The 57,671-nt window shown below is 44.7% G+C and carries 47 protein-coding genes and 1 pseudogene (2 of these 48 cut by a window edge); 12 read left to right on the top strand and 36 right to left on the bottom strand.

The window, feature by feature from the left end; genetic code table 11:
- The 6 genes and pseudogenes from FD27_RS02675 to FD27_RS08690 form a co-directional block, all read right to left on the bottom strand.
- A protein-coding gene (locus FD27_RS02675; protein WP_057749138.1) for a threonine/serine exporter family protein crosses the window boundary here: on the bottom strand, nt 1–1,089 show its 5' portion. The gene continues 282 nt to the left of window position 1, outside the view; the window shows 1,089 of its 1,371 coding nt (coding positions 1–1,089); it begins with the start codon at nt 1,087–1,089; its stop codon lies beyond the left edge, outside the window.
- A 68-nt stretch (nt 1,090–1,157) separates the two neighbouring features.
- On the bottom strand, nt 1,158–2,549 hold the full coding sequence (locus tag FD27_RS02670; protein WP_057749135.1) for a flavocytochrome c: 1,392 nt from the start codon (nt 2,547–2,549) through the stop codon (nt 1,158–1,160).
- Nucleotides 2,550–2,646: 97 nt separating this feature from the next.
- Nucleotides 2,647–4,026, bottom strand: a pseudogene (locus FD27_RS02665) (class II fumarate hydratase); the annotation flags it as partial.
- Between the two features lie 90 nt (nt 4,027–4,116).
- Nucleotides 4,117–4,704 carry a peptidylprolyl isomerase gene (locus tag FD27_RS02660; RefSeq protein WP_057749132.1) on the bottom strand — a complete coding sequence of 196 codons (588 nt, stop codon included), beginning with the start codon at nt 4,702–4,704 and terminating at the stop codon, nt 4,117–4,119.
- Between the two features lie 18 nt (nt 4,705–4,722).
- Nucleotides 4,723–5,763 carry a zinc-dependent alcohol dehydrogenase family protein gene (locus FD27_RS02655; protein ID WP_057749129.1) on the bottom strand — a complete coding sequence of 347 codons (1,041 nt, stop codon included), beginning with the start codon at nt 5,761–5,763 and terminating at the stop codon, nt 4,723–4,725.
- Between the two features lie 78 nt (nt 5,764–5,841).
- Entirely contained in the window at nt 5,842–7,368 is a 1,527-nt protein-coding gene (locus FD27_RS08690) for a plasmid pRiA4b ORF-3 family protein (RefSeq protein WP_235803000.1), read from the bottom strand.
- A 190-nt stretch (nt 7,369–7,558) separates the two neighbouring features.
- On the opposite strand from FD27_RS08690, the gene FD27_RS02645 reads away from it, so the two are divergent.
- Both FD27_RS02645 and FD27_RS02640 read left to right on the top strand, forming a co-directional pair.
- A complete protein-coding gene (locus FD27_RS02645; RefSeq protein ID WP_057749123.1) occupies nt 7,559–8,947 on the top strand; it encodes a DUF2252 domain-containing protein in 1,389 nt (462 codons plus the stop codon).
- Nucleotides 8,948–9,040: 93 nt separating this feature from the next.
- The gene (locus FD27_RS02640; RefSeq protein ID WP_057749391.1) at nt 9,041–10,078 is read left to right on the top strand and encodes an aldose epimerase family protein; all 1,038 of its coding nucleotides are present in this window, start codon (nt 9,041–9,043) and stop codon (nt 10,076–10,078) included.
- 152 nt (nt 10,079–10,230) lie between these two features.
- On the opposite strand, the gene FD27_RS02635 is transcribed toward FD27_RS02640, so the two are convergent.
- The gene (locus FD27_RS02635) at nt 10,231–11,478 is read right to left on the bottom strand and encodes a D-alanyl-D-alanine carboxypeptidase family protein (RefSeq protein ID WP_057749120.1); all 1,248 of its coding nucleotides are present in this window, start codon (nt 11,476–11,478) and stop codon (nt 10,231–10,233) included.
- Nucleotides 11,479–11,639: 161 nt separating this feature from the next.
- Here FD27_RS02635 and FD27_RS02630 point away from each other — a divergent pair, with 161 nt between their 5' ends.
- The gene (locus FD27_RS02630; protein ID WP_057749117.1) at nt 11,640–12,410 is read left to right on the top strand and encodes a serine hydrolase; all 771 of its coding nucleotides are present in this window, start codon (nt 11,640–11,642) and stop codon (nt 12,408–12,410) included.
- 126 nt (nt 12,411–12,536) lie between these two features.
- Complete coding sequence (locus FD27_RS02625; protein ID WP_057749114.1) at nt 12,537–13,379, top strand: aldo/keto reductase; 843 nt, start codon at nt 12,537–12,539, stop codon at nt 13,377–13,379.
- Nucleotides 13,380–13,537: 158 nt separating this feature from the next.
- Here the strand turns inward: FD27_RS02625 and FD27_RS02620 are convergent, their stop codons facing one another.
- Nucleotides 13,538–14,863, bottom strand: a complete 1,326-nt coding sequence (locus FD27_RS02620) for a dihydrolipoyl dehydrogenase family protein (RefSeq protein ID WP_057749111.1) — start codon at nt 14,861–14,863, stop codon at nt 13,538–13,540.
- A gap of 12 nt (nt 14,864–14,875) precedes the next feature.
- Nucleotides 14,876–15,151: a hypothetical protein gene (locus FD27_RS02615; RefSeq protein ID WP_157055081.1), complete on the bottom strand. Its 276-nt coding sequence runs from the start codon at nt 15,149–15,151 to the stop codon at nt 14,876–14,878.
- Between the two features lies 1 nt (nt 15,152).
- On the opposite strand from FD27_RS02615, the gene FD27_RS02610 reads away from it, so the two are divergent.
- On the top strand, nt 15,153–16,370 hold the full coding sequence (locus FD27_RS02610) for an MFS transporter (protein ID WP_057749106.1): 1,218 nt from the start codon (nt 15,153–15,155) through the stop codon (nt 16,368–16,370).
- Nucleotides 16,371–16,391: 21 nt separating this feature from the next.
- Nucleotides 16,392–17,849, top strand: coding sequence for a sucrose phosphorylase (gene gtfA, locus FD27_RS02605; protein WP_057749103.1), 1,458 nt, complete (start codon nt 16,392–16,394; stop codon nt 17,847–17,849).
- A 144-nt stretch (nt 17,850–17,993) separates the two neighbouring features.
- Here the strand turns inward: gtfA and FD27_RS02600 are convergent, their stop codons facing one another.
- Nucleotides 17,994–19,328, bottom strand: a complete 1,335-nt coding sequence (locus FD27_RS02600) for a dipeptidase (protein WP_057749099.1) — start codon at nt 19,326–19,328, stop codon at nt 17,994–17,996.
- Nucleotides 19,329–19,340: 12 nt separating this feature from the next.
- Nucleotides 19,341–20,858, bottom strand: a complete 1,518-nt coding sequence (locus tag FD27_RS02595) for a YfcC family protein (RefSeq protein WP_057749095.1) — start codon at nt 20,856–20,858, stop codon at nt 19,341–19,343.
- Nucleotides 20,859–21,029: 171 nt separating this feature from the next.
- On the opposite strand from FD27_RS02595, the gene FD27_RS02590 reads away from it, so the two are divergent.
- Both FD27_RS02590 and abc-f read left to right on the top strand, forming a co-directional pair.
- A complete protein-coding gene (locus tag FD27_RS02590) occupies nt 21,030–21,974 on the top strand; it encodes a Dyp-type peroxidase (RefSeq protein ID WP_057749091.1) in 945 nt (314 codons plus the stop codon).
- Nucleotides 21,975–22,217: 243 nt separating this feature from the next.
- Nucleotides 22,218–23,705 carry a ribosomal protection-like ABC-F family protein gene (abc-f, locus tag FD27_RS02585; protein ID WP_057749088.1) on the top strand — a complete coding sequence of 496 codons (1,488 nt, stop codon included), beginning with the start codon at nt 22,218–22,220 and terminating at the stop codon, nt 23,703–23,705.
- Here the strand turns inward: abc-f and FD27_RS02580 are convergent.
- The 3 genes from FD27_RS02580 to FD27_RS02570 form a co-directional block, all read right to left on the bottom strand.
- The gene (locus FD27_RS02580; protein ID WP_057749085.1) at nt 23,677–24,399 is read right to left on the bottom strand and encodes an alpha/beta hydrolase; all 723 of its coding nucleotides are present in this window, start codon (nt 24,397–24,399) and stop codon (nt 23,677–23,679) included. The genes abc-f and FD27_RS02580 overlap by 29 nt on opposite strands.
- A gap of 120 nt (nt 24,400–24,519) precedes the next feature.
- Nucleotides 24,520–24,942, bottom strand: coding sequence for an OsmC family protein (locus tag FD27_RS02575; protein WP_057749082.1), 423 nt, complete (start codon nt 24,940–24,942; stop codon nt 24,520–24,522).
- A gap of 11 nt (nt 24,943–24,953) precedes the next feature.
- Nucleotides 24,954–25,394 (bottom strand): OsmC family protein, encoded by a 441-nt coding sequence (locus FD27_RS02570; protein WP_057749079.1) that lies wholly within the window; start codon nt 25,392–25,394, stop codon nt 24,954–24,956.
- A gap of 150 nt (nt 25,395–25,544) precedes the next feature.
- On the opposite strand from FD27_RS02570, the gene FD27_RS02565 reads away from it, so the two are divergent.
- Nucleotides 25,545–25,988: a MarR family winged helix-turn-helix transcriptional regulator gene (locus FD27_RS02565; protein ID WP_057749075.1), complete on the top strand. Its 444-nt coding sequence runs from the start codon at nt 25,545–25,547 to the stop codon at nt 25,986–25,988.
- Nucleotides 25,989–26,043: 55 nt separating this feature from the next.
- Here the strand turns inward: FD27_RS02565 and FD27_RS02560 are convergent, their stop codons facing one another.
- The 9 genes from FD27_RS02560 to FD27_RS02520 all read right to left on the bottom strand — a co-directional run bounded on the left by FD27_RS02560 (nt 26,044) and on the right by FD27_RS02520 (nt 35,398).
- Nucleotides 26,044–26,637 (bottom strand): class I SAM-dependent methyltransferase, encoded by a 594-nt coding sequence (locus FD27_RS02560; RefSeq protein WP_057749072.1) that lies wholly within the window; start codon nt 26,635–26,637, stop codon nt 26,044–26,046.
- Between the two features lie 12 nt (nt 26,638–26,649).
- A complete protein-coding gene (locus tag FD27_RS02555; protein ID WP_057749069.1) occupies nt 26,650–27,318 on the bottom strand; it encodes a potassium channel family protein in 669 nt (222 codons plus the stop codon).
- Nucleotides 27,311–28,654 (bottom strand): TrkH family potassium uptake protein, encoded by a 1,344-nt coding sequence (locus FD27_RS02550; RefSeq protein WP_057749066.1) that lies wholly within the window; start codon nt 28,652–28,654, stop codon nt 27,311–27,313. Before FD27_RS02550 ends, FD27_RS02555 begins: the two co-directional genes overlap by 8 nt.
- A gap of 177 nt (nt 28,655–28,831) precedes the next feature.
- The gene (locus FD27_RS02545; RefSeq protein WP_083482672.1) at nt 28,832–30,001 is read right to left on the bottom strand and encodes an ATP-binding protein; all 1,170 of its coding nucleotides are present in this window, start codon (nt 29,999–30,001) and stop codon (nt 28,832–28,834) included.
- A gap of 51 nt (nt 30,002–30,052) precedes the next feature.
- Nucleotides 30,053–31,063, bottom strand: a complete 1,011-nt coding sequence (locus FD27_RS02540) for a hypothetical protein (protein WP_057749063.1) — start codon at nt 31,061–31,063, stop codon at nt 30,053–30,055.
- Between the two features lie 121 nt (nt 31,064–31,184).
- On the bottom strand, nt 31,185–31,742 hold the full coding sequence (gene efp, locus FD27_RS02535; RefSeq protein WP_057749060.1) for an elongation factor P: 558 nt from the start codon (nt 31,740–31,742) through the stop codon (nt 31,185–31,187).
- A 183-nt stretch (nt 31,743–31,925) separates the two neighbouring features.
- Nucleotides 31,926–33,854 (bottom strand): copper-translocating P-type ATPase, encoded by a 1,929-nt coding sequence (locus FD27_RS02530; protein ID WP_057749057.1) that lies wholly within the window; start codon nt 33,852–33,854, stop codon nt 31,926–31,928.
- Nucleotides 33,854–34,231 (bottom strand): cupredoxin domain-containing protein, encoded by a 378-nt coding sequence (locus tag FD27_RS02525; protein WP_057749054.1) that lies wholly within the window; start codon nt 34,229–34,231, stop codon nt 33,854–33,856. The genes FD27_RS02530 and FD27_RS02525 overlap by 1 nt, the downstream gene beginning before the upstream one ends.
- 123 nt (nt 34,232–34,354) lie before the next feature.
- Nucleotides 34,355–35,398, bottom strand: a complete 1,044-nt coding sequence (locus FD27_RS02520; protein WP_057749051.1) for a zinc-binding dehydrogenase — start codon at nt 35,396–35,398, stop codon at nt 34,355–34,357.
- A gap of 142 nt (nt 35,399–35,540) precedes the next feature.
- Between FD27_RS02520 and FD27_RS02515 the strand changes: the two genes are divergently transcribed.
- Nucleotides 35,541–36,092 (top strand): SGNH/GDSL hydrolase family protein, encoded by a 552-nt coding sequence (locus FD27_RS02515; RefSeq protein WP_057749047.1) that lies wholly within the window; start codon nt 35,541–35,543, stop codon nt 36,090–36,092.
- Between the two features lie 42 nt (nt 36,093–36,134).
- Here FD27_RS02515 and FD27_RS02510 read toward each other — a convergent pair whose 3' ends face one another.
- The 4 genes from FD27_RS02510 to FD27_RS02495 all read right to left on the bottom strand — a co-directional run bounded on the left by FD27_RS02510 (nt 36,135) and on the right by FD27_RS02495 (nt 42,418).
- Nucleotides 36,135–38,390 carry a DEAD/DEAH box helicase gene (locus FD27_RS02510; protein ID WP_057749044.1) on the bottom strand — a complete coding sequence of 752 codons (2,256 nt, stop codon included), beginning with the start codon at nt 38,388–38,390 and terminating at the stop codon, nt 36,135–36,137.
- Nucleotides 38,391–38,410: 20 nt separating this feature from the next.
- The gene (locus FD27_RS02505) at nt 38,411–39,742 is read right to left on the bottom strand and encodes an ATP-binding protein (RefSeq protein ID WP_057749040.1); all 1,332 of its coding nucleotides are present in this window, start codon (nt 39,740–39,742) and stop codon (nt 38,411–38,413) included.
- Between the two features lie 2 nt (nt 39,743–39,744).
- Nucleotides 39,745–41,667, bottom strand: a complete 1,923-nt coding sequence (locus tag FD27_RS02500) for a TerB N-terminal domain-containing protein (RefSeq protein WP_057749036.1) — start codon at nt 41,665–41,667, stop codon at nt 39,745–39,747.
- Nucleotides 41,668–41,836: 169 nt separating this feature from the next.
- Complete coding sequence (locus FD27_RS02495) at nt 41,837–42,418, bottom strand: DUF4767 domain-containing protein (protein WP_057749033.1); 582 nt, start codon at nt 42,416–42,418, stop codon at nt 41,837–41,839.
- 518 nt (nt 42,419–42,936) lie between these two features.
- Here FD27_RS02495 and FD27_RS02490 point away from each other — a divergent pair.
- Nucleotides 42,937–43,857: a magnesium transporter CorA family protein gene (locus tag FD27_RS02490; RefSeq protein ID WP_057749030.1), complete on the top strand. Its 921-nt coding sequence runs from the start codon at nt 42,937–42,939 to the stop codon at nt 43,855–43,857.
- Nucleotides 43,858–43,900: 43 nt separating this feature from the next.
- On the opposite strand, the gene cysK is transcribed toward FD27_RS02490, so the two are convergent.
- The 3 genes from cysK to FD27_RS02475 all read right to left on the bottom strand — a co-directional run bounded on the left by cysK (nt 43,901) and on the right by FD27_RS02475 (nt 47,585).
- Nucleotides 43,901–44,824, bottom strand: coding sequence for a cysteine synthase A (gene cysK / locus FD27_RS02485; protein ID WP_057749027.1), 924 nt, complete (start codon nt 44,822–44,824; stop codon nt 43,901–43,903).
- A gap of 5 nt (nt 44,825–44,829) precedes the next feature.
- Complete coding sequence (locus tag FD27_RS02480) at nt 44,830–45,657, bottom strand: homoserine O-acetyltransferase/O-succinyltransferase family protein (RefSeq protein WP_057749024.1); 828 nt, start codon at nt 45,655–45,657, stop codon at nt 44,830–44,832.
- A 401-nt stretch (nt 45,658–46,058) separates the two neighbouring features.
- A complete protein-coding gene (locus FD27_RS02475; RefSeq protein WP_057749385.1) occupies nt 46,059–47,585 on the bottom strand; it encodes a gluconokinase in 1,527 nt (508 codons plus the stop codon).
- A gap of 167 nt (nt 47,586–47,752) precedes the next feature.
- Between FD27_RS02475 and FD27_RS02470 the strand changes: the two genes are divergently transcribed.
- Entirely contained in the window at nt 47,753–48,508 is a 756-nt protein-coding gene (locus tag FD27_RS02470; protein ID WP_057749021.1) for a Fic family protein, read from the top strand.
- A gap of 201 nt (nt 48,509–48,709) precedes the next feature.
- Here the strand turns inward: FD27_RS02470 and FD27_RS02465 are convergent, their stop codons facing one another.
- From FD27_RS02465 to FD27_RS02440, 6 genes are all read right to left on the bottom strand, one after another.
- Nucleotides 48,710–49,570 carry a TrmH family RNA methyltransferase gene (locus FD27_RS02465; RefSeq protein ID WP_057749018.1) on the bottom strand — a complete coding sequence of 287 codons (861 nt, stop codon included), beginning with the start codon at nt 49,568–49,570 and terminating at the stop codon, nt 48,710–48,712.
- 310 nt (nt 49,571–49,880) lie between these two features.
- Nucleotides 49,881–50,690 carry a 2-keto-4-pentenoate hydratase gene (locus FD27_RS02460; RefSeq protein ID WP_057749014.1) on the bottom strand — a complete coding sequence of 270 codons (810 nt, stop codon included), beginning with the start codon at nt 50,688–50,690 and terminating at the stop codon, nt 49,881–49,883.
- Nucleotides 50,691–51,391: 701 nt separating this feature from the next.
- Entirely contained in the window at nt 51,392–52,501 is a 1,110-nt protein-coding gene (locus tag FD27_RS02455) for a PTS sugar transporter subunit IIC (RefSeq protein ID WP_057749011.1), read from the bottom strand.
- Between the two features lie 605 nt (nt 52,502–53,106).
- Nucleotides 53,107–54,660 carry a glutamine-hydrolyzing GMP synthase gene (guaA, locus tag FD27_RS02450; RefSeq protein WP_057749008.1) on the bottom strand — a complete coding sequence of 518 codons (1,554 nt, stop codon included), beginning with the start codon at nt 54,658–54,660 and terminating at the stop codon, nt 53,107–53,109.
- Nucleotides 54,661–54,814: 154 nt separating this feature from the next.
- Nucleotides 54,815–55,738 (bottom strand): type I pantothenate kinase, encoded by a 924-nt coding sequence (gene coaA, locus FD27_RS02445; RefSeq protein WP_057749006.1) that lies wholly within the window; start codon nt 55,736–55,738, stop codon nt 54,815–54,817.
- A 115-nt stretch (nt 55,739–55,853) separates the two neighbouring features.
- Nucleotides 55,854–57,671, bottom strand: the 3' portion of a protein-coding gene (locus FD27_RS02440; RefSeq protein WP_057749002.1) for an LTA synthase family protein. Its footprint extends 276 nt past the window's final position; 1,818 of the gene's 2,094 nt are visible here — the last part of the coding sequence; its start codon lies off the right edge, out of view; the stop codon is at nt 55,854–55,856.

Raw genomic sequence — 57,671 nt, 5'->3', positions numbered from 1 at the left:
AATATGCGTCCAATCAACTAATTCCAACCGGGTCGTGTTAGCAACTGCCCCAATCAGTCCGGCCAGAGCCGCCATTTTAGGCGTCGAGTTAAACATAATTGAAAAGCCGAAAACACCACCAAAACTAGCTGGAATTCGTAAAAGCAACAGCGCAAGTGGCGATAACGGCCAAGCAGCTAATGTTCCTGGCCGTAAATGAACCGCCATGGCAACAATCCAACCTACGAGGGTCGCTACCACAATGATTGCCACCGCATAGGTCAGCCTTTCCAGGCCCGACCGCATATCCAATTTGGAAATGTCCAGGCCAGACGTAATGAATGGGAAGCCGGGAATAATGAACAGCATTGCTCCAATATAGCCCGTTTCATGGCGATCACTAATATTGAAAAAGTACTGCATCCCCATAAACGACAACAAATAGACAATGCATGCAACCGCAACGGCCAAGGCGATGCAGGCAAACAGGGTAATGTGGCGATCAGCAATCTTCCGCCGCACGTAATTTCCTAGTCCGGCACCAATAAAGCAGCACAGCATTTCTACCGGGCCTCCGCCAAGCAAAAAGACAAAGCAGCTGCATGCCAGGGCCGCTGCTAGGGCGACATGGATTGGGCTGTACTTGCCACGCGAATGCGCGATCTTTTCCAACCGCTGGTGGATTTCACCAATTGTCATTTCTTCTCCCCGGTCCCGGAAGTCGTGAATGAAGCGTTCCATCATCGACAACTTAGCGGTATTAACCCCCGTTGTGGGTAATGATAGTGCCTGGGTATATGCGTGGTGAGCATCCATACAGGTGTATTCCAACGATACCAACCCGATATCTGCCGAACAGGTCATCTTGAGTTTTCGAGCAACGATGTTCATCGAATCCCGGACCCGCCAAGCACCTGTTCCGTACGCCAGCATCATCAAGCCAATGCGCCCAACAATAGCAGCTCGTTCAACTAAGTTGGCTTCTTTAGCTGGGGTGAAATTATCATTCGTAAAGAAATCCTGCCAGGGAATCGCCATGTGGTGGTGTTTTGAAAGGTGTTCCGCTGGCTCAAAGCCCTCAAATGGGTTTGATTGATCAGAATTATGCATGACTATTGCATCCTCCGTTAACTGCAATTCTTAAAGTTCACAACTAATATTATACGAACCTTGTCAAGCTAACGGCTTTGGCGCAAGTACAGGGTGACTTGTTGTCCTGCTTGGCGACCAAAGACAACGGTCTCGGCAATGGAATTACCACCAACCCGGTTATTACCATGTAATCCTCCGGCAACTTCACCCGCGGCAAAGAGGCCTTTGATAATATTGCCATTGCCGTCGAGCACCTGGGTCTTTGGTGTAATGTGAATTCCCCCCATCGTGTAGTGAACCGCCGGAGCAATATGAATAGCACCAAACTGTGGTTGTTCAATCGGTCGATCCATTCCGGTAGTTCGGCCAAACTGTGCATCGTGGTGGCTAGCAACAGATTTATTCCATTTTTGAACAGTTTCAACAAGATGATCAGGATCTATCCCTAATTTATCCGCCAGTTGGGTTAAGGTGGCGGCCTTCTTCACCAGGCCCACCTGATCGTAGAAGTCAATGGCTTTAACGCGGTCACGAATTCCCTGATCAAAGATTAAATAAGCACTATGTTCTGGCAAGGCCGTAATAGCATTGGAAACAATTTTCCGAGTATTTAATTCATTAACAAAGCGTTCGCCATGTGCATTTACAAGAATGGCCCCTTCGCCACGCACGGCTTCCCCAATCAAATAGACGTGGGGCTGGTCCTGCTGAACAGTGGGGTGAACCTGGACGAGGTTCATTTGCATTAATTCTGCCCCAACTTCTTCCGCCAGTTTTAAGCCATCACCAGTTGCTCCTGGCTGATTAGTCGTCTTATAGTTGGCCAAATCAGGCCGGTACTTCTTCAAGATTTCCTGAGAAGCCCCGAAACCACCAGTAGCCAAAATAACAGCTCCGGCATTAATATGCCGGTCAACACCATTAATGGTGACTTTCACCCCACTAATCCGGCCATTTTTCATTTGTAAATGCGTTACTCGTACTGGCTGGAAAACAGCAATTTGTTCTTGTTGAACAACTGCCAGGAGGTGCTGGATCAAGAACCCGCCAATTGGTGCCATGCTGGCTGGCCGGTGGGTTCGTTTCTGACTCATTCCACCGGTAACGGTAATATCATCGAGGTGAATGTCATGGTCAGCTAGCCAATCAATTGCTGGGGCAGTGTGGTAAACAAAGTAACCCAACATATCCTTATCGTTTAGACGACCACCATCTTGGTAGGTTTCATGATAAAAGTCGGCAACGTTATCAATAATGCCGTGTTTCAACTGAATATTCGTTTCTGCCGCATTCATTCCAGACGATGCACGGTTAGTGTTGCCACCTAATTTATCTTCTTTTTCTAATACAGCGACTGTCATTCCTAATTCATGCGCTTGAATAGCAGCCGTTAGTCCAGTCGCACCAGAACCGACAATAACGACATCATACTGATCTTGCAATTGACTAATGGGGGTTGGTTGAAACTTTGTTGCCATCTTACTTCTGGTCCTTTCTATGACTGAATGAATGCCGTTTACTGTTCTGCTTCATCTTATCCTTAGCTTCGTTAAACCGGTCTTTCATCCGTTGACGACGATCAGCATTAGTCATCTTTAAGGTATTCATCCACTGATCATATTGTTCCGCCATTACTTTGCCAGTTGCTAGAGCAGCATCCCGCAGGGTAGTTCCCTCCTTCGCCGCCTTTTGGGCAATCTTCGCACTATCATGGTAACCGATATGCGGCGATAAGGCAGTCACCGTCATCAGAGAGCGGTCGACTAACTCGGTCATTCGTTTCTTATTAACAGTCATCCCGTGAACAAGTTTATCTGTAAAACTCTTAATTGTCCCGGTCAGGATATTGGTTGATTCGAGAAATGTGTAAATCAAGACAGGCTTGTAAACGTTCATTTCGAAGTTTCCTTGCGATGAAGCCATTGTGATCACCGTATCATTACCGAACACCCGCAACGCAGCCATCGTCACTGCTTCCGCCTGGGTAGGGTTGACTTTTCCGGGCATAATGGACGAACCGGGCTCGTTGGCAGGAATATTCAATTCATCGTACCCCGCGCGAGGTCCCGAAGCTAAGAAACGAATATCCTGGGCGATCTTAAACATATCCGCGGCTAATGACTTGAGCGCACCATGGACCACATCAAGGCCGGAGTGATTAGCTAATCCATAGAATTTATTACAATCGGCAGTAAATTGGTGATCATAAACCCTGCTTAGCTTATCCGCAATCGCACTGGCCATCCCCGGAGCGGCGTTTAATCCGGTTCCTACGGCTGTTCCCCCAATTGCTAATTCCAAAAGGGTTGGTGCGAGAGTTTGGATAAAGGTTAAGTCGTGTTCCAAGGCCGCAACGTAACCAGAGATTTCCTGGCCAAACGTCATTGGGGTGGCATCTTGAAGGTGAGTTCGTCCAATCTTAACGGTATCCCAGTATTTGTCTTCTTTGACTTTCAACTCAGCAATTAAGTGTTTAACAGCCGGTTCCAAGCGATCCAATGCTTCAATTGCCACAATATTCATTGCAGTTGGGAAGGTATCGTTCGAACTCTGTCCTTTGTTAACATCATCATTCGGTAAAATCTCAATATCCGGATTAATTTGATGGGCTTTGTGAGCAATTACTTCGTTCGTGTTCATATTTGTTTGCGTTCCCGAACCAGTTTGGTAAACCTTGAGCGGGAAGTCATGACGAAGGTCATCATCACTTAATGCCAGTAAAGTATCGATCGCCTTAACGATCAGTTTCCCTTTGGCCGGTTCGATCTGCTTCATTTCCATATTCGTCTGTGCAGCGGCTTTCTTAATTTGCAAGAGCGCCCGAATGATTGCAATGGGCATATACGGGCCAGTAGGAAAATTACGAAGACTCCGCTGGGTCTGGGGCCCCCACAATGCATCCGCCGGAATTTCGACGGGACCTAAAGTATCAGATTCGGTACGGTAAGCTGCCATGATATGACCTCCAAATGATTTAAAATTCATTACCACTATCATACTGGGTTAAACTAAAAAAATCATCCAGAAAGCTGGATGATTTTTGGACTAATTTTCAATAGTAATTTTCTTGATCACAATATCTTTCTTTGGCTTATCCATCCGGTTACGTTTGGTCAAACTAATTTGCTTGGCAACGTCCTGACCCTCAATTAATTGACCGAAGACGGTATGGTGTCCATCTAACCATGGCGTGCCACCATGTTGTTGATAGTAATCAATAATATCTGCTGGATATCCAGCCATCTTCATCTGGTCAATCATGTCAGCTGGGACATGTTCGGCAGTGACGATAAAGAATTGACTACCATTGGTATTAGGGCCCGCATTGGCCATCGATAAGGCGCCATTCAAGTTGAAGAGTTCATCTGAGAACTCATCTTCAAATGGCCGACCAAAAGAACTTTCACCACCGCGACCGGTTCCAGTAGGGTCACCACCCTGAATCATAAAATCAGGAATCACTCGGTGAAAAATTACCCCATCGTAATAATGATCCTGGGCTAATTTAATAAAGTTCTCCACCGTTTTTGGTGCTTGTTCCGGGAATAATTGAATGGTCATTGCCCCGGCCGTTGTTTTCATGATGGCAACGGGGCCATCGGCTTGTGACAAGTTTAATTGTGGGTAAGTCATTATCTAATCCTCATTTCGTTAGTCTTTGCTGACGCGGAGTACACAGGCACCTTTAATATCCCCGGCCTTTACGTACTTCAATGCTTCGGCAGCTTGGTCAAGGGCATACTCATGGACTTCTGGGTGAATATCCAACCGGTCAGCTAAGGTCAGGAATTCTTCACCATCACGACGGGTATTTGATTCAACCGACGTTAACGTCTTTTCGTGGAAGAGGTGCTTCTGGTAGTTCAGCTTTGGCACATCAGTCATGTGAATTCCGGCCATGGCAAGCGTCCCACCAGGAACTAAACTTTCCAATGCCGGTAATACGATGTCACCCACCGGAGCAAAAATGATCGAAGAATCTAGAGGTACTTCGGACAGGTCATAAGCCCCCTTTGCTTCAACGGCACCTAATTGCAGGGCAAACTTACGAGCATCAGCGCCCCGGGTAAAGACGTGCACTTCAACCCCTTGAGCTAAAGCAATCTGTGCGGTAATATGAGCCGATCCACCGAAGCCGTACAGTCCAAGACGGCCCCCTGCTGGAACATTTGCCCGTTCATACGCCCGGTAGCCAATTATTCCGGCGCAAAGTAGCGGAGCAGCTTCCAAGTCATTGAACTTTTCTGGGATCCGGTACGCAAATCCTTCTGGAACAGTCACATACTCGGCATAGCCGCCATCATGATCCCAGCCCGTATAAACAGAGTGGGGACAAAGGTTTTCATGTCCTGACCGGCAGAACTTGCAGACTCCACAAGCATGACGGAACCATGGAATACCAATCCGTTCACCTTTCTTGAACCGTCGTGTTTCTGGGCCAAAGGCGACCACTTTACCAACAATTTCATGACCAGGGGTAACGTGCTCGTGATGAACAGGTAAATCCCCTTCTGTAACGTGTAAATCAGTGTGACAAACACCACAAGTTAATACCTTTACTAAAACTTCACCACGTCCAGGAGTTGGAACTGGCTTAGTAACCAGCTTTAACGGTGCTTCTGGGCCGTCCAGTGGGCCCGGGGTAGTAACTTCCCAGGCCTTCATTGTTTCAGGAATATGATCTTCTGACATTTTTCAGCCCCTCACTTTCTTCAAGACATTTACACCTTTATTGTAGACTTTTTCACATTAATAATACAAAAGAAACGCCTATTCATAACGTCGTGCTAATTGACGACTAGTATTAACCCACTCTTCCTGTTCCGTTTTGGGATCAAAGTCTTCATTAATACTGGGATCATCTTGTGCCGCCGCTTCCAAGCCAGCGACCCCGCCGATATCATCAATGATCCCCTTCCCGGAACCAGCCAATAATTGGGCTTCCTGGTTAGTCAACGATGTCCGCTTCTTGGTAACTTCTTCAATAGTGACTTTAAATGACCATGAATCACCAAAGTCATAGTCAAGGATCAGTTGGTCACCTTGTTTAAATTCACCCAACCAGTGCAGAGTGATATTTTCTCCATTATCCAAGTATGGTAGCTGGTAAAGATCCTTTCCATGTTTCAATGCATATAAGTGAGAACCCCCAGCATGAAAGGCTGCCAAGATAAGGTAACAAAAGTCATCTAGTCTGGTTTCACCACTGACCGCTAGTTGACGCCACATCTTGGGGTGGTAACCAGTTAGTTCAACCCGGACATGGTAACGGTGGTTGCTGTACTTACGAGCGTGATACAGCAGGGCTCGGCGGCGTTGTAACTCCGACTCAGCACTATGCAGCATTCGCTCTAAACGGAACCCTTGCAGTGTTGGTGTCGTGTCGTCAATGGCTTGACTCACTGCTTGGGTAAATTCATCAAAATCCGCGGCCGAGAATAAGGCCTGCGCTTTTAAAAAGCGGGCTAATTCGCGAAAAGCAGCCCGCATCCCCCGCAACTTCGTCATTGATGATCGTTCATCATTACGACTCGCATAATCCAAAATATAGTAATAAGGCATGGTTAAGTCGTCAATAATTGACTGGCCTAGTTCCGCAACATAGCTCATGTAATCATTGGCATAGTCCAGGTCACGGTCAATAATGGCATCACTTTTCTGATGGTGAATCAATGCTTTCTTATAGTCAGTGGTAATTTGTTCAGTCACCGCCGACTCATTCATGACATCATTCAATGATGATGACCGATACAGGTATTGACGGTTGTGTTCATTCAATTTGGGGTGTGCTGGCAAGGCAAAATCGTTGATTACGTACTGTTTAAACACATCAATAACCGATTGAGCATCACCTGTATCAGGGTTTTGCAAGCGAATACTCTTTGCTAATTGCAGCGAAACGACCGCATTACTTGGATCTTCATCCCAGTGAATTACTCCCGGCTGATTTAAGAGATTCTGAAAAACTTGGAGCCGTTGTTGGATGGCGGCCGGAATAGGCGCCATGAAATTAACACTGGCCAGCTGGTAATCACGAATCATCCCGATCTTTCCCCGTGGCACTGGTAATGCTTCTAGTAAATGTAAGAATTCCCGTTTAAAGGCAGCAACAAATGAACGTGAATCACTAAACTGTTGCGGGTGTCTGACAATTACAGGGATCGATAGAAGATTGTTCATGACGATCATAAAATCACCGACAACGCGGACAGACCAACTCGTCGCCTTCAACACCTGCTGGGCATCCGTTGTCCGAGTATTCGCATGTAAATGCTGGGCCACATTTCTCTCAACCATGATTAACACTGCAATCACTCCTTGCCTGCACTATATTTTCAATATAGCTGTGCCGTTACTTACTTTGATGAACGGTCACTTGTCTTTGCCTTTATTGTGGCAGAATGCCCGGGCAAACTCAAATTTTCTCGACAATCGTAACAAAACCATTACAATAAAATTAATTACTTGAACGAGGAGTACATTCATCATGCCTAGTAAAGAAAATCTAGATCTGTTTGATTTAAAAAAGATCAGCATTAACCGGACGAAAGATGAACTAAAAGCTGCTGGACAATACCGCCAACAAAAAATAACCACGGCGGACTTGGTTGCTTTTAAGCCCGTTAACCGTGATCCAGTAGCAGCAATCAAGCAGACAGAAGCTAACATGATCCAAGAATTGTTACCGCTCCGTCATCAACGAATGCTGGCCAGCAAGTTTGCCTTTTTCCGAGGAACAGCTGAATTGATGGAGAGGGATTTGAAAGCCCAAAATCAAAGTGGCATCCCCACAATTATTTGTGGTGACGCCCACGTCAATAATTACGGCTTCTATGCATCACCTGAACGACAACTATTATTTGGCTTGAATGACTTTGATGAAGCCCGCATCGGTAACTGGGAAAGTGATCTTAAACGCCTGTTGGTCAGTGCTAAATTAGCCGGCGAAGAAAACCGCTTTACAGAAGATGACCTTGACCAGATCCTCCATCTGATGACTAAGACCTACCGTCACGCCATTAAGCGGGTTGATAAGCTCACCCTTGCCCAACGTTTTTACTCTTCATATGAAATCCATGACATGATGAAGTCAATTGATACGGTTGACGATAAACACCATCAAATGACCAAGATTCTTAATAAGATTATTAAGAAAAGCCAGCACAGTAATTCTGAACAGATTACTCAAAAGATGGCGGCTACTGATAATAATGGTCAGTTACGGTTCAAGGACAATCCACCACGTGCTAAACATGTCAGCGCTGTTAAGTATCAACAAATCGTGGCCGGTTATAATGCCTACCGCTCCACTGTTCGCCAGGATATTCGCGTTTTCCTCGCCAATTTCCAGATCAGTGACATTATTCGTTACAGTGTCGGGGTCGGGAGCTTTGGGACCCGTTGTTACCTAATATTGTTAACGGGCATTGACGGTAGCCACCTCGTTCTTCAGGTCAAGGAAGCGATGCCGCTGCGTTATAACTTGTTAAAACTGCCCGTCGAAGAGGCCATCCAAAGTAGTGTGCGTGCCGGCCGCCGAATCGTCACTGCTCAAAAGGTCCTCCAATCATCATCTGATCCCTTCCTCGGCAGTACGGCTTTTGGGGGCAGAAGTTACTACATTCGTCAATTCCGGGACATGAAGGAATCTATTAACGTTGCCAAATTAGACCGGGAAAGTTTCAACCTGTATTGTCAGATCTGTGCCTTCCTACTGGCAATTGCTCACTACCAAAGTCCAACCGCACCAATGATCCGCGGCTATCTGAAGGGACAAAAAGCTCTCGACCAGGGATTGGTCACCTGGACAAACGAATATGCCAAGCAAGTAGCGGTTGATTTTCAAGCCTTCCAACAAGCAGTCAGCTCAAAATAGTGCAACCGGTTGCATACGTCTGAACTTAGTTGTGGTAGAATAAGGATGTAGTTTAATATAAAGCGCTTACTTTTCAAGGAGGTACAGTGTATGATGAATATCGCTCAAGAACCGTTTGGAACATATAAGGGTAAGCCGGTTACCAAGTATGTTTTAACTAACAACAATGGTGTCCAGGCTGGGATCCTCGATTTTGCTGGCCTGCTGCAATCATTTAAGGTGCCAACCAAGGATGGCGGCAAGGCTGACATGGTGCTAACATCCGAGAACCTTGATGAATACACCAATAATGGTTTCTGTACTGACCGGTTAATTGGTCGGGTCGCTGGTCGAATTGCTAATGGTCATTTCTCCATTAACGGCAAAGAATACCAGGTGGAACAAAACGAAGGCAAAAACAGTCTTCATGGCGGAACAAATGGTTTCTATTCTTACATCTGGAACGTCGATGGAACGAAGAAAACCGCGGATTACCTGTCAATCACCCTTAGCTTAACACTGACTGAAGAAATGGATACCTTCCCAGGGACTATTCACGTCACTGCTACCTACACGTTAGATAACGACGATAATTTAACCCTCAAATTTAGCGCAACCTCTGATGCTGACACGCTATTCAATCCAACTAACCACACTTATTGGAACATGGCCGCAGCTAGTGTTAAGACTGTTGATCAATTGAAGTTGTACGTTAACTCGAAGGACCACCTGGAAGTTGACGATGGTAAGATTCCAACAGGCAAACGGCTGGACAACGCTGGAACGCCATTTGACTTCAGCAAGCCAACTCGTCTGGGCGATGCTTTGCAAAAGATGGCTTCTACCAAGGAAAATGGGTTCGATGACATCTGGGAAGTTGAACCAAGCTTAACTAAGCCGGTCGCCACTCTGGAAGATCCAGAAAGTGGGCGGAAGATGACTTTGTATTCTGACCGGAACGCCTTGATCATGTACTCCATGAATTCTGATGATCCGGCAGTTTACAACCATGGTCAAGTTCATCCTCACCTCGGCTTGGCTATGGAAGCCCAAACCTTATCTGATGCTATCAATCATGATGGTTTCGGTGATATTACGTTACATCCAAATGAAGAAAAGAATTACACCATCAAGTGGCACGTTGAATATTAACCAAATGGTTTAAAATGAAAAAGGTCCCGCAATCATTGCGATTACGGGACCTTTTTGGTTATTAGAGTTATATTTCTATATGTTACCACGTTGTCACGTCGGCAGCACCTTACTAGGATAATCCTACAGGACTTTAAACGGTCTCACACTCATTAAAGGTCGAACCACCCACTTCTCTGCACATTGTTCAGTGCCTTCACCGGCATCTTAACCTTCGGCAGATCACCAGGGTGCAGCACTAGGTAACCAACTTGCTGGCCCTTCTTAACCGGTGCCTTCAGGCTCCCTGTCATTGACCGATCCGCCTGCTTTACTATCAAGCTAGGCTTCATCTGTTGCCAAGTCATTCCCTTAGGTACCCACACAGCAGTTGCCCGCTGCAGGTCCAACTTCGTCGAGCGACGTTTCTTCGCATGAACAACTCGCATTCTTTGTACCTGCCGACTAACTTGTTGAGTTGTGTTCAAGGTTACCGGCTGGTAGCGATCAGTTAACTGTTCATAAAACTCTTTCGATTCCTTCGACTGCCGATTCCAATCACCCTTCGTATGCAAAGCAACTAAGATAATTCGCCGTCCATCAAAGGTCCCCGTAGTAATGATGCACTTACCGGCTGCATCTGTGTTACCGGTCTTCAGCCCATCAATTTCCCCATTTTTGGGGGCAAAGCCATTCTTCGGCAATAAGGAATTAATATTAACCAGGCGTTCACTTTGACCCTCACTTACCCGGAAGTTAGCAAACTTTGTCTTCGTGATCTTCAATGCATCAGGGTAATTATCAATTAGGTATTTAGAAATCAGCGCCATATCCCGTGCAGAAAACAGATTTTCAGCATCTTTATCGACACCCTTAATCTTATTTTTCCCTAAGTCCTCATTAGGTAACCCAATCATGTTATAGATCTTGGCATCCTTAACACCGGCTTTTCGTGCGACCGCCTGCATCTTCTTATTAAAAGCCGCCGTACTCCCAGCATCGGCTAATGCCAGTGCTTCAGTACTACCATCAGCAGATACAATCATCATTGATTCGGCTAACTGGCGAACGGTATAGGATTCTCCAGCATTCAACTGCACATTCGAAAAATGCCAGTCATTAGCCACCTTTGCCACTGCAGGGGTGACCTTCACCTTCTGATTCCAACGCAACTTATGAGCGGCAACATCCTGTTCAATCACCGCTAGAGTTAAAACCTTGGTCAATGAAGCGACCGGATACTTCTTGCGGGCATTCTTTTGGTATAGTACTTGCCCCGTTTGCGCATCAATAGCGTATGCCGAGCGGGCATTTAACTTGAACGCTGCGGCCTGAGCTGAAGTACTGGGCAGGAGTGCGCTACTTACTATTAAGACTGTGGTGGCCATAATTACCAACCAGCGAAATACTTTTTGGACCATCTAATCCGTCCTCCTTCAATGCTGTTAACAATCATAGCTCAATTTATGTCATGTAAATATGACGTTTTCTTTAAAATTTTGATTATCGTTTACGATTACCATTTTGAATGCTATCATTACTTTTATGACTATTATCAATCAGGAATAGAGGAATGCGCTAAATGAGTCGTCGTCGATTAATTTCCATCATTTTGTTGGTCCTCCTAGCAATCTGGGGGATTCACCACTTCACTGCTACTAGTCCCCGACTTAAATCTGCGTGGAGTAAAATTACCTATACCTCGAACAACAAAGTCGGGATTGCTGTTTATTCTAGTAAAAAGCACCGTACCTACTATTCATCCAATGTTCCCGACCACCACTATCACATGGCCAGTACGGTCAAGGTATCTATCCTGGCGGGATTGCTAATGAAGCAAAATGGCAACTTAACTACCCACCAGAAGAAATTAGCCAAGGCAATGATTGAAGAAAGTGATAATGACTCCACTAACAAGTTATTCAAGACCCTTGGTGGCCAGTCTGGCTTACAGTCAACCTTTAACCAGTTTGGAATGAATAATTCAATTGCTGCAGATTCCTGGGGATTATCAACGACTACTCCTCGCGATCAAATCAAGCTGCTAAACAATATTTTTTACAAATCTTCATTGTTAACCGCTAATTCGCGTGACTACATTAAAGAACTAATGGAAAACGTTGACCCTGACCAAGCCTGGGGGATCACTGCTGCTGGTAGCCACTGGGCAGTCAAAAATGGCTGGCTCGAAAACGGTCGTGAAAAGTGGATTGTCAATAGTATTGGTTACGTCAGAAATGAAGACGGCACGAGTTATACAATTGCGGTTTACAGTGACCACAACCAATCTATGCAGAGTGGTGAAGATGTCGTTGCCCAGCTTGCACGGGTAACAAACTCGATTCTCGATTAAAAATTCATATCTTGGTAAACGGACTGCCTGTTAGTTAACAAGAAGTCCGTTTTGTTCGTATTAAGCAGGATTTTTGACTTATTCAACCAACAAGGCGATCATAAAAAGAGGAAAGAAGGTCATTTCATGGATATTAAAACAAATTTACTCACCCTGGCTGACGGCAACAAAATGCCCCAGGAAGGGTTTGGCCTATACAAAGTTGACGGTCAAGATACGATGACCAACGCGGTTCGTCAAGCCTACAAAGATGGCTACCGCTTATTTGATACTGCCCAACTATATGGTAACGAAGGCCAAGTAGGGGCGGCATTTGAACAGCTTGGTATCCCCCGTCAAGATTACTTTTTGACAACTAAGGTCTCCGAAGCTAACCAGGGTTACGACTCCGCAATTAACTCAGTTAAGGAATCATTGCGGAAGCTCCGGACTGATTATGTCGACCTCCTTCTCGTCCACTGGCCAATCCAACGCGCCTTCTTTGATACCTGGCGTGCCTTGGAGGATATGAAGAAAGAAGGCCTTACCAAATCAATTGGGGTCAGCAATTATCAAATTATCCATCTTCAATACCTGGCAACCAAGGCTCATGAAATGCCGGTTGTGGACCAAATTGAACTACACCCCCGCTTAACACAAACCCCAATGTTAGCCTTCAATCAGGCTCATCACATTGTCACCCAAGCCTGGAGTCCTCTCGGTCGGGGAGCAGTTTTGCAAATTCCAGAAATTCAAGAAATTGCTAAACGACATGGTAAGTCAACCGCCCAAGTAATTCTCCGTTGGCACCTTCAGCGGGGTGTTTCCTTCATTCCTAAATCAGTGCATGCTGAACGGATCACTCAAAATGCTGATATTTATGACTTTGAGCTTAGTAGCAATGAAATGAACCAAATTAATGCGTTGAATACCTTCAGTCGAACTGGTCGGGAACCAGAATTAACATATGAAGAAAATCGCCAATACTAAATATCAATAAAGCGGCTGTGGCATAGGTCCCCTAGTTGGCAATGCTACAGCGCAGTACACAAAGGGCTCTAGCGTTCGGATCTGCCGAATACTAGGGCCCTCTTTGTAACTTACGGGATTAGAAAACAAACTAGCCAGTTAGTTCTCTCTTTCTTATTCTAGTTTAAACTACTAGCAATTTTATCAGCTAATGCCGGATAAATGGTAATTACTGCTTGACGGTATTGCTCGCCAGTTATACGTAATCCAATCACTGGCAAGAAATTATTAATGTCATCCGCTGCATAATCGCCAACTTCGCTAGCACCTACTAATAGGTCATCTTTGAAAACTAACGTCAATCGGCCAGACTGGTCATTTTGACCAGCTGCTAAACTAGCGTAATGCAGGTCAAACGACTTGACCTGGTACGCGGAGTTTTCTCGCACATCATCTTCAGTAACACCAGCTGCGGCAATTTCTGGAAAGGTAAAGGCTGCTGTTCCGATGGTTGGATATTCAATTGCGGCGGCGGAGTGACCCTCCAAGTAATCAAAGAGGTACTGCCCTTCAAACTCAGCTACCGGGGTCAGTTTAGCTTGCGGACGACTGACCACATCCCCTATTGCATAAACGTGCGGATTACTGGTCTGTAGGTGATCATTCACAATCACACCACCACGATCAAACTGCACTCCTGCTTTGTCCAATGCCAACTGTTCAATATTCGGTCGACGCCCACTAGCATCGACAACATAGTCGGTAGGAACCTCACCATGGTCAGTTTGCACAATAAAGCCCTCATCCTGTTGCTGAACAGCCTGAACACCAGTATTAAATAAGAATTCAATTCCCCGTTCTTCCATCGCCTTCTTGACCACAGCGGCTTTTTTGGCTGGAAAAGCCTTCAGAGGACGATCTGAGTGATCAATCAACGTTACTGCGGCCCCAGCAGCTCCCAGTACTGTCGCTAATTCCATTGCTACATAACCAGCACCAATAAAAGTAACGTGTTGTGGTAAGTGGGGTAACGATAGCACATCGGTACTAGTATGAGTCCACTGGTCACCAGGAATATCTAAGTGATTTGGGTGTTGACCGGTGGCAATGATGATATGGTCACTACGGTATTCATGACCATTTACCACCACTGTCTTTTCATCAACGAAGTGCGCATATCCATCTTCGACATCATGACTTTTGGCAATAATCGCCTTGGTCTCCGCCGGCCACGGATTAAATCGATTTAATTTAGTAGTCATTAAATCATGCCAATCAATCTGGGCAGCCTGTTTAATCCCTCGTCCCAATAATTGTTGACTTTGCAAAACGGCTCGCGTGGCACCTTCGAGGAAAATCTTAGGCTCACAACCATAGTTTGGACAAGTGCCGCCAAACTCTCCACCATCAATCACTAATACTTTGCGCGTCGTCCCCGCCAGCAAATTAGACATCTTGTACGCAGCCGGTCCGGACCCAATCAAAATGTAGTCGTATTTTTTCATTGTGCACCTCCATCAGTGTTTTCTCCACCATACCATAGCGGCCAGTAAAACAATATTTTTCTGCTTATTCACTTTTTCACTTAATCGCCTAACAGAGTGAAAAGTACCATCAGATAAGCTTTCATTTTTATTTTTCATAAACTGCTTACTATCAACAATGAAAATGATTCCAAAAAACATTGATAAACGTTTGACATTTAAAAAATCCCATAGTATATTATTCACACAAAGTAAAAATGATAAACGTTTATCAAGACCACACTCTAAGGAAAGAGAGTATTTTTTCATTATGAGCAATAAGAATTCAATAGTCACTAAATTGGCTTTCTTATCAGTTTCCTTTATGGTGACCAGTGCTTATGCCATTCAGGGTTCGCTTCCCCAATTAAAAGCAGCATTAGGCATTAGTCAACCACAATCAGAGTATCTTGTTACTACACCATCATTCGCCGTAATGATTTTTGTCGTTTTGTCACCACTACTTCAACAATGGTTCCACATTTCTGACAAGAAGATTATCATGGCCGGGGTTACGATTGTTGGGATCGCTGGGTTGATTCCAATGTTCGTCAACAACTACACGGTAATCCTGATTTCGCGGTTAATTTTGGGAGCCGGTTACGGGCTTTACAACTCTCAGGCTATTTCATTGATTTCTGTCTGGTATGAAGGAAGTACCCGGGCGCAAATGCTGGGTTGGCGGGCGGCCGCTGAACAAGTTGGTCAAGCATGTACACTAGCGATTGCAGGGTTGATCTTAAGTGTTGCTGGTTGGCACGCTTCCTTCTTGGTTTATGCTTTAGCATTTGTTGTCCTCTTCTTCTTTGCTGTTCGGGTTCCTGACGACAGTGCTTCTCAAGACAAAAATGTCGCTGAAGATGACCTAGCAGATGACATTGCAGAAGAGCCCAAGCAGATTACTAAAATCAGTCCAGTTGTTTATCTTTTAGTTCTCTTCGCCTTCATCCTTTGTATCGACTACATTGGTATGGAAAACCGTTTCCCTGGTCTAGCTGTTCAAATCAATGGTAGTCAGTACACCGGTTCTTCCATGTTCTTATCACTGATGTTGATTGGTGCAACTTTGGGTGGCCTCTTCTACGGTTCCATTCAAAAACGGCTCGGTTTCGGCACCGTTTACCTGGGCCTTGGTTTAATGGCATTGTCCAACTTCTTATTTGGCTTTGCTGGCCACAACTTTATTATGATGGTAATCGGTCTTTTGCTTATCGGTTTCCCATTACAACTGGTGTCCCCACTGATTTTCAACCTATTACCGGACTTAGCACCAGCTGACAAGCAACCACTTGTTACTTCCCTTTGTCTAATTGGTTTCAACTTTGGTGCCTTCTTCTCACCAACGGTTGGTCAATGGACAAACGCCTTACTTGGTCAATCATTATCTGGCTTTGGCCTGGCTGCTCCATTCCCTGTATATGGTGCAGTCCTGATCCTCATCGGGGTCATTATCTTCTTTGCAACTCGTCACTCTCAAAAAGCTAACTAATTTATTTGGAGGTTTGTTATTATGCCAATTCAAAACAAAGCAATGTTAATTACCTATTCAGACTCCATGGCTAAAAACATTAAGGAAACCCATGAAGTTCTGAAGGAATACATCGGTGACGCAATTGGTGGTGTACACTTGCTGCCATTCTTCCCATCCACTGGTGACCGTGGTTTTGCCCCATACCGTTATGATGTTGTTGATCCAGCATTTGGTAACTGGGATGATGTTGAAGCCCTTGGTAAGGACTACTACTTAATGTTTGACTTCATGATCAACCATATTTCCAAGAAGTCCGTAATGTACCAAGACTTCAAGAAGAACCATGATGCTTCAAAGTACAGTGATTTCTTCATTCGTTGGGAAAAGTTCTGGGAAGCTGCTGGTAAAGGTCGCCCTACTCAAGAAGATATTGACAAGATCTACAAGCGGAAGGACAAGGCTCCTGAACAAGAAATCGACTTCGATGACGGTACTAAGGAACACTTATGGAACACATTCGGTGAAGAACAAATTGATATCAACGTTAAGAGCAAGGTTGCGAACGAATTCTTCAAGCAAACTTTGACTGACATGGTTAAACACGGTGCCGACTTGATCCGTTTGGATGCCTTTGCTTACGCCGTTAAGAAGGCTGATACTAACGACTTCTTCGTTGAACCAGAAATCTGGGACCTCTTAGGTGAAATTCGTGAAATTCTTGCCCCATACAAGGCCCAAATCTTGCCTGAAATTCATGAACATTACACTATCCCTGCTAAGATCTCCAAGCACGGCTACTTTGTTTACGACTTTGCTTTGCCAATGACGACTCTTTACACGATGTACTCTGGTAAGACTAACCGTCTGGCTAAGTGGTTAAAGATGTGCCCAATGAAGCAATTTACGACTCTGGACACTCACGATGGGATCGGGGTTGTTGATGCCAAGGACATCTTAACTGATGACGAAATCGAATATGCTTCTAACGAATTATACAAGGTTGGTGCTAACGTTAAGCGGAAGTACTCCAGTGCTGAATACCACAACCTGGATATTTACCAAATCAACTCCACTTACTACTCCGCATTAGGTGATAACGATAAGGCCTACTTGCTTTCTCGTGCAATCCAAATCTTTGCCCCTGGTATTCCAATGATTTACTATGTTGGTTTATTAGCTGGTTCAAACGACCTTGAATTACTAGAAAAGACTAAGGAAGGCCGGAACATCAACCGTCACTACTACACTAAGGAAGAAGTTGCTAAGGAAGTTCAACGTCCAGTTGTTGCCAACTTATTAAAGCTCCTCTCCTGGCGGAACAAGTTCGCTGCCTTTGATCTTGATGGTTCAATCAATGTTGAAACTCCTTCTGAAACCACGATTAAGATCACTCGTCAAGACAAAGATGGTAATAACGTTGCTGTCCTTAATGCTGACGCAGCTAACAAGACCTTTACTATTACTGCTAACGGCGAAGAATTCTTTGTTCAAAAGTAATAGCTTTACATCTCCCAAATATTTTCGACGTTTTATTAGCAAATCCTTTCCAATTAACATCTCCAATAATGAACGTTGAAATGCCAAAAGCGGCACCTGAATTCCCATCAGGTACCGCTTTTTTAATATTCTATGCTATTTATCTTAATCACAAACAAGCCGCTTGATTGCTTGAGCAAAGATTTCCATTGCCTTATACATGTCAGGCAATGGCCATTGTTCATTGGCTTGGTGCATGTAATCTGGCGTCGTTGGCAGCATCCCACCAAAGGCGACACAGTTATGCATTGTCCGGGCAAAGGTTGCACCACCAGAGATTTGTGGCGTGGCATCCTGGTCGCCCGTTTGTTCCTTGTAAACGTCCATCAAGGTTTGGACCAGTTTAGTATCCTTTGGAACATATAGTGGAGCAAGGTAATCAAAGTGAACATACTTCAGATCGTATGGAGCAACCTTCTTACTCAACTTTTCAATCAGTCGATCCCGGTCAATCGTGACTGGAATCCGTAAGTCAATTTGCATCCGGGTTTCCTTTTCATTGATTTCTAAACTCGAAATGTTAAAAGTTAAATGACCGGACTCATCTTCAACATCCCCCAAGACATTTGAACCAGTTGCATCCTCTTTAAAGAGTTTGCCAATAAAGTCCAATGGCTTAAAGTCAAAGACGTCATCCAGGGCGATTGCTAACCGCAAAACAGCATTCGTTCCTTGCGGTGCTAGCATAGCGTGGACGGACTTCCCTAACACTGTAATCGAATCACCGTCATCGTTGTACTTGAAGCCGTGCCGATCCAAAGCTGCTTTAACTTCTGCCAACTTAGGGCCATTGTAAACAGCCTTGTCAGGAACTGCATTAAAGGCGTTCTTCAGACTAATCTTCAGTTGATCTGTACCAGGGCCAACTAGGTAGGACTGTTGCAGGCCCTTTTCAGCATAGATTAATGGGAACTCTGCATCTGGTGAAATTCCAGAGTCAATTGGGGATTCCTTCTTGTTATATTGGGCAATTCCCCGCCACAGGATTTCCTCATCAGTTCCGTAAATAAACCGAATCCGCTGTTTGAATTGGTAACCACGGTCCATCAAAGCCTTAACAGCAAAGAGGGCCGCAATGCCAGGACCCTTATCATCTTGAGACCCACGACCATAAACGGCATTATTGATGACTGTTCCCTTGAATGGGTCGTGTTTCCAGGCAGCCAGGTCCCCGGCTGGAACGGTATCGAGGTGGCAAATTACTCCAAAGACTTTGTCACCCTGGCCAACCTCAGCATAGCCATAGTAGCCATCTGGATCTTCGTAGGTCTTAAAGCCTAATTCGTCACAGATCTTCATCATTTCGTCCAGGGCGTTCCGGACACCTTGACCGAAAGGTGCACCAGCTGCTTTTTCTTGGTTATACGATGGAACAGAAATCAGCCGTTCGAGGGCTTGAACTGCCTCTTGTTGTTCTTGTTCATTAACAATTTTACTCATTTCAAACATCTCCTAAAGCACTGCAGCAACACCTAAGAATACACAGGTAATAATGAACAGGTAAATCATCAGTTTCAGCATCCACTTCCACCAAACACTAACGTTGACGTGGGCAATCGCTAAGGCCCCCATGACAATGCCAGAGGTTGGTGTAATTAAGTTAACCCATCCAGAAGCAGCTTGGTAGGCTGTAATAACGAGGCTACCTGAAACGTGGGCAAAGTGACCAAGGGGCCCGATAATCCCCATTGTTGCGGCCGCCAGTCCCGAAGTTGATGGGATCAAGAATGACATTGGAATATAGAAAATATAAGTCAGGATAATGAAAATACTTTGTGATAAACCGTGCAGTCCTAATTCACCCCAGTGGAGAACCGTCCCGGTAATCATCCCGTTATTCATAATAACTTGGATACCACGAGCAACCGCCACAATGATAGCAACGCTCAGGAAATCGGCCATCCCCTTCATAAAGGCATCCATGAATTCGCCTTCCTTCATATGGTATACCCACATGATAATGACAGACATGAAGAGGAAGAGCATCGTAATTTCATTGAAGTACCAAGTTCCCAATGGCGCCATATCATGGCCAATCAGTGTTCCTAATACTGGAATACCAGTTAACCACTTCGTAAATTGATCAAAGAAAGTCCAGTGCGGATTAAGGTTGGTCCATGGAATCAACCCCATGATCATAATCACGAAAGTTAACCCAAATAGCCAAATAACAGCTTTTTGCCGACCCGACATTGGTGTATCATCGTCAGTTCGCGTTTTAATGGCAAACCGTTCTTCGTCTGCTGCCCGCTGATTGTAAATCAAGGACTTGGTAGGATCCTTCTCAATTACTGAAGCGTAGTGGTAAACATAAATGATGCTGACCGCCGTCGTAATTACCAGCAGTAGGATTCGTGATCCTAACCCATCTCCTGGTGAAATATGCAGGGTTTGGGAAGCAACTCCAGTCGCAAACGGGTTAACCGTAGAAGCTAAACAACCAACCTGAGTTCCAACGAGGGCAATTGCTACCGCAACAAGTGAATCAAAGCCAACTCCCATCATAACGGGAATTAATAATGGATAGAAAGCAATCGTTTCTTCACCCATACCATAAGTTGATCCGCCGAGAGCAAAAAGGATCATCAAAATTGGAATTAGTTGTTTCTCCCGACCCTTGTAACGGTGGACGATGGAGCTAATCCCCTGGTTCAAGGCATCTGTCTTATTGACGACCCCTAAGAAGCCCCCAATTACCAGGATAAACAGGGACACTGAAATAGCCCCTTCCGTCTTTTTGTCACCAACCATCCCAATAACTGGTGCCATGAAAACGTCCCAAATTCCTTGCGGCTTGCTAGCCACTGCTTTATACGTACCAGAAATGATATTTCCAGCTTTATCAGTTGCATATGTCCCGGCTGGAATAATCCACGTCAGAATAGCGATTACAACAATAATGGCAAATAAAATCGTGTAAGCAGATGGCATGTGAAACCGATGCTTTTTTTGTGCTTTCTCAGTCTGCATTTCATCACCCCGTATCTTCTTAATCTATTGAGAAAAGCTTCACTAATATTTTACCGCTTTCATTAATTTACTTGCAAGCGGCCATTTGTTGATTATCATGGGGATTTTAGGCATTGGTACGATATAATAAATAGTGGAAGGATCACTTAAATCTGGAAGGAGTATCACAATATGTCAATGAATCCAAACAAAGCCCAGGATGTCTGGAAAGACGCTGGTGAACATGTCCAATTCACAGTTCTGGAATTAAAGCGACAAGACCAGCAAAAGGAGCAAGAAGCTATCCAGGAATTTGTGGACCGCTTCCAAGCCATTACTCGTTCACTGCGTATTCGGGATAACAAGGGAAATCTAAAAGTCGCTCTTGGTTTTAGCAATGATGCCTGGGATTATCTTTTCCCTAATGCACCAAAGCCAAAGGAACTAGAAACTTACCAAACCTTGACGGGTCCTAAATACCAAATGCCCGCAACGGAAGGGGATCTATTCCTCCACATCCGGGCCAATGACGAGGCTGCTGTTTATGAGCTAATGTCTCAGGTCATGCTGTTCTTGCGCGACTTTACCACGGTTGTCGATGAGACAAAGGGCTTCCGTTACTTCGAAGGACGAGCAATCATTGGCTTTATTGATGGGACAGAGAACCCCCAAGTTGAAGATGCCGCTGACTACGCCATCATTGGTGACGAAGACCCTTTCTTTGAGAATGGCTCCTATGCCTTTGCCCAAAAATGGCGCCACAATATGGATATTTGGAATAAACTAACCACTGAAACCCAGGAAAAAGCTGTCGGTCGGAAGAAGTTTTCCGACCTGGAACTGGAAGACGGGGAAAAGTTCAGTAATGCCCACAATGTGGCTTCACAAGCTAAGATTAATGGAGTAGAGCAAAAAATTGTCCGGATGAACGTCCCATATTCGGACCCCGCTTCTGGTAATACCGGGACGTACTTTATTGGCTATTCACGCTACTGGAAAGTCACTAAAACAATGTTGCAAAACATGCTTGATAAGGGTGACTACCTGCTTTCATTCTCCGACATTTTATCTGGGCAACTATTCTTTATTCCATCTCGACCGCTTTTAGATAAGATTGCCGACGGAGAATTGAATTAGCCTTGACTGATAATAAGGTTATCTGGTATATTCAAATCAATAAATAAAGGGAGGAATCGTCCATTGTTGTTCTAATTCTACTCAACCGAATAGTTATTCCATGTTCAGGCACGGGATTGCTGGAAAGTAGAATGAACAAACATGAATGACTCCTGAAAAACGCGTTTTTGCGTCCTTTTTGGGTCCCATTAGGTCTGCTTTCCAGCAGGCCTTTTTTTCATATCACCAAAAGGACGTGATTTCTTGATACCAATTACTATTAAAAACCTCACCTTTGCTTACGATGGGCAGGCACTGCTATTTGATCATTGCTCATTGGACTTCAATACCGACTGGAAATTAGGCTTAGTTGGGCGTAATGGTCGTGGCAAAACCACCTTATTAAAACTATTGCAACACCAATTACCATTCCAGGGGCAAATTAATGTTGCAGTTTCCCTCGTCTATTTCCCATTAACAATTTCCGACAGCAGTGACCTGTCTTGGGATGCAATCAGTGCGGCGCTCCCGACCATCGAAGAATGGCAACTGGAGCGGGAAATGAATTACTTGCAGATGGATCCGGCCCTGCTATGGCAACCTTATTCAACGCTGAGTGGTGGCGAACAAACGAAACTAATGCTCGCGGCGATCTTTGCCCAGCAAAATCATTTTGCCCTCTTAGACGAACCTACTAACCACTTAGACCAGCATAGTCGATCGCAAGTAGCAGCCTATCTCCGAAATAAGAAGACGGGCTTCATCGTCACAAGCCATGACCGGGTCTTTATCGATCGGATCGTTGACCACATCATTGCGATTGAACGTCAACAAATTGTAGTGGAACAAGGAAATTATTCAACTTACCTCAGTCAGAAAATGCGGCGGGACCAAACAGCGATTAGTCAGAATCAGCAACTTCATAAATCAATTAACCGCCTCAAACAGGCCCAGCAGCAACGTCAGCAGTGGGCACAAAATGCAGAAAAAGAGAAGCAACATAATTCACATGCTGACAAGGGCTTCATTGGTGCCAAAGCTGCTAAGATGATGAAAAAGTCACTGGTATTGAACCACCGCTTAAATGACCAGATTGAACAAAAACAAGGGCTGCTCAATGACGTTGAGACAGTGGTCCCCCTGACGATAAACCTTCAATCCAGCCACCATGATCCGCTTTTATCTTTACAACAAGTAGCCCTTTCAATTAATGGGCGGACCCTCTTCCAGGACTTATCACTGACTGTTCGTTCCCATGACCAAGTCGCCCTCTGTGCTGACAATGGTAGCGGTAAATCGAGTTTATTCCGCGCTATCCAGAATAATTTTGCCGGAACAATCTCTGGAAAGATCCAAGTGGCGAATGGGATCTCGCTTAGCATCGTCCGTCAACACTACACTGGTTTCCATGGGTCGCTGCGTGACTTTGCTCAGCAGAAGCATTTACCATATGAAGATTTATTGAATATGCTGCGGAAGTTAGGGATGGAGCGCAAAACGTTCACTACTAAGATCGAAGACATGAGCATGGGGCAACAGAAAAAAGTTGAACTGGCCCGCTCATTAGTGGAACCAGCTCAACTTTACCTATGGGATGAACCATTAAATTATTTGGATATTGAAAATCAAAATCAACTGATTCAGTTGATTAAAAATATCCGACTACCCCTCCTATTTATTGAGCATGACCGTCACTTTATCGATGAAATAGCCAGTAGTCAGGTTAGGCTTGGGCCGCCTGCCAACGCTTAAACCATTCTAAGAATAATGGGTACCACTTAGCTAGATGGTTATCGGTCCGGTTGCGATTGACAATCCCAGTGTAGTAATTGGCCAGGGCCATGCCATGGTTACCAGTGGCAAATTCATGCAATTCAAACTTAACGTGGTGCTTTGCAAGGGCTTGGGCATATATCGCGATATGGTCCAAGTATGGCGTCAGCTCATCGTTAATTGACCCCCAGATGAACGTCTCAGGAGTCTGATCATTTACCAGTTCAGCGACATTTTCGGTAGTAACGCCCATCCGTTTATCAATCAGCGGTTGAATTACCGGGTATCCAAGGGCCGCAAAACGGGCTTTAGTGTCCGGACGGTTGCTGTAAGCGGCAGCTAATTGGCCTCCAGCAGAAAAGCCAATAATCCCGAGTTGTTGCGGATCTAAGTCCAACTCCTGGGCATGACCCACAAGGTACTCAAAGGCTTGGTCAATCGCAATTTTGGCATTTTGATAACTCCGGTGTTCAACAACTGGATAGCGGACCACGAACGTCTGGAAGGCCTGGCTGGCAAAGGTAACCGCCACCCGTTCAGAATCCCGGTCAGCGACCTTCGTATAGGAACCACCAGGGATAATAACTAAGCCCGGTAGTGGAACGGTAGTATCACTGTGATAAATGTCCAAGTATGAATATGGCTGGGTTAATTGAATAGTTTGTAAATCCATGATTCTTCCTCCAATAATATGCTAATCCCCATGATACAACTGAATATCGTGTTTACACCAGTTAAAAAACTCCTCATATCCACGCGGATATGAGGAGTTTTTCTAATCAATAATATATGTTTATTCAGTTTTAACAGACTTAGTAACAATCGGAACACTATTAGCTAAATTATCACGAACCGGACAGGTGTTTTCCATAAATTCTACAAAGTCCTTTGCTTCTTTCTTAGTATTAGGGGTCCGGAAATAGGCACTCATATGAATTTCAGAAATCTGATTTTCATCTGCATCATTTTTTGACCATGATAATGGCAGGTAAAGAGAAGTATATTTAAACTTTTTAGCCTTACTAAAGGTTCCAGCAACAATATCTTCACAAGCACCCAATGAGCAAAGGATGGCTTCTTCAGGACGCATTCCTTCATTCAGGCCACCATTTTCCCGCGGTTCATCAAAGGTCATCGTAAAATCACGAACGTGTGCAATATACTTGTGTGGACGATCTGTGCTAGAAACTGTTGCCTTGTAAACTGTAACTGCCATAATTTACCCTCCTAGTCCTTGACAACGTCATCTACAACCACTTTAGTACCGTTAACTAAGGTATTGTAGATCAAACAGTTCTTTTCAACATCTTGAACAAATTTCTTGCAGTCAGCAGTTTTTTCACTTGTCTTAAAGGTATAGTCGACGCGGATTTCTTGAAAACCATTCCGCACATCTGGGTTACCCATAAATCCACGAGGATCAAGGTCTCCTTCCAAGTTGATTGTCAGATGGTCATACTTAAACCCTTGCTGAGCTGCAAGCTGTTCAGCTGTTTGCTGGAGAGAAGCCCCTAGTGTACTGAGCTCCAATTCAACCGGATTCATTCCGGTGTTTGAACCACCAGCATTTTTAGGTTCATCAATTATTTGATGAATTCCACGAGAATGAACATCCACCTGAAGACTTTGATCAGTCTTACGTGCTGTTGCTTCATAGTGTTTCATCATCTTCACACCTTTCACATAATAATATAAATAAACAAGAAACTAAATCGCTTACATTTTCATAATAAAATTGTGCTCTTTCAAAGTCAATAGTTAGCTAACTATTTAATTTGTCGTGCTATAATAAACAAAAAGTGAAAGGCTCATTCAAATATGCAAACAGTTTTTAACCTCGATAGTTGCATCATGTGTATCACAAACCGGAGTAGTAAATTATTTGGGGATACACTTGACCGTGAATTACGTAAAATTGGTCTTAATCGTAATATTTGGTTGTCGTTATACTTTATTGATCAGCATGGTCAAATCACGCAAAACGAATTAGCTAAATTAGTGGACATTAAAGGACCTAGCATGGTTAAGATCATTCGCCGTCTAGATGAAGAAGAATTAGTACAAACTCATCAGGACGGTAATGACCACCGTCAAAAAATTATCCAATTAACAAAAGCTGGCGAAGAAAAGTTAATGAAGAGTCTACCAACTGTGACCCATTTTCAAGGACTAATGACCAAAGGGATTCCTCAAAATGACCTCAACACTGTTGCTCGTGTGATGGACCAAATGGTTAATAATGCTCAGCAAAATTTTGATTAATAGTACTAAAAACTCCTCATACCCACGCGGATATGAGGAGTTTTAATATTGATAATTAGCGGCTCGCAACGAGCACTTTAGTACCTAACCATGGTCCACCCCACCAACCGATCCAGCCGGTAGAAACAACGCGCACATTTTGGAAGCCCATATTGTTGAGGATAGATTCGTATTCATTGATGGGGCCAAAGTCAACAATCACCAGCTGACCATCTGGCTTCAGGACCCGGGCGGCTTCTTGAATGGCCCGGCCACGATTGATTGCTGGCTTCACACTATGGAAGCTAAAACTAGAGAAAACATAGTCATAAGTTCGGTTCTCAAGAGGTAAGTTTAAGAGATCGCCATCAACAATCTTTGCTCGGTCAGCGACCCGGTTTTCGGTAATCCGCTTTTCTTCCCGTTGACTAATTTCCGGCTTCCCGATGTTTATACCGACGACCTTCCCTGGCGCATTCAATTGTTGAGCAACTAATACAAATAGCCCTGCATAATTAAGGCCCAGTTCAGCGACTTGTGACTTTTCGGGGATGTCCAACTCCTTTAAAATCTGGTGCCAGATTAATCCCCGGCCTCTGAACAAAGTGTGGGCATAAATGGCGACAATTACCAGCAAAATTATAACTACAATTGTTAAAAAGATTTTCATTCTTCTTACCCCTTAACCAACGATATCATTCAAATGCCGAATGGCTTTTAGTTCACCAACCACCGTAATCTTATCATGCGGACGAATAATATCCTCCGCTTGTGGCATTTGATTTACTTTTTCATTAGCACCAACAATGATAATCACATTGACATTATACCGATTGCGGAAGTCGAGTTCATCTAACGTTTTGCCAAAGAACTTCGGATTATTAACATTGACTTCCGCCAGCGTTGTTTCCTTGCTTAACTGCACATAGTCAACAACGCTGGGATTAAGCTGCTGGAATACTAGTCGCTTTGCTAAATCGTGTTCAGGCCGCACTACCTGGTTAGCACCAATTTTTTCAAGGACCCGGGCATGGTTAGCATTTTCAGCCCGGCAGATGATATCCGGCGCACCCAGTTCCTTAGCAATCAAAGTTGCCATAATACTAGCCTCGATATTTTGACCAATCGAAATGTACACATGGTCAAAGTTACCAATATCCAGGTCACGCAGAGCATCTTCATCCTGGGCATCCGCGATCACTGCCCGCATTACCCGGTCGGCGTATTCGTTGACGACTTCTTCATTAACATCTATCGCCAGGACTTCTTGGCCAGCATCAACTAATGATTCACACAACGATGCACCAAATTGTCCAAGGCCAATAACTGCAAAGCTTTCTTTTCTAGCCAATTAAGACACTCTCCTTTGGATAATGATAATCCCGTTGCTTAGGGTGAGCATTGAAGATTGAATACATGACAGTGTAGATGCCGACCCGGCCGACAAACATCAGGGCCATGATTACTAATTTTCCCGCAAAATTTAGGCTTGGGGTAATCCCTAACGAAATCCCGGTTGTTCCGAACGCTGCTGTAGCTTCAAAGGTAACATAGGCTAAGGAATCGTGCTTCGGCAACGCTTGCGTTTCTACCAAGATCAAGATTGAAATGAGTAAAAACGCGAGAGCCACTACCATTAAGGTCAGCGCCCGAAAAATATTTTCATCGGTGAAGCGGCGGTGGGCAAAAGTCGTATCACGTTGACCACGCAGGGTGGCCAAACTTTGAATGACCAGCAACCCGATCGTCGTCGTTTTAATTCCCCCAGCCGTTGATCCTGGTGCTCCACCGATGAACATCAAAATAATGGTAAAGGAGATCCCGGCAGCACTGAGTTTAGTATATGGGAAGGTCGTCAAACCAGCTGTTCGGGGAGTAATTGACATAAAGATCGTGTTAAATACCCGTTGACCGAACGTCAAGTGGTTAGAGAACTGCGTTAAATTATGCTCGGTAATGGTATAAATAATGACGGAGAGAACAAACAAAACGGCTCCCGTCCTCAATACCAACTGAGTATGAAGTGACAAGCACCGTCGCTTATGGAAAAGTAGCAGGTCTTGCCAAACCAGGAACCCAAAAGAACCGGCAATAATTAACATCGCCATCACAGTCAAAAGGTAGGGATCTTGGACATAGTCTTCGAGACTATTACCAGTCAAGTCAAAACCGGCATTGCAAAAAGCTGAGATGGCGTGGAAGATGCTAAACCAGATTCCCTTTAACCAACCGTAACGATTTTTGAAATCAAACCAGAGGAACACCATCCCCACGACCTGAATAATCAAAGACAGCCGGATAATGAGGTAAACCACATTAAATTGCGACAAATGTTCAAGATTTAACGCTTCCTGCGTCAATAAGCGGGTGGACATCCGCATTCGGGACCTGATCAATAGGGACATCATTACCGCAAAAGTCATGAAACCTAGTCCCCCGACCTCCATCAGCATTGCAATGACAACCTGGCCAAATAATGACCAATGGGTTGCGGTCGGCACCAACGTCAATCCAGTCACGCAAGTTGCACTGGTTGATGTAAAGAGTGCCGTCATAAAGTCGGGCGTTTCTCCCGGCCGAATGGAAATAGGAAGAGACAGTAGTAACGTACCAATGAGGATGATGATTAAAAAACCAAAAGTTAATATTTTTGGAAATGAATATCGCCGGTGAAATAATTCAATCATCATTGTCCCTCCCTATGCATAATCATTCTTATCTTATCATTCTTCTGAATATCACAAAAGGGACCACGACATGCGGCCGCAGTCCCTTAAGTGATTCAAAGTAGATTATTGGATTCGATTAACAATAATCTTGGTTAAGTATAACACATATTCTCAAAACAGCCATTTAATTTTATATTAAGCCCGGAACCAATCTGGCAAATTAACGTTAATGAGCTGATTTTCTTGGTGTGGTAAAACGAGTAACGCTTGTCCCGTTGTCAGGTTCATTAGCTGCTCAAGTGAGAAGTGGTGACCATGAGCAAGGCTCGTCATTTCATCAGCACTCGCCAGGTGGTGGATCAACAAGTGCGCAAATTGGGATCGTAAGCGGGCGGGCAAATCCAATGGCGATTGCGTTGTTAAGGTCATAGATAGGTTAACTTTACGACCTTCACGAAGGACCTGGAAAATCCCATTATCGGCGAGTTGTTGTTCATCTGTTGGCAAATAACGGTGGGCTTCATCAATGACAATATTGACGGGGAAACTGGCTTTTCCTTGAAGTCGACTATTTAATAAATTCTTCAGCAACAGGGAGATAACTGTCCGTTGACTGCTTTCAAATTGCTTCAATGCCGACAAATCAATGACCAGCGTCCGGTGACTCGTCTGGTGGGTTAAAAACATTTTGATCACGAAGTTCAGTTCGGTCTTAAATACTCCCGGATGCGGATCCGGATCAAATAAGGCCCGGAAACGTTCAGAACTCAGCTCTGCTTGAATAGCAGTGATCGCGCCCCAGAGATGGTTAATGGTTGGTCGATCGTATTGTTGACCCAGGAGGTGATAATCAGCCCGGTCGTCTGAATAAGGGACAATAAATTCTTCAATCAATTGTTGTGCCAAATGAGCACTGGCAAAGCTCCGTGACCAGGACCCAAGTTTGGCTGCTTGTCGCTCATATTGGTCAATGGCAACCCCTAGTTTCCGGTAAACCGTTTTCTGTTGGGTAATATTTTCCTGAATACGGAGGGCCGTGACTGCCGAGCGCACCTTAGCAATTAACTCGTCATTTAGTGGCAAGTCAAGAGCCTCCTGTAGCTGGTCTGACGATAACTGCCCTGCTTCCAGGTAGGCATTGTCGCCTAAGCGATAGGTCACCGCGTTCGGCAACTGGGCATATTCACCCGTTGGATCAAAAATAATCGTCGTGTAGTTAGCCTTTTGCAACTGGTTTAACAGAGACAGGGTCGTGGTCGTCTTCCCACTCCCGGTTTGCCCCACAACCAGCAGATGACGTTTCACCAGGTCAGTTGCTTTACCCGACCATGGTTTGCCAGATGACATCGTCGCAAATGGTCCCATAGCAAGCACTCCTTTGTGTTAGTAAATCAATTATATAACTTTAGGATGTTATTAGCCTAAATCGGCTTGGACAAGTTGACGGCCCTCCTGAACAGCAAAGAGGCGTGAAGATTGGCGAGCCTGTTGGTGAGAGATTAAGACTTGACCCAGTTGGTCACGTGCCGTGCTGATCGGCGAACAGTCAACAGTTACCTGCCAATAAAAGGCTAGTTGGCGCAAAATGATTGCTTGCTGCGTCCGTGCTTTGGTCAAATTGAGCTGACGAATGGCTTTCCAATCATGGACAACAAAGCGACTTTTATGACGCCGTAAAGCATAATTCAGTGCATTTAGTTGCAGACGATGGAGGTGGTCATTGGTTAAGCCGGCTTGGGTTAATTGATATTCATACAGGGTCAATTGGCGATTCAAGCTACGCCAGTCTTCTGCAATAGCGGTCACGATTTGCTGAACTTCCTCCTTGCTGAGGCGGTGGCGGTGACCAGCACGAACTTCTTTTACCAGCGCCATCAGATCTCGATAATCGTTTGGGAAGAGTGGCAAGTTGACCTGCGAAAACAGGAGACACCGCTGATAAAATTGACTGGCTTCCCGATTAGCAAAGCCCCGGTGAGTTTGCACATAGTCAAACGCTTGGTGAGGAAAACGTTGTCCACGCGCATAAGCGATTAAGATAGCATCCCGATAAAGGTCAATTTCATTGATGCCCCGCTTAATCTCCTTGATTACTGTCTCCGGAATACTAGCATGCTGTTGAAAATGAGAAATTCCTAAAGCCAGGCGGTGTCCTGTTGACCGTGATCGGAGGATAAACTGATTTTTAAGCCGTCGTCCACAATCACAGTAGAGATTTTGCCCCCGGTGAGCATGGGCAAGATGGTACAGGGGATCAATCACAATGCCTTGAAACTCCCAGTCAGTGTCACGCAAATAGTGGTTAGTATGAAATTGGGAAAGCATCGCATAGCGGGTAAATTCATTTAGAGCTCGCACCTGATCTGCGGTTAATGACTTGATGATTTGCGTGCGTTGATGAGCTCGCAATGCTGTGATCTTTTCCATTGGAAGGCCCCCTTTCTGCGAAGAAATTAAAAAGTACGACACACGACTTTGTGTATCGTACTTTTGATAGTAATTATCAGGTTAGCACGCAGTTGCTAGTACGTCACGGCTAATACGCTTATTATGCCCGTGACTTGTATGAACCATCAGTAGTGTTGATGATCAGCTTGTCACCGTTCTTGATGAAGGCAGGAACGTTAACAACTAAACCAGTAGTCATCGTAGCTGGCTTACCACCACCATCGATGGTTGCACCCTTGATCATTGGTTGTGTGTCAGCAACTTCAAGTTCAACAGTGGTTGGCAATTCAATACCAACAATTTCACCGTCAACAAAGTTAACCGTAACCTTCATGTTTTCAACCAAGTACTTCTTGTCGTCACCTAATTGTTGAGAAGAAACTTCGTATTGGTCGTAGTTTTCCATATCCATGAATACGGCAGAGTCACCTTGGTCGTACAGGTATTGAGCTTGACGCTTGTCAACGTTAACTTGTTCAACCTTTTCAGATGGACGCATCGTGGTGTGGACAATGGAGCCAGTCCGCACATCTTGAATGTCCATTTGCATCAAAGTGTTACCCTTACCAGGCTTGTGGTGGTTAATTTGAAGAACCCGGAGCAGCTTGCCACCGCGTTCAAAAACCATACCTTTTTTCAGATCGATTGTTTGAATCATAAGAAAAACTCCCTTTATGTATTTTTGAACTACACCCACTTAAATGAGGATGACCCGGGACCAGCCTGATCCCGACTTCATGGTATCGTTCTACTGTTTTTCAACAGCATTCATACAACATTGTATCACATTCATAAAGACAGCAAAACCGCTAACTGAACTAGCCAGTTAGCGGTTCTTTATTTATGCAGCAGTAGTTCCAGCAATTTTAACCCGGTTAAGTAGTAATGATGATGTTACTACGGAAACTGAGCTGAAAGCCATGGCCAGGGCCGCAATTTCTGGACTAAGTTGTAATCCAAAAGAGACAAATAGGCCCGCTGCAATCGGAATTCCAATCAAGTTGTAAATCAAAGCCCAGAACAGGTTGAGCTTAATCCGATTAAAGGTCTTCTTAGAGATATCAAGGGCCCGAACAACACCGTTCAAGTCATTTTGTACCAAAACGATCGAGCCTGATTCGATTGCAATGTCCGTGCCTGAGCCCATTGCAATCCCTACATCAGCGGTCGTTAATGCTGGTGCATCGTTAATACCATCCCCGACAAAGGCCACTTTGCCGTCCTTTTGTAATGCTTGGACTTGTTCAGCCTTCTGGTTAGGCAGTACTCCTGCAATAACCTGATCGATGCCGACTTGTTTAGCAATCGCTTCAGCAACGCGTTGGTTGTCGCCAGTAAGCATCACCGTCTTTAAGCCACGTGCCTTTAAAGCACTAATTGCTGCAGCTGAGCTCGGTTTGGGAGCATCTTGAATAGCAATTAGGCCAATCACCTGTCCAGCATAGCCAACAATCACCACGGTCTTAGCAGCGGCCTGCAGGGTATGTAACTTTTGCTGTAGATCGCTTGGCAATTTAGATTCTGCAGCCAGACGTTCATTACCAACAAAGGCTCCTTCACCATTAACCTTTGCCATAACGCCACGTCCTTCAAGTGCTTGAAAATCAGTGGCGGATGGATAATCAACACTTTCTGCCTTAGCTTTTTGTAAAATGGCTGCCGCCAGTGGATGTTCAGACGAAGCTTCGAGGCTGGCTGCCACCTGTAATACTTGGGACTGGTTACCGACAATATCCGTGACCGCTGGTTGACCATTGGTAATGGTCCCTGTTTTATCAAAGATAATCGTTTTCACGTTTTCAATCTCTTCCAGTGCCGTACCGTCCTTGATCAACACACCCATTTTAGCGGCACGACCAGTACCAACCATCAAAGCCGTAGGGGTTGCCAGTCCCAATGCACATGGACAGGCAATCACGATAGTGGCTACGGCAAAGAGCATCGCTTGAACAGCGGTAGCCCCAAGAAAGGCAAACCAAATTGTGAAGGTCATGATCGCAATAATTAGTACGGCTGGCACAAAAATCTGCGAAATCCGGTCAGTCAAATTTTGAATGGGAGCGTGACTGGTCTGAGCCTTCTTAACCATTTCTACAATCTGTGCCAGCATGGTATCATTTCCAACCTTAGTTGCTCGGAACTCAATCGCCCCGTCACCATTAATGGTCGAGCCAACAACCTGGTCACCAGCGTGTTTTTGCACTGGCATGCTTTCACCAGTAATCATGGACTCATCCACCGTGGACTGACCGCTGGTAATAACCCCGTCAACCGGCACCTTTTGCCCTGGCTTAACTTGAACAATGTCACCAACTTGGACTTCTGCTAGTGGTGTTTCAACAAAGTGCCCATCACGTAATACCTGGGCTGACTTCACCTGTAACTTAAGTAGTTTCTGGAGCGCATTTGAAGCATTATCATGCATCCGTTCTTCCATCGTGTCGCCAAGTAAAACGAAAACGGTGATGAAAGCTGCACTTTCAAAGTAGACTGGTCGCCCAGTGACCATTGCAAAGAGGCTGTACAAGTAAGCAATACCAGTACCGATCGCGACTAGTGTATTCATATTTGCATTATGTTTCTTAAAGGCTGCCCACCCACTGGTCCAGTATGGCCAGGCACCGATAATCATGATAATCGTCGTCGTGACCAATGCCACCCAGTTATAGCCAGGCATCATCCAGTGAAAAGGCATTGCCAACATTTGGATTAGCATCGGAATTGTTAAAATAAAGACAATCCAGAAGCGATTAGTACTGTTAAGTTTCATTACTTAACGACCACCTTCCCGTGGAACATATCCATTCCACATGCAAAGTTGTATTCACCAGCTTTGTCGGTTGGAATATCAATTGTAGTGACTGGCTGCTTAGTAAGGTCCTTATTAACCCCTAATTTGTCAAATACCACATGGGACAAGCATGCTGTATGATCTTTCATATCAAAATGGAGTTGCGCTGGCACGCCCTTTTTCAAAATAACTGTTTCTGGGGAATAACCACCATTGACCACAACAGTTGCTGATTGGGAATTATTACTAACCGTAGCATCGCTGACTTCTTGCTGATGCTTGCCAAAGAACCACCATATAATCCCTGCAATCAAAACTACTGCAACGATAAGTGTAATTAATTGAGCCATAATCATTATCTCCTTTACTGTTTACATTTGTAATTTTAATTATATTGTACTCTATTGTTTACATTTGTCAACAATGATGCTAAATAAAAAGGATGGCGCCTTGAGAACGTCATCCTCTTATTTTTCTTATTAGTCGGAAACCTTAACGTATGATTTAATGACCTTTCGTTGGTCCATGTCCTTGTAGGCTTCGTCAATTTGGTCCAGCGTAAAGCTCTTCGTGAAGACCTTTCCCGGATTAATTTCACCGTCAAGAACGGCTTTTAACAAGGTTGCCTTGTCATAGGTCGTTACGGAAGCTGGGCCTCCGGCAACAATCGTGTTCTTGTAGAACGGCGTGGTCATATCCTGCTTTGGAGTATGTGGCAACCCAACACGGCCGACAATGGCACCAGGACGACCCACTTTCATTGCCGTATCGGTCGATTGTTCAGTCCCGACACATTCAAGAACCGCATCCGCACCTTGACCATGAGTTAAGTCCAAAATAGCCTTCCCAGCATCGTCACCACGAACAGCAACGTTATCCGTCGCGCCAAATTCTTCAGCTAGTGCTTGACGATCAGCATGCCGACTGGTGGAGATGATCTGCTTTGCGCCCATCATCTTAGCAGCGATAATTCCACAAAGGCCAACGGCACCGTCACCCATTACAACAACACTGTCGCCAGGCTGAACGTTAGCAACCCGAGCAGCGTGGTAACCAGTTGCCATAACATCAGCTAAGGTCAACAGGGACTTCAACATGCCTTCACTGTAGTCACCCGGTTGTCCAGGAATCTTAACCAGTGCCCATTGGCCGTGTTGGAAGCGGTAGTACTCGGCCTGGACACCATTACTAAAGTTGTCACTGTGATCTTGACAAGAGCCATCAAACCCTGCCCGGCAAGCCGCACAATGACCACAACCATGGGTAAATGGGGCAATTACAAAGTCACCAGGCTTAACGGTCGTAATGTCGTCACCAACTTGATCAACAATGGCAATAGCTTCGTGACCAGAGTTCTCTTCGCCACCCTTAAGCGGATTAATCCCCCGGAAGTTCCATAAGTCAGAGCCACAGACACAGGTCCGGACGATTCGTAAAATAACGTCATCTGGAGCTTGGATTGTTGGCTTGTCAACATTCTTTAGTTCCATTTGACCAACTTTTGCAAAAAAGGCTTTTTTCATCATTAAGCACTCCTTTCTCATACACTATAATTATATCGCTTTCATTTGCGACATTACTAATGCTTAGAGTTAATAGTCACCAATACTAAATTTGCATATTTCGCTTATAATGGATAGAGAAGTTATTTTCAGGAGGTCAATTATGAAAAAATGGCAACTGGTCACGTTGATCATGACCATCTTATTAGGAATCGGTATTTGCAGTAACCACCGTGTATGGGCGAAAAGCGGCTCGTCAGTAACAATGATTGGAGACTCAGTCACTCTGGGTGCCAAGCCAGCATTGGAAAAACAACTTCCTGGTATCAAAGTTGATGCTAAGGAAGGTCGCCAGGTTACCGATGCCAATGATATTGTTGATCAATTGAAGCAAAATGGTCAGTTAAAGAAGACTGTTGTGATCGGGCTTGGGACCAATGGCGCTTTTACTAAGGAAACTGGCCAAGATTTAATTAACCGCATTGGTAAACACCACCAGATCTACTGGGTCAATGTGTATGGTCAAGGGGTTGATTGGCAAGATAGTGCTGACCAAACCATCCGCCAATTAGCTAAGCACAACCGTAATGTTCATCTTATCAATTGGCACCAAGCAGCTGAGCACCACCATGACTGGTTCTACGATGACGGCATCCACCTAAACCCAACTGGACAAACTGCCTTTGCCAAACTAGTCAAACAAAATATTAAATAAGATAAAATCTCCGTAAGTCAAAATGATTTACGGAGATTTGTTTTATTTAACGTACTTACTATGTCCTTGGCGAACAATTCGTCGGACGCAACGGCGCATTTCCTTAATATCCAAAACGCCTTCAGCAAAGCCCTTACGGATTAATTCATCGGGTAAGTAAGGATCATATTTATCGAATGACGGTACTTCCTTGTCAAAGAGCAGGTCGAGCGGATCAAAGTCTGCGGCCGCCTCCTCCTTCAAAATCTCATAGAAGTGCTGTTCATCAACGTCCATCGAAAATTGCATATAGTATGGCCGAACTGAATTGAAGCCCCGGAGGCCCAAGCGTTTGGCACATTTCCGCCGGAGCAACCGTTCCAAGGCTAAGAACGAGTAAGTCCCGGTCCATGGAAAGAGGCACCACATCTTGCCCCCAAGATTGATCAATGGATGGTCGAGCATCCCCGATGACTGGGCAGCGGCTCGTGCTTCTTTTAACCGGGCGATCGCGTTCTTCATTAAGTACGGGTATGATTTATCTTCCTGCAAAACTTGTTGCATCCGTTCTAAGATCCGCGGATGGATATCACCAGGTACATCCCCAAAGTAAGCTGGCACACGGCCCTTAACTTCGTGACAGTATACCTGGTGGTGCTTATGGTCAACATCTTCAACCACCCAGACCCGGCCAGCAATCGCAATCTTATCACCAACCGGTGGCGGCTTGACGATGGTCCCAAGCTCTTCAGAACCAGAGTGAACACTGTATTCAACGTTTTCCTGAAAAACGGCGTAGAACTTGAAATTGTTAACGACCCGCTCACCAGCCAAGCCAACGATCAAGCCACCATTTTCGGTCCGTTCGATTTGGTCCGTCTTTAGCAAGTGACGTAAAAGGACCTTAAAGTCGTCTTGGCTAATGTCGTCAAAGTAAGACAATGTCAGAATCCGTGAGGCCAGCTCAGCAGGCGTCATTTCACCACCTGCGGCCAAAGTACTCATGGTTTGGTGATAGAGCAAGCTGTAAGGCAGGCGACCCGTCCGTGGCGGTTCCACAAAGCGTTCTTCCAAGTACAACTGGACCAGGGAAATGCCCTGAATCAATGACCAAGGAATCAGCTCCGGTAGCATCGCCCGCGACTCGGGGTGCTCTTCCCGCATTACAAACCACATTTCAGGTGGGTTACCCCGCCGACCAGTCCGCCCCATCCGCTGGAGAAATCCAGAGACAGTAAACGGCGCTTCAATTTGAAAGGCCCGTTCGAGGCGCCCAATATCGATTCCCAATTCCAGAGTAGCGGTAGCACAGGTCGTCATCATGACATTGTCATCACGCATGGCCTCTTCAGCCGTTTCACGAAAGGCGGTTGACAGGTTCCCGTGGTGGATCATGAAGCGATCAGGTTCATGGTTGGCCGCACAGTAAGAACGCAATGCCTGACAAACTGCTTCACACTCTTCACGACTGTTGGTAAATACCAAACACTTTTTACCGCGAGTATGTTCAAAAATATAGGCTAATCCCGGGTCTGCCATTGTCGGCGCCTTATCCGTTGCTTCTTCCAAAGCCGGTTGAGTGTTTTCATTACTATCGTCATCCTGACCAGCTTGGTGGGGATCCTGATAGAAATGCTCCATTGAGAGCCGCCAAACTTCATGGGTATCACCGGTCTTTGGTGTAACGGTCCCCTTCCCAGTGCCAGCGGCAAGAAAATTAGCGGCTGCTGTCGGGTCACCGATCGTGGCAGAGAGGCCAATCCGCCGGGGATGGCAACCTGCTAAACGGGCTAACCGTTCAATCAGGCAGAAGGTTTGCCCGCCGCGATCGCCCCGCAGCATTGAGTGAATTTCATCAATCACGATAAAGCGGAGATCGCCAAACAAGCTTGGAATATCCATGTGCTTATTCAGCATCAAAGATTCTAATGATTCGGGAGTGATCTGCAAAATACCAGACGGATGTCGTAATAATTTACGCTTTTGTGACTGGGCAACATCCCCATGCCAGCGCCAAACTTTGATTCCTGGTTCTGCACAAAGATCATTGAGCCGTTGGTATTGGTCGTTGATCAACGCCTTTAAGGGTGCAATGTAGAGTGCCCCAATTGACGATGGTGGCTCTTCGTCAAGCAGCGTCAGGATTGGGAAAAAGGCCGCCTCCGTCTTACCAGACGCGGTTGGCGCGGAAAGTAACACGTTTTGGTCGGTATTGAAAATGGCATCCCCAGCCGCTTGTTGGATTGCCCGTAGGTTCTGCCACCCCTGACGATAGATATAATCTTGCACAAAGGGCGCATACCGTGAAAAAACATCCACGTCATTCCCCTCCTTTCGGGTTAAATCGTAAATTCGGCAAAGCCGTCGTCTTTCTTATCAGAAACTGCTTCAGACTTGGTGTAGTTAAATTGGTCTGACTTCAGGAGTGTTTCAACATCAGTGTCTGGGTTCTGCCATAGGATATCGAGCAACTCGATGAAATCACGAATGACTTCCCGTGGTGTGATGTTCGAACTAGCACCAATCCGACCATATTCAATCTTAATAAAAGTAGCTAAGTCATCTTCGCTAATCGTTCTTTGGTAACCATATAGGCCAGCATGCATATTAGCTAATTTTTCGGTCAGCACCATCATTTCTTCGGCGGTTAGTGGTTCCAAATGAATGACAGGAGCAAACATGTCACGAGCTCCTTCACGGGAGAACTTCCCAGAAGATAACCGTGAACGGAGCGCTTCATATGAATATACTCCCCGTCGTTTATCTTCAATAGCTTGCGGAGTCCCACACATAATAATACCCAGATACTTAGCCTTTCCTTGCAAGGTGTCGTTATACATGGTCAAGATTTTTTCGTAATTGTACTGGCGACTAATGCTATTCGGAATCTTGTAGATGTTGACCAATTCATCAATCATGATCATCATCCCCTGGTAGCCCGCCTGACGGAAGAAGGAAGCAAACAATTTCAAGTATTCGTACCAATCATCATCAGAAATAATGATGTTAACGCCGAGCTCCTTTTTAGCATCCGTCTTGCGGTTATATTCACCACGGAACCATTTTGTAACCTTCGCCTTCGTCTCTTGGTCGTCAGTCACATAAGCGTGGTAGTACATATTCAATAAGTGAGCGAAGTCAAAGCCATGCACCAATTCACTCAAAGATGAGATGACCTTGTAAATTTTTTTATCCACTGCAGTTTCAAAGGCTGGATCATCAGGTTGCAGGCCCTGTTCAGATGCCACTTTGCTTTGTACTGAGTTGATCCACCGGTCCAGAATAAGGTTCAAGGCCCCACCTTCTGGCCGCGTCTTGGTAGAGAGGTTCTGAATAAGTTCTCGGTAGGTTGCTAGACCCTTACCATCGCCACCATGAAGACGGCGTTCTGGTGATAAGTCGCCATCAACCACAACGAATCCGCGATCCATGACATAATTCCGGATAGTCTGCAAAAGAAAACTCTTTCCAGACCCATAGCGACCTTCAATGAAGCGGAATGAAGCGCCACCTTCTGAAATAATATCGACGTCATGCAATAAGGCCGCAATCTCATTCTTCCGGCCAACCGTTACGTAAGGTAACCCAATTCGTGGTACAACACCACCCTTCAAAGAGTTAAGAACGGTTTGGGCGATTCGTTTAGGTACCCGTTTTTGCTTTGTTGGCATCATCAATCCTCCTCCGATAACAATTCTTTTACGTCTTCAACATAATCTTCAACCAACTGTGGCTGATCATGATCGTCAAATTCAATCACAGTATCGCCAATGTCATCAAACAATTTATCATTAATCCCATCGGCCAGCACAGAAACTAACCAGTGATGCTGTTTAGCGTAGGCGTGCCAATCATCCCCACGTAATAAGTGCGTTAACAGGTAACTTTCATCAGCCGTTAATCCCAGGTCATTATTCCCAGACACGTCATTGTCAGCTGGTGTTGCAGGTGCCGCATTACTTGCTGGCACGTCTTCAGGAACCGGCTGAGCCGAAGCTGACATAACTGGTTTTGCAGCTGGTTGGTCATCAGCAGCTTCTAATTGCCGTTCTTCATCTGTTAGCAGGCTTTCACGGGTAATAGAAGCGTCTGCCCGAATTTGATCCAGGTTTGACAAGTCAATTTTAATTTTCGGACGACGAGCCTCTTTCAGCTCGTGGTCAGCATTCACAATGGCTTGCTTAATAATTTTAACAAGCTGGTCATCAAGAGGTTTAGGAGTAAGTTTCCTGCCCAAACGGTAATACTGCCGCAGCAGGCGATCGATTTCGTGTAATAAGTTACCAACCCGTTTGCCCCGTTTGTTAACGGCAAGATAGTATTCATACGTCCAACGACCATTATGACAAGTAAAGCGGCGTTGAGCATCAATTTGGCAATCACAGTCAGTAATCTTGTGTGGGGAGTAAAAAACGGCATCCCCAAATGGCCGAAAGACGGCTGACGCATGCCAGCCGATAAAGTTCTTCACCACATCAAAGTCAGCATCTTCTATCAACATTTGCCAGGTTGAAGCCACTGCTTTCTCGAGTTTTGCCCGGTCCTGCTTATACAATGGACAGTGATCCAGATGGTATGAGCCAAAGTGACGCAATGCCTCGGTAACTTCATGATCATCATGTTGATCAGGTTGTAAAAGGACGTCCAACGCCTGATCATCTGCAATTTCATCTTTGAACTCATCCTGAACGAGCTGGGAATCCAACTGATAATAAATCACAAAGTCACGAATCCACTGCTGTAAATGCTTAGTAATCCGATCACTTAAATAGTCATTGGCGGCTTGACCAAACCACTTTAATTGCTGGTAACTTTCCTGCGGTGACTTCATTCCAATTAAATTCAACAGCTCATAAATATAAATAGTAAAAAAGGCCATGGGGGCCATCTGCATTTTGTGATGACGAACCTGAGTACGCCAGCAGAAATAGGTCTTTAACTGGAATGTGTTGAGATCATGGTAGGTAGCATAAAAACGATTAATAGAACCATGATAAGAACCACCAGTTGGTTCATAATCAGCCATGTATTGGCCCTGACGAAAGAAGTTTTTTGCCCGTCCCCTTAATGGCGATAGCGTGTAATCATACATTCGCTGCATTTTCAAGACACGACGATCTTGCTGATCATCAGGCTTGGCAAATGGGATGGGCCGCGTGGGCTTGGGAATGGCTGCATCATGATAAACAGTCTCTTGATGGACAGCGGGCACATGGATTAAATGCTCACTCGCTGGCCGGCGCTCTTTTAAAGAATCAGTGAACGCTCGTGAAAGCAAACGGTGGACGGTTGACTCATCAGGACTCAAATCCAAAATAACACCCACCCATTCATTTCCAGTCATCTGAACAGGAGCCGTAAAGCCTTCCTTTGCCATTAGTGAATGTTCTTCTTTGGCATAGCGAATATCCACAAAGGAAACTTTGCCTTCACCAGTCAAGCCAATTGCGGACCGCTCCTTTTCACCAAAGTAAGCGAACCAACGACCGTTAGTTGGTGATTTGAGGACACAGTCATCCCGAAAGCCAGCCCATTCGTAACTTGGCTGAACACCGAAATGGTGACGAGCATAATTTAGCAAGTCTGCACGGTCCATTGGCGACCCTCCTCAGTCAGAATATACGTTCGATCATTACTGTTCCATTATACTGGTTCCGGCACGCCGACACCAGTGTTAGAAACAAGAATAAACTATCCAGTAAGTGGACAGTCAATAAAAACAGGCCGGCAGTGCATCATGGCACCGACGACCTGGTGGATACTAATTAGTTTTCATTGGCAATCCGTTCAAAGTTAGATTCAACGTCCTTATTTACTGTCGGATGCGCACTCGGGTCACCGTCACGACTCTGATCTACAAGAACAATTGGCTTGCCATTGTGGAAGCAGAAGAAATAAGTGATCCGGTTCGGGAGTGGCGGCTCCGTCCCATTGTAGTTATAAATGGCAACGACATTGTATTCGTAGTTACCCTTACCACTAGGTGCCCAACCAATCAGGCCAGATTGACCATCAACTTGTTCCTTGCTCAGGTCAGCCGGATATGATAGCCCTGTGGAAACCTTCAATTCATCGGTCCCATTGTACTTCTCATAGGATTGATTCATTGTTGGCGCCCATTGGTTAATAAACTTGTCCAGCTGTTGCCCCTTCTTATTGTTCCATAACGACCCGTTGTTAGTTGCCTGCTGATCATTTCCGGACTGCTGATTATTATTAGCTGGTTTAGAAGCAGAATATTCGCTGTTATTGCTATTTGAGCTGCTACTTTGCTGTTGACCACAAGCGGTTAAAGCAAGTAATAATCCTGCTAATACACCACTAAGAATGATCCGTGTCTTTTTCACAAGTAATTCCTCCCCAATAAAAAAGTGCAAAGCCACCGTCTAGTGTGATTTTGCACTGTAATTAATGATTAGATGTTCGCCTGCAGCCGAGTTAAATGTGCTCGGATGAAGTTTCACCTGCAACTGAGTCGAAACATGCTCGCCAGGAGCTTGCTATAGCTAGCAACCTCCTTCCTAGGCGTAAGCCGCCTTCGTCAGGAGAAATTGCTAGCCTTCCGCAAGCTCTTTGCTGGCTCGCACTCTAATCAACTTTCTTCGCATTCTCCATTGCCTTCATGATTGAAGGATTCTTGGAGTGACAATCCTTGATCATTTGAATGTCTTCTTCACTCAATTCAACTTGATACTTAGCCATTTTGTTCCCCTCGCTTTGCAAAATAATTACCTTAACTATACCATTTTCCCGGCTTTTCGCAATCCTTAAAATTTTCTTTGATCGATCAGTATTTACCACTGTAATTAACATATTCATGATAAAATTTGACTACTTAAAACACGGTTAAAAGTGAGGTGCCAATATGCTTGAACGTTATATACTCACAACTACTGGACCCCAAGCGACGACATCACCATTGATCGAAGCTAATTTGATTATGTTGGTAAAACCATCAGTGGATGAGATCAGTCAGGTTTGCGATACCTTCGATCTTGAAAAATTAACCTTTAAGTTTCACTCATCACCAGAAGAAGTCTCTCGTTTTCATACCACAACAAGTACTGTCATGAACAATCCCCAGTTATTAGTCGTCTACGACTTTGTACCTGAATTGGCAACAATTGAACAACAACTGACTCCCGTGATTATTGTATTTGATAGTCAGCGTGCCATTATCTGTACAGATAACCGTGCCATCAAGGCCAACGACTTTCCGGCTAATAATGTTACTAGCTTTATCATTGCCTACCTCGATCAGTGCCAGGATAATCTATCAACGGCTCTAATGAGTTACAAGCCAGAAATTGACAAGCTTGATAAAGTAGCACGGACGACAATCAATAATGCATGCTTACGTAAATTAACGGATTTAACTCGCCACATTGTTTTCTTTTACCACACAATGAATGACCAGGGTGAAACATTAGACGCCTTTCTCAAATCACCCACCATTGCAGACATTTCTCAAGAAAGTCGGCTCAATATTCAAATTCAACAACGTCGGCTCAACAAAGCAATTCACATTTTTCGTGACTTACTTGATTCCATTGGTAGTTTATTTACCGCCATGATGGATTCTAATCTAAACAACTTGATGAAATTTTTAGATTCAGCAGGAATTGTCATCGCTGTGGCGGCGTTGATAAGTGGTTTTATGGGAATGAACGTCGGCGGACTACCCTGGAAGAGTGCTGGTTATGGGTTTGCCATGATCATCGGCTTAACGGCCATCGTCACAATTATCTTAGCCCTGTACCTACGTAAAAAGAAATACCTCAAATGAAAGATGCCTAGCGGCCACTGGATGAGCCACTAGGCATTATTTTTTAGTAATCAAACAATTCAGTTGACAGGTACCGATCTCCGCCGTCTGGTGAGACAGTCACAACCTTCTTACCCTTGCCAAGCTTCTTTGCAATTTCAATGGCACCCTTGATATTGGCACCAGCAGAGATACCAACTAGGATTCCTTCCTCATGCGCCACTTGACGCGCCATTGCAATGGCATCATCACTCTTAATTTCAACAATGCCGTCATAAACGTCTTGGTCGAGGACCTTTGGGATAAAGCCAGCACTGATTCCTTGAATCTTGTGCTTGCCACCCTTACCTTCCTTCAAGACTGGTGATTCAGCCGGCTCCAATGCATAAACCTTCGTTGCGGCATTGGCCTTCTTCAAGGCATGACCAATGCCCGTTAAGGTACCACCAGTACCAACACCAGCTACAAAGGCATCGGGTAAGTGGTCACTAAATGCGTCCACAATTTCCTTACCAGTCGTGGCTTCGTGAATTGCTGGGTTAGCAGGATTGTCGAATTGCATTGGCATGAAGTAGCCCTTGTCTTTGACTAACTCTTCCGCCTTCGCAATGGCACCCTTCATGCCATCAGCACCAGGTGTCAGGACTAATTCAGCCCCATAACCTTGCATTAACTTCCGCCGTTCAACACTCATTGTTTCCGGCATCGTAATGACCAGGTGGTAACCCTTAGCAGCCGCCACCATTGCCAGCCCGACACCGGTATTACCGGAAGTTGGTTCGACGATCGTTCCGCCAGCAGTCAACTTACCATCCTTCTCAGCTTGTTCAACCATTGCTAGGGCAATCCGGTCCTTGATTGAACCAGCGGGGTTAAAGAATTCTAGCTTAACATAGACATCCGCAGCATCTGCTGGGACAACATGGTTCAACTTAACGATTGGGGTGTGGCCAATCAAATCAGTAATGGAATCAACAATCTTAGTCATAATAATTACTCCTTTATTAATTGTTCGTCAGTGACATTCTGTGCAACGGATTGTAGCCAATTTCTAAAATACAATTTTTGGGCTAATTGCCATTTAAACTGAGGATCCTGCATATGAACCGGATCAGCAAAATAATGCTGTGGTTTGGCATATTCGCGATCAGGATAAGCATTCTTTTCCCGGCGGTATTCTTTTATCAAAGCATCACGGCCGTACTCTAAATGAGCAAACAGGAAATTTTGTTGTCGATGGCGAGCGCGGAATGAAAACAGGTGGTTCCCAACAGTCGTGGATTCCAAGATCAGGTCTGGAGCGTCCACAACCTGACGGTAGTCCAACTCGGCATAGCGGGCATGCGGAGCTAAAAAGCCATTGGGCAAGCCATTTAATAATCCGCGGTCATCTAACACTTGGTTTGGATAAACACCAAACAGTTTTTCAGGCAACAAGTGTTTTTTAATTCCATATAGATAATTAGCGGCGACCATCGCTCCCCAACAGATATAAAGTTGCGGGATCCGTTGCTTTACAAGTTCATCAATTAAATGGTGAATCTCATCAATGTAAGTTACCTGGTCAAATGGCAACTGTTCAATTGGCGCCCCAGTGATAATAAAAGCGTCGAATTGCTTAACTTCTGGGATCACCAATGGCTCTGAGATCGCCGCCACTGTCGTTGGAACCTGTCGCCCAGTATAGTGCATGGGTGGGTACAGATACGTAATGCTAACTGGAAATCCGGTTGCTGTTAAAACGTGAGTAAACCGTTGCTGGGTATCCTGCTTATCATGCATTAGGTTGAGAATTCCTATTTTCAGCGGTGCAGCTGCCATCATTATCACCTCGCTTTATTTAATTGCACAAAAAAACTGTTGCCAGTTGAAGACATAATTAAACAGGCTTACAAGAAGCCAACAAAAATACTTCAATTAACAACAGTATTCAGGTGCTTGGAGTTGGGACTGAATTGACATTAACATAGGACCACTCCCTAAATATTATCCGATTTTATGATAATTCAACTTTATATTGAACGATGGAGAAAGTCAATCAATATCTCTTCACGAGCAGCAAATAAAAAGGACCCTTCCATCCGCGAACAGATAATGAAAGTCCTTCTTCCAGCTACCAAGGTCTAATGATAATCACAGCCAGTCATTGGACAATCATTATTTTCTTAAACATTTAATCGCTGAATTGGCTGCCTGGAATGTTTGATGTCATATGCAACTGATCACTCTGATTGCTTTTGTAAGTGGGCAATAGCCAAATATGCAGGTGTCAACAATTTTTCAACTTGCTTAAATACGGGAAGGTAGCGGTGATAGACCGCCACAGCACCAGGCTCTGGTTGATAAGCATCGATGCCGCCCATCAAATAATTTACCGCGTCGAGATGGTCAATCATCCCCAGGCTCTTCATCGCCATCGTGACGGCGCCAAGGCAGCCAGACTCAAACGACTTGGGAATGTTGACCGGACAATCAAGCACATCCGCTAACATCTGCCGCCACACTACAGACCGGGCAAAGCCACCCGTTGCAGTAACTCGATTGGGCTTACCGACTAGGTCACTCACCGCCTCAAACACAGTGGCGATATTCATACTGATTCCTTCCATCACCGCCCGTAACATGTCGTCCCGGGTGTGGAGGGGCGACAGGCCAAAGAAGCTTCCCCGTGCATCAGCATTCCATAGTGGTGCCCGTTCCCCACCAAGGAAAGGGTGGAAAAGGAGACCGTGTGCACCAGCTGGTACCCCTGCAATGACATGATTGGCCAGGGTATATGGATCAGTGCCTTCATGTTGGACCGCGTTAGCGTCAACAAGGTGGTGAACCGCCCATTGGTAAACAAAGCCGCCATTATTAATGGGACCGCCAATTACCCAGTGATCATTATCCAAAGCGTAGCAAAACAGGCGTTGCTGCAGATCAATCACTGGGTGGTCAGTAACCACACGCACGCCGGCAGATGTCCCAATCGTAATAGCCACCGTATCCTGTTTAATGGCACCAACACCCAAATTAGATAATGCCCCATCGAAAGCACCATAAACAAATGGGGTGTCTACCGGGATCCCCATCTGGGCTTGAGCTTCGGGAGTAAGTCCCCTTTCCTGGGTTGTCCCGCTGACAATGGCCGGCAGTTGCTCTACTCGCAGGTTCGTTAAAGACAATGCCTGATCATCCCAGTTGCCGGTCTGAATATTCATCATCCCCGTACAGGAAGCCATCGATATATCAGTTTTGAACACTCCGAAGAACTGATGGAACAGGAAGGACTTAATCCCGACAAAATACGCTGCTTGGGCCACTTTATCTGATTGCGTCTGGTTTAGCCACATAATTTTCGTCAATGGTGACATGGGGTGAATCGGCGTCCCCGTCTGGGCATATATTTGCGAACCAGCTGGACTGTGTTTGAGCCGCTTGGCAACTTCTTCTGCTCGGGTATCCGCCCAGGTGATGATGCGGGTCAGTGGTTTGAAATGACAGTCAAACATCATGACACTCTGATTAGCACTAGAAAAGGCCACGGCAAGGAGCTGTTCATGAGCAAAGTCAATTTCCGCCGCCGCATCATGAATAACTTGTTCCACTGCAGCCAATAAAGCAAAGGGATCCTGTTCTGCCATTCCCCTAGCATCGCGATACAGGGCATAGCCAGCACTGAAACGTCTCAGTGCATTGGCATGTTCATCATATAAAACCGCCTTAGTAGCAGTTGTGCCGACGTCGACACCGATCAAGTAATTAATGGTTTTAACCTCCTGACATTCTTCAATATTACAGCATATCATAGCGCAATCAATGATGATAAGGAAGCCCCAAACACCAAGTGGGACATGGCACAATGGTATAATTAGAAGGGTAAATAAGTTAGTGTGAGAAATGTTTGGAGTTCCTTACAGAAAAGAGACTAATAATGGAGAATGATCAATTTTTCCGCCGTTTTTGCTATCCAAATGGTTGTCTGAAGAACAAGTTGGAAATTCATGATGCCCAGCAACTGGCTACCTGGGAATTTCAAACTGTCTGCCAACAGATTCAGCTGATATTGACCCATGCGCCACGCATTGGTTCACTCAATGACCTTTGTCTGGTTCACCAGCAACTATTCGGATCAATTTACTCCTGGGCTGGTCAGGTACGAACCGACTACGACCTGCACAAACGTACTGGTGGTATGGACTTCTTTGCCCAGCCGGCAGCGACGATTCCATTGGCTTGGCAATATATTGAGAATGAGTTGCTTCAACCGATGCTGAAGAGAAAGCAGCCCACGGCGAATGAATACATGAAGCTGTTAGATAATGTTAATACTCTTCATCCCTTCCGCGAAGGTAACGGCCGGTCAACGAAAACCTTTCTGCAACTGGTAGCCATGCAGCACCACCAATATCTCCACTTTCCACGTCACCAAATGAAACTCATCGTGGCGCTGAATGCTGCTAACTATCAGGGAATGGCGGAGCAGATTCAATTAATTAATTCTGACGATGCGGTCCGCAACTATGATCAAGAAGTCCCGTTTAACGATCACCAGCAAACAATCTGTGGTCACCACTTCACTAGTCAAGCAGCGTACCGCATTGCCCGGGATAGTGTCTTATTCAATCTCTATGAAGGTTGGCAGCCTAATGATACGGATATCCGGAAGGCGTTGGGCTTATCCAACTAGTAATAGGTGGTTAGATAAAACTGAATTATTATACGTATAAAAGGGGGGGTAATGATTGAATTGTTCGAACACTAGGCCCCCCTTTTACCGTTGATTTTCTACCTTTATTGAAGACTTATGTTTCTTATTTCTATTATTTAGATAAGGAAAACCTTAAAAGCATGCTCCCGGTCACATTATTGAGAACATGCTTTTATACTACTAATTATTTTTAAAATTACCTAACTCCCAAAAAGCTAAGGCCGAGGCAGCAGCGACATTTAGAGAATCCACTCCTGCCGCCATTGGAATCTTAATCGTGAAATCACTCTGGTCGATTGTTTGTTCTCTTAAACCGGGGCCTTCAGATCCCAAAATAATCGCGAGTTTATTCACTCTATTTAATTGGGAATCATTAATGCTAACGGTGTTATGACGAAGTGCCATTGCTGCTGTTCGGTACCCTAACTCATGCAAAAGCTGAATCCCTTTGGCTTGCCAAGTCTTCGCATCGATATAGGTCCATGGCACCTGGAAAACTGTCCCCATTGCTGCGCGTGAAGCACGACGATACAGGGGGTCCGCCGAGTCACTCGTAATTATTACCCCATCAATTCCTAACGCAGCTGCTGAACGAAAGATTGCTCCGACATTAGCCGGATTGACCACGTTTTCTAGAATAGCAATCCGGGGATGGTGAGAAGGCATCTGAGCTAAAAAGTCAGTTATGTCAGGTCGTCTTTTCCGATACATTGCAGCGACCATGCCGCGCAACAAGTTGTAACCAGCAAGTTGCCGAAGCTGGGCACTATTAATGACATATATTGGTGTCTGCCCGAGACCTGCTGTGTTATTAGTGGCCATTTCATGGTCCAAATCAGCTAAATCGCGTTTCATAACCTTATCTTCTACTAAAAGAGAAGATGGCTGGTATCCAGCTCGTAAGGCCCGTTCAATTACTTTCGGGCTTTCCGCAATAAATAGACTGGGCTGCGAAGCGTGAAAAAGTTGGACTTCATTAAGGCGAACGTAGGGATCTAAGTCATCCCCTGTCAAGTTCGGAATAAACGTTAAATTATGCATATTCAATCAACCTTATTCGTAATAATCTATAGCTATTGTATTGATTTAGTGTTTCAAATTCCACGAAATTTTGCAAAATAATGATAATGTTATCTGCCTTTTTGTACTTCTTTGAAACATCGTAGGAAAAGATACCATATATTTTGAATTCACATAATCTCACTCTATAAAGCAGAGATAGAAAAATCAGTTAGCCTACAAATCAAAAAGCGGCTTAATCGCGGAAAATTCCGTGCTCAAGCCGCATAAAATGACTTTTCTATTGGGACTGTATACTTGTAAATCACTTTTATAATCAACTGGCTAATAACTAGTCACTAACTGCAACGCTAACGTCACCAAATCCATGGTCAAATTTAGCTTCCCACTTCCCCTTAGTTAGGTGTGGGGGCAAGAGGAAGGTTCCAGAAGAAACTAGTTGACCGGCACGAAATTCTTTACCCTGATCAGCTAATTTGCCAACTAACCAGGCAAGTGACTTAAACGGGTTACCAAGTACCTCACTCGACTGACCAGTTGAGACCTTTTTGCCGTCGTGATACAGCGTAACGTTAACATTAGCTGCATCGTCAACCGTCGCAAAGGCCTCATCTGCCGGTCGTTCGCTGCCATAAACTACGAAGCCACCAACTGCACAGTCGCTCATCACGTTAAACTTATTTAAATCTGGGAACCAGTCAGCAAAGCGGCAATCTGGCAATTCAACCGTTCCACAAACCGTCGTCTTATGTAGAAGGTCCTCCATACTGTCCTCTGGCTTTAGATCTTCAGTTGCCCGAAATCCTAATTCAACCTCTAATAGAGGGTCCATTGTTTGCTTCTTTAATGATAGACAAGCCGGCGATGGTAGAAAATGACTATCAACTTGCTGACCATACAATGGGCTGTCTGAATCAAACATGTCTTGCGTTTTCTTACTAGTCAAAGAAACTTTATACCCACCGGTGGGCAGCTTTTTAAGTGCAACTACCCGATCCTGAACGGCATAGGCGGTGTCGTCATCAGTTACTACACCGTTCCAATCAGCCATCTTAAGTGGTTGTTGAGTTGTATAGGCCGTTAAAAGAGCCTGGGCGAATGATTCTTGTTTAGCATTCAAGGTAACGTTTTGCTTTGTCATAGTTTGTTCCTCCTATGAAGCCCAGTCATCGTCACCTCTACGGGGTTGTCAGCCCCTTCGTTTGACAACCATGACCGGCTTCGTTTTATTATATTTTTCTAGTTTTTTATTGATGTTAATAATGTCGCTATCTGACATGACCATCACCACCTTTAATGTTTCATAAATGCTAAAAGCGCCCTTTCCAATCCCAGTTACTGGAAATGAAAAGGACGCTTTTAAACGTGGTACCACCTTTCTTTACGGCAAATGCCGCCTTAACCAACCATCGCTTGACACGATATTAGCCGGCACGATAATGGGTGCTACCAGTACATTCTACTAGGAAAACCGTTCGATATACGACTCACGAGTGATCAGCCATGCAATACCTTCCGCTAGTTCGCATCAACCACCAGCTTTCTGTTGCCAGTATTGCTAACTTTCTCGATCAACGTCTTGTTTGTTTCGATTAATTGTGTATAGGTTATCGTAAAAGCATTAGAAAATCAAGAGAAAATATTAGAGCTTTTTAATTTTAAAAATAGTTCCCTCACAATTCAATTACACATTTACATTGCCGACTTCCTACTTCGCCATCAATTCAAGCAAGCTATATTACAAGAACACGAATTGCCGGAAATCTCTTTAACTTTGTTGACGAAGAAACTTAAAATTCATCTGAGGAGTATTTTCTATAAAATTATGGCTGAAAAGAGTTTTTAGACAAGTTCTAGGTGTAGTTGACGTTCACCAATCAAGCCGGCCCGTTTCAAGAAGAAGTACATTGCAACTGATAATACAGCAGGCGCAACAACTCCAAATGCCATATAGGTACTAAACTGTCCCCATCCACGAGAAAGGTAGGCGATTGGGGCAATAAGCGAGTTTAATCCCAATCCACCAAGCGTATATGTTGACCGGAAGCCAAACATAACGGTGGCCAGTGGTGCACAAACGGCTGCAGAAACAACTGATGGAACCAGCAGGTATGGGTTGATTAACAAGTTCGGGAATTGAACTTTAGGAGTAACTAGCCCTTGGGCAATATTGGCACCAAGGTCATTTTGTCGCCAGGACATTGCAGTAAAGGCAACAAATTGTGCAGTTGTTCCAATCAAGGCCGCGGCTGATGAAAAAGGATCCAGGGTTAATGCCACGGCTAATGCAGCAGAAGATGCTGGAGTCATTAAGAACAGTGCCCAAACCACTGAGATTGCAGCTGATCCAAGAACTGGTGAAACTTCCATTGTCTTAGCAATGTATGCAGAAACAGATAGTAATGCTGGAGTAACAACTGAAGCAACCATCAAACCGAAAGTAATTCCGACAGCTAATGCACCAAATGGAACAAGAACCATGTCCAATGGTGTCTTACCAGTCAAGTACTTACCAACTAATACAGCAACAACAGCAGCGAGCACTGCTGAAACTGGTTGACCAGTCGTAAATACTGGTGACCCTACCGCAGCAACTGCAGCTTGGCCAGTAGCAGTCGCACCTTTAACAGCGGTTGAAGTAAAATGAACCGCATTAGCACCAACGGTTGAAGCAACCATTGCCGCAAAAGTAACTAAAGTATTTGTTTTCATTTGTGAAGCAACCGCCACTCCAATAGCAGGCGCTAAGAGGACTTGAGCCTCCGCACCGACTAATGTCAGCACGTGAATGCCTGTCAAGTTACCTATTGTTTGAACTAATAATCCGCCACCTAAGATGACTAAAATGGCATTGGCCACCGCCGCAAAAATTCGATAAGCCGTCTCTTTAACTTTTGAGGAATTAGCATATGTAGCATTTGCTTCTTTTGTTGCATTAACTTGAGTATCCATCATTAACGCCTCCTTAAATTGAAATTTTTATCATAAATGATTGTTTGTAATTTTACGGGAGACAATCTTCAAAATCAACATTTTTCTAATCATTTTCTAATTTAATTTTAATTAGTATGTTATTGACCCTTTTCAATAACTAGGAAGCGCCACCAAACTTTTAAAAATAAAAAAGACGCCTATTAAGCGTCCACAGCCGGTTCGACAACAAGGAGCTACCTTATTGTCATTTTTGTACACTGGTTTCCCAGTTACCATTCTGCCCAGTAGGCACATTAAACGCATAATTAAGTGGTTACCCAAGCGCTCATCTGATGATGGGCGCTTTTTATATTGTACATAATTATCCGGTATTAAGTCTAGTTATAAATGCATTTATGAATTTGGAAGGCAATTAAGAAAAAATAATAGCACAGGCAATTAACTACCTATGCTATCAATCCCATGTATATATTGATTTATAAGGCTGCTTACTATCAAATAAATGTTGATATTTTGGCAGGGTTTTTGGCAGGGAACAACCCAGTTTTTGCTTATTTTTGAATTGGAGTAGTGTCGACAAATGCCGTTATATCGGCTTTCCTTATCCTAGCGCAAAAGCTGAATTATTCGTACTCAATAGTCGAAGGCGGCTTACTCGTGACATCATAAAGGATTCGGTTAACGTGGTCGACTTCGTTTACGATCCGTACAGAAATCTTTTGCAGAACGTCCCATGGAATCTTCGCAAAGTCAGCAGTCATCCCATCAATTGAAGTGACCGCACGAATGGCAACGGCATAATCGTATGTCCGGCCATCACCCATAACACCAACTGAACGAATACCTGGCAAAACAGTGAAGTATTGCCAAATCTTTTCATCTAAGCCAGCCTTCTTAATTTCATCACGAAGAATAGCGTCAGATTCACGGACAATTTCTAGCTTTTCAGGAGTAATTTCACCAATTACCCGGATTCCCAAACCTGGACCAGGGAATGGTTGCCGCCATACTAGTTCATGCGGAATACCAAGCTTTTCACCCAGTTCACGGGTTTCATCCTTAAAGAGCTTCCGTAATGGTTCAATCAACTTGAAACCAAGCTTCTTTGGCAAACCACCAACATTGTGGTGAGACTTAATCGTTTGCGCAGTGTCAGTTCCAGATTCAATTACGTCAGTGTACAGTGTTCCTTGAGCGAGGAAGTCAGCGTCCGGAATCTTCTTGGCTTCTTCATTGAAGACTTCAATGAACTCTTTACCAATAATCTTCCGCTTCCGTTCTGGGTCAGTAACGCCCTTCAGCTTACCCAGGAACCGGTCAGCAGCGTCGACCTTAATGATGTTAACGCCGAGATCCCGATTCAACGCATTCATTACTTGGTCGGCTTCGTTCTTCCGTAACAGACCATGGTCAACGAAGATACAAGTTAGCTGGTCGCCAATTGCCTTGTGAATTAAAACAGCGGTAACGGAGGAATCAACCCCACCGGAAAGGCCCAAAATAACCTTTTTGTCACCAACTTCTTTACGTATGTGTTCAATTTGCAGGTCAATGAAGTCATCCATTGTCCAGTTAGCTTTTGCACCACAAACGTCAAAAGCAAAACGACGCAGAATATCTAAACCGTATTCAGAGTTCCGCACTTCTGCGTGGAATTGAATACCATAAAACTTCCGCTTGTCATCAGCAATTGATGAAATTGGGCAGTTCTTGCTCGTGGCCGTCACTTCAAAACCATCAGGAGCCTTTGTTACCAGGTCCCCGTGACTCATCCAAACGAATTGCTTCTTTGGCAATCCCTTGAACAATGGTGTGTCTTCATCAAGTACTTCAATATCAGCACGCCCATATTCAGAGTTATCGGCCTTTTCAACTTTACCGCCCAGGTCATAGGACATTAACTGCATTCCATAGCAAATCCCCAAGATCGGGATTCCTAATTTAAAAATTTCAGGATCCACTTTGAAAGCATCAGGATCGTACACACTATTGGGACCACCTGAGAAGATAATTCCCTTAGGGTTGATCTTCTTGATTTCTTCTGCGGTTAACTTATGTGAAAGTAATTCGGAGTAAACCCCAAAGTCACGTAAGCGCCGCGTGATCAGTTGGTTGTACTGACTACCAAAATCAAGGACGATAATCTTATCAAATGCATCCAGATTCAATTTTGCCACGTTGCCACTTCCTTCTTTTAAATTTTCTCTTCTTAACTCATAAGTTTACAAGCTCGCCGATGGTTGGTCAATGGTCAGGCGTCCGGCAAAGCAATTTCCCGGGTAATAAAAATTCCGACGGCTAATAATTCAGCAATCAGCGTCGGAATTTATTTTAGCCACGTTTCAGGTAAACGCGGTCAACAATATGGTTATTAGTTTTATGAAGAATGAAATTAGCCCGATTACGGGTGGGCAAAATATATTCATTAAGGTTCGGTAAATCAACCTGTTGCCAAACCCGTTTTGCCATCGCAAAGGCCTCGTCCCGTGGCCCTTGTGAATAGGAGTAATAGTAGTTTGATGGATCCGTAAAGGCCGTATCTAAGAGCATGCCAAACCGTTGCAGGTACCACTGTTCGATTAATGCCGGATCAGCATCAACGTAAATAGAACAGTCAAAGTAGTCACTAACATAAATTTGCTGGTTAGATGGCAACTGTAATGTGTTGATTCCTTCAACAATCAAGATGTCAGGCTGCTTAATCACCAATGGCTTGTCCGGTACGACATCATAGATTTGATGTGAGTAAGTAGGCGCCTTCACGACGTCTTGACCACCCTTGACATCGTTCATGAAGCGCAGCATTTTCTCCATGTCGTACGATTCCGGAAATCCTTTCCGATCCAAAATCCCCTGCCGCTTGAGTTCTGCATTCGAATAAAGAAAACCATCAGTAGTCATTTGTTCTACCCGTTTATCCGGCAGAAGGCGATTCAATAGAATACTAAGGAGCCGTGCAATAGTACTCTTGCCCACAGCGACGGAACCGGCAATTCCGATAATATACGGGATCCGGTCAACTTTTTGCTGCAGAAAGTTGGCTTTTTGCATTTGCCATTCCTGGTAATTTTGATACTTCAGCTGAATCATCTTAATCAGCGGTAAGTAAATATCCTGGACATCTTCGATCGAAATCCGGTCATTAAGCGACTTGATATCATCCAAATTATCCTGGGTAAGCCGCACCGTATCCGTTGGGAAAAAGCTGTGCCAGGTTTGACGGTCAAATTGTTCATAATTCATCCATTGATCCATTATGCATGTTCCTTCATCATTAAATGTAAGCGATTAATTACAATAGTACCACTAATTGAAAATAAGAAAACAGTGACCGGACCAATCAACGGTGCGGTCACTGTCTTCCTACTAATTATGGCTTAGGGAAGCTTGGATTTTGATCCTTCAATTCGGGTGCATCAGTGGAGTAATCATCGTAAGTCGATTGATTATTATTTTCCGCCTTCACACTCGTCTTGTGCTTCTTTTGGGCTTTTTCTAACTTATGCATACTCTTCTTGAAGTTATATGTATAAGCCTTCTTATCAGTCTTCTTGAATCCTGGGAGTTTGTAGAACCGTAGTAGGTCACCATTCATCACTTTATCAGACAGACCGAGATCAGTCGTGACATAGGTTTGAATCTTGGCAAACTCTTTCTTCTGCTTTGTAGTTGGGTTCTTAATCTGCTTGCCACTGCCAGTATGATAGTAATCACCATTAAACTTAGTGTACTTATTAGTGACCCAATCACCATTCCGGAACGGAACGATCTGTTTCCGTTGTGGTGACAGCAAGTCTTGACCAAACTGGATATAATGGCGTGAGCTAATACCCAGAAGATCTTCCAGCGTTGGCAGAACATCAATTTCACCACCATAAGTGTGGTCAATTCCACCTTTCAACCCGGGAGCATTAATCATGAATGGCACCTTCTGGAACATGGCCAGGTCATAGTTATTAATTTTCTTCTTACCGAGAATCTGGGCAATTGCTGGCCGGTGGTTGTTTGAAATCCCATAGTGGTCACCATATAAGATCAAGACAGAGTTTTGACGTAACCCTGACTTATCCAGGTAATCAAGGAACTCACCAATGGACTGATCAAGATAGTGGGCCGTTTGAACATACGAATCAACGGTGTCATCCCCGGTCTTCCATGCTGGAATCGATTCATTCTTTTTATCAATAATGTATGGATAGTGGTTCGTGACCGTGATGAGCTTTGCATAGAACGGCTGAGGTAGCTGTTCAACATAGTGCATGGATTCCTTCATGAAGATCTTATCCTTCAATCCGTAACCCAATTCTTGGTCCTTCACCTTCGGGTAGTAACCCTTGGAGAAGAAGTATTGGTAACCAAATGACTTATAAGCATTGTCCCGGTTCCAGAAACTTGGCACATCCCCGTGGAACGAAGCGGTTGTGTAGCCTAATTTCTGGTGTAGTAATGCTGGTGCTGATTGGAAAGTGTTCGTTGTCCCATCGGTAACCATGGCAGAACCTTCTGGTAAACCAAAGAGCGAGTTTTCCAGCATCATTTCCGCATCGGCGGTCTTCCCTTGTCCAACTTCGTGGAAGAAGTTATCAAAAGCCAATGTATTATCAGAGTGATATAACTTGTTCAAGTTCGGCATAACTTCTTGACCATCTTGTTTATAGTCAATCATGAACTGCTGCAAACTTTCCAAGTGGATTACGAAAATATTCTTTCCCCGTAACGTCCCTTCATATTGAACGTTTGGTGCAGCATAGTTGCTCTTCAAGAACTTGCGGACCGATTTCAATTGATCGCTGTTTGCTCGGGCCTTAACCACGCTATTGGAAGTCGTTTTAACCCCATCATAGATGGTATATGCCTGTAACCCTAAGTACTTAACAATGTAGTTATTATCGAAGGTTCGTGTTAATAGTTGTGACCGGTTCGATTCAGCCATCCCTAGGTTTACCCCAAACAGAACAAATCCTAGTGCGGTAATCGTGGCAGCATAGCGAATCTTAAAGTAACGCATATCCACGCGAATAACATGGAATAGTAAAATTAATGCCAGAATGATCACATCGAGGTAAACGCAAAAATCAACTGGCCGAATAATCCCTAAAATACTCTTACCAAGGTTGTTTGCAGCGGCCCCGGAACCCTTAATCACGTTAAACGTAATAAAGTCAGAGAATTCGCGGTAATACAAGAT

The organism is Limosilactobacillus frumenti DSM 13145, assembly GCF_001436045.1.
GTDB classification, from domain to species: Bacteria; Bacillota; Bacilli; order Lactobacillales; family Lactobacillaceae; genus Limosilactobacillus; species Limosilactobacillus frumenti.
Note: the sequence above shows the minus strand (reverse complement) of the source record. Positions and strands in the feature narration are given on the sequence as shown.

What these genes read in the sequence shown, in the direction of transcription:
- gtfA (WP_057749103.1), top strand. Translation starts at nt 16,392, where the DNA reads ATGCCAATTCAAAACAAAGCAATGTTAATTACCTATTCAGACTCCATG.
- FD27_RS02465 (WP_057749018.1), bottom strand. Translation starts at nt 49,570, where the DNA reads ATGCATAATTTAACGTTTATTCCGAACTTGACAGGGGATGACTTAGAT.
- FD27_RS02490 (WP_057749030.1), top strand. Translation starts at nt 42,937, where the DNA reads ATGCTTGAACGTTATATACTCACAACTACTGGACCCCAAGCGACGACA.
- efp (WP_057749060.1), bottom strand. Translation starts at nt 31,742, where the DNA reads ATGATTCAAACAATCGATCTGAAAAAAGGTATGGTTTTTGAACGCGGT.
- FD27_RS02620 (WP_057749111.1), bottom strand. Translation starts at nt 14,863, where the DNA reads ATGAAAAAATACGACTACATTTTGATTGGGTCCGGACCGGCTGCGTAC.
- FD27_RS02460 (WP_057749014.1), bottom strand. Translation starts at nt 50,690, where the DNA reads ATGACAAAGCAAAACGTTACCTTGAATGCTAAACAAGAATCATTCGCC.
- FD27_RS02505 (WP_057749040.1), bottom strand. Translation starts at nt 39,742, where the DNA reads ATGCCAACAAAGCAAAAACGGGTACCTAAACGAATCGCCCAAACCGTT.
- FD27_RS02530 (WP_057749057.1), bottom strand. Translation starts at nt 33,854, where the DNA reads ATGAAACTTAACAGTACTAATCGCTTCTGGATTGTCTTTATTTTAACA.
- FD27_RS02520 (WP_057749051.1), bottom strand. Translation starts at nt 35,398, where the DNA reads ATGAAAAAAGCCTTTTTTGCAAAAGTTGGTCAAATGGAACTAAAGAAT.
- FD27_RS02480 (WP_057749024.1), bottom strand. Translation starts at nt 45,657, where the DNA reads ATGGCAGCTGCACCGCTGAAAATAGGAATTCTCAACCTAATGCATGAT.
- FD27_RS02515 (WP_057749047.1), top strand. Translation starts at nt 35,541, where the DNA reads ATGAAAAAATGGCAACTGGTCACGTTGATCATGACCATCTTATTAGGA.
- FD27_RS02655 (WP_057749129.1), bottom strand. Translation starts at nt 5,763, where the DNA reads ATGTCAGAAGATCATATTCCTGAAACAATGAAGGCCTGGGAAGTTACT.
- FD27_RS02470 (WP_057749021.1), top strand. Translation starts at nt 47,753, where the DNA reads ATGGAGAATGATCAATTTTTCCGCCGTTTTTGCTATCCAAATGGTTGT.
- FD27_RS02670 (WP_057749135.1), bottom strand. Translation starts at nt 2,549, where the DNA reads ATGGCAACAAAGTTTCAACCAACCCCCATTAGTCAATTGCAAGATCAG.
- FD27_RS08690 (WP_235803000.1), bottom strand. Translation starts at nt 7,368, where the DNA reads ATGGTTGAGAGAAATGTGGCCCAGCATTTACATGCGAATACTCGGACA.
- FD27_RS02570 (WP_057749079.1), bottom strand. Translation starts at nt 25,394, where the DNA reads ATGATGAAACACTATGAAGCAACAGCACGTAAGACTGATCAAAGTCTT.
- FD27_RS02640 (WP_057749391.1), top strand. Translation starts at nt 9,041, where the DNA reads ATGAATATCGCTCAAGAACCGTTTGGAACATATAAGGGTAAGCCGGTT.
- FD27_RS02575 (WP_057749082.1), bottom strand. Translation starts at nt 24,942, where the DNA reads ATGGCAGTTACAGTTTACAAGGCAACAGTTTCTAGCACAGATCGTCCA.
- FD27_RS02625 (WP_057749114.1), top strand. Translation starts at nt 12,537, where the DNA reads ATGGATATTAAAACAAATTTACTCACCCTGGCTGACGGCAACAAAATG.
- cysK (WP_057749027.1), bottom strand. Translation starts at nt 44,824, where the DNA reads ATGACTAAGATTGTTGATTCCATTACTGATTTGATTGGCCACACCCCA.
- FD27_RS02500 (WP_057749036.1), bottom strand. Translation starts at nt 41,667, where the DNA reads ATGGACCGTGCAGACTTGCTAAATTATGCTCGTCACCATTTCGGTGTT.
- FD27_RS02660 (WP_057749132.1), bottom strand. Translation starts at nt 4,704, where the DNA reads ATGACTTACCCACAATTAAACTTGTCACAAGCCGATGGCCCCGTTGCC.
- FD27_RS02525 (WP_057749054.1), bottom strand. Translation starts at nt 34,231, where the DNA reads ATGATTATGGCTCAATTAATTACACTTATCGTTGCAGTAGTTTTGATT.
- coaA (WP_057749006.1), bottom strand. Translation starts at nt 55,738, where the DNA reads ATGGATCAATGGATGAATTATGAACAATTTGACCGTCAAACCTGGCAC.
- FD27_RS02580 (WP_057749085.1), bottom strand. Translation starts at nt 24,399, where the DNA reads ATGGATTTACAAACTATTCAATTAACCCAGCCATATTCATACTTGGAC.
- FD27_RS02630 (WP_057749117.1), top strand. Translation starts at nt 11,640, where the DNA reads ATGAGTCGTCGTCGATTAATTTCCATCATTTTGTTGGTCCTCCTAGCA.
- FD27_RS02615 (WP_157055081.1), bottom strand. Translation starts at nt 15,151, where the DNA reads ATGAAAAAATACTCTCTTTCCTTAGAGTGTGGTCTTGATAAACGTTTA.
- FD27_RS02565 (WP_057749075.1), top strand. Translation starts at nt 25,545, where the DNA reads ATGCAAACAGTTTTTAACCTCGATAGTTGCATCATGTGTATCACAAAC.
- FD27_RS02560 (WP_057749072.1), bottom strand. Translation starts at nt 26,637, where the DNA reads ATGAAAATCTTTTTAACAATTGTAGTTATAATTTTGCTGGTAATTGTC.
- FD27_RS02590 (WP_057749091.1), top strand. Translation starts at nt 21,030, where the DNA reads ATGTCAATGAATCCAAACAAAGCCCAGGATGTCTGGAAAGACGCTGGT.
- FD27_RS02540 (WP_057749063.1), bottom strand. Translation starts at nt 31,063, where the DNA reads ATGGAAAAGATCACAGCATTGCGAGCTCATCAACGCACGCAAATCATC.
- FD27_RS02600 (WP_057749099.1), bottom strand. Translation starts at nt 19,328, where the DNA reads ATGAGTAAAATTGTTAATGAACAAGAACAACAAGAGGCAGTTCAAGCC.
- FD27_RS02455 (WP_057749011.1), bottom strand. Translation starts at nt 52,501, where the DNA reads ATGGATACTCAAGTTAATGCAACAAAAGAAGCAAATGCTACATATGCT.
- FD27_RS02635 (WP_057749120.1), bottom strand. Translation starts at nt 11,478, where the DNA reads ATGGTCCAAAAAGTATTTCGCTGGTTGGTAATTATGGCCACCACAGTC.
- FD27_RS02610 (WP_057749106.1), top strand. Translation starts at nt 15,153, where the DNA reads ATGAGCAATAAGAATTCAATAGTCACTAAATTGGCTTTCTTATCAGTT.
- FD27_RS02645 (WP_057749123.1), top strand. Translation starts at nt 7,559, where the DNA reads ATGCCTAGTAAAGAAAATCTAGATCTGTTTGATTTAAAAAAGATCAGC.
- FD27_RS02545 (WP_083482672.1), bottom strand. Translation starts at nt 30,001, where the DNA reads ATGGGACCATTTGCGACGATGTCATCTGGCAAACCATGGTCGGGTAAA.
- FD27_RS02550 (WP_057749066.1), bottom strand. Translation starts at nt 28,654, where the DNA reads ATGATTGAATTATTTCACCGGCGATATTCATTTCCAAAAATATTAACT.
- FD27_RS02595 (WP_057749095.1), bottom strand. Translation starts at nt 20,858, where the DNA reads ATGCAGACTGAGAAAGCACAAAAAAAGCATCGGTTTCACATGCCATCT.